Origin of the sequence: Inquilinus limosus DSM 16000 (assembly GCF_000423185.1) — a bacterium.
In the GTDB taxonomy this organism is placed as follows: domain Bacteria; phylum Pseudomonadota; class Alphaproteobacteria; order DSM-16000; family Inquilinaceae; genus Inquilinus; species Inquilinus limosus.
Genome location: NZ_AUHM01000039.1, coordinates 1 through 57371, shown reverse-complemented (window position 1 = coordinate 57371; position 57371 = coordinate 1). Strand labels below are relative to the sequence as shown.

Genomic DNA, 57371 nt, shown 5'->3' with positions numbered 1-57371 from the left:
TTGAACCGGATCGCGGCGCGGAAATCCTCGCCATCCGGCGCGAAGGTGGCGCCGAGCACGGGCTCGCAGATCTGCCGGCCAAAGGCCCCCGCATCCGCATAGAGGATCGATCCGGAGATGGAATCGGCTTGCCTGGAGGTGACGTGGGACGCTTGCCGGCGCATCGGTCGGTCGCTGGACGTGGGTGAGGACTTGCCCCAGGCAGGCGTCATCTGCACATCCGGGGTCTGGTTGGCCGGCATCACGGAACGAGCCCTTCCATCCGTTCCCGATGCATGGCAATCGTTTGCCGAAACGATAGTGGTTGTCGGATTGTTTGCAAGATTTTTCTTCCGGCCCGCTGCCCTGGAACGCCCCCGGCCAGCCGCCACATTTGCAACACTCTGTTCGTGGAAGAGGCGGGCGGAAGGGAGAACGGACGGGCGATGCCAGGGCGACGCAAGGAAGGCCGGAGTTCCGGGCCGCTGATGAGCGATGTCGCGCGGCTGGCGGGCGTCGCCACCTCGACGGTCAGCCGGGCTCTCGCCGTTCCCGGCCGCGTCAGCGAGGCGACCCGGCGGCGCGTCGCTGCCGCGGCCGAGCAGCTCGGCTATATCCCGAACGCGGCGGCACAGAGCCTGCGGGCCGGCAAATCCACGAACATCATGGCCACCCTGCCGGGCCCGAGCACCATCTTCGGAGTCGCCCAGATCATTCCTGCGGTGGTGCAGAGCCTCTCCGCCACGCTCTCGGAAAACGGCTTCGATCTCCTCTTCTGCAATCGCAACTCCCCGGCCGCCGAGAGGCACATCCTCGGCCAGGCCTTCGACGGCTCCGTCCGCGGCGTGGTCGTGTTCGGAGCTGCGGCCCTGCCGTCCTATGGGTGTCGGTCGCTCACCGATGCCGACGTCCCGATCGTGTCGCTGCTGATCGACCGCAGCGCGGCCGGCATTCCGAGCGTCATCACCAACGATCGCGACGCAATGCGCGACGGCGTGCTCCACCTGATCGCCCTTGGCCATCGGTCATTCCTCTATGTCGCCGGCCCGCCAGGCAGCTATCACGAGGCCGAGCGATTTTCAGGGCTGCTCGACGCCCTGGCGACGGCAGGCCTCTCCGAGCGCGCCGTCGTCCGCCATGGGGGGCATCTTGGGTTCAACGCCGGCTTCGAGGCCGGCGTCGAGGCGGCGCGGACGTATCTGACGATGAAGCGACGCCCCACCGCCATTGTCTGCTGCGCCGACGACGCCGCGATCTCGTTCATCGGCACCGTCCGACCGCATGGCGTCGCGGTGCCCGGTGACGTCTCGGTCCTCGGCTTCGATGGGGCGGCGGTGGGCGCGTTCTGCGATCCGCCCCTGACCTCGCTGGCGCAGCCGACCCGGGATCTCGGCGTCAGGGCCGCGGAAATCATGCTGCAGCTTTTGAAGGACGGCCCCGCCGCGCCGCCGCTGCAGACCGCGCTGCCGAGCCCGCTTCTCCTGCGGGCCAGCACGGGCGCCGCGAAGAGGACGCCGGGAGCGCGCCTGGCCCGGGCCGCACCGGCCTATCCGGCCCGTGGCGTCCGGCCGAAACGGCGCTTGTAGTTCCGATAGAAGGTCGACGCGTTGGTGAAGCCGTGGTCCCGGATCACGCTCGCCATCTTCTGTCCGCCGGCCTCGATGACCCGATGCGCCGCGTCCAGGCGCGCTTCCATGATCATATCGTGCAGCGAGGCGCCGTTCTCGCTGGCGGCGGCGTAGAGCTTCCGCTTCGAGATGCCGAATTCCCGGGCGATCAGATCGGCCCCCAGAAGCGGATGCTTCACATGGGCCTGGATGAAGCGCTGGATCCGCTGCAGCAGCCGCAGCGCCTCGGGCTCCGCCAGATCCGCCTGATGCACGTAGTCCCTGATCGCCCGGCGGATGTAGTCGAAGACCGGCATCCGCGCCGCCAGCGGCTCGTCCGTCCCGACCCCTTTGACGATCAGCCCCGCGTGATCGGAGACGTAGCGCGCCAGCATGCCGCTGGCCAGGGCGATGCAGCCGGTCACCCGGCGCAACTCGGGCAGGCTGGGCGCCGCGATGTGCAGCCAGTCGACCATATGGCTTTCGCCGCCGATGTCGCCCAGCTGCAGCTCGAAGCCCCGATCGCCGTCGATGGCGGCGACCATGCCGGGCGCGAGGGCCCAGCTCTGCTGCCCGACGATCAGCAGGCACGCGCTCCAGGGCACCAGGACGAGATAATGGTCGCCGAGCCGGGCAGTGCCCCCAGGCGGCCGACGGATGGCGCCGGGGCCCGAGCGGATCTGGATGGCCCTGTGCCGGCCGACGAAGCCGAACAGCACAGTGGCGGGCCCGGATCGATGCCCTAGCGGCTCCAGCGAGGAATCGAGAAGCGGCTGACACAACCGGCGGCAGTGCTCGTCCGGGCCGGCGCACAGGATGGATCCACAGGCAGAGCTCTCTTGCATATCCCAATATCTGCAGCGTTGTTCACGCAATGCGGTCTTTCAGACCTTTGATAGGATTTTGGTCTCGCGAAGAGCATTTGATCACTCTCCGCCGGCGCATCGCGGCACCGGGGCCAAGAGCGATTTCCCTGGGCATGAATGCGACCATCGGGCGCCTCCGGCGAAGGAGCGGCCTCTGCCCGTCCAAATGTCCGATGCCCGGCCGAGGCGCAAGACAGGTGCACGCAATACATCAGAACACCCCCTAGATGTTGCGCCTTCCAGAAGCGCGGATAACTAATCATGATGAATTTAAATCACAATATATTTCTGCCTCGGCCCAATATCGGAATATTATTTCATTTTGAATTGCAGAAAGACACTGAGTTCCGGAAAGTGGAAGAGCCGCAGGGTGCTTTCCTTGGTCCCTGCCCGGTGCCGCCTCATTGGGCTACCGTATCATAGGGAACGTTCCCGGCAGCAGCGGTTCCCGCATATTGCCTTGGCACCCGTCGAGCCTGAAAACGTTTTTCATGAACACGAAAGTCGATCACGTTGCCCGATCTCAGGCGAATCTTCGCCCAAAGCATGGGAGACCGCATTCGGGGACATGGTTGCGGCAGGATCGGAACGCGCCCCGGGGACGTGGTGTCGTTCAGGCATGGGCGTGATCGCGCTCTCCGGCAAGGCCGGTCCGGTTCATCGGGCTCCGACGTCCTGCGGCCGCACCAGACGATAATGTCCTGCATAAATTGATATCAGATCTGCGCGGGACGACATCCCAAGCCACGCCAACCGGCTGGGCAACCTGGCTATATCGACAAAGGTCTGCTGGCCCGGCGCGTTGTCCTCCGAACGGCCGCAGACGAGGCGGAGATGATCGATGCCGCACCGATTTCCTTCGACTTTCCAGCCGTTCCGGTGACGCAGGACGATGGCCATCCCCCACCACACTGTCTCGGCCGGGCAACGCGTCACGACCTCCGGCTCGATGCTGTATGAAGGGGGCGTCGACTACTTCCGATCGCAGTTCTGCCAGCCGCTGCTGCATGCGGACTTCGTGCCGACCACCGATGTGCCGTTCCGGGTCACGGCCAAGCTCGGCATCGTCGAAGATCATCGATCCCTGCGCCTCACCTGCACGCCCGGCATCCTCCGCCGCCGCAGCGGACTGGGCGCTCCCGCCGCCCCCCACTCCCTGATCATCGCCACCGAGAACAGCTGCGCGCTCCTGATCAAGGATCAGACCGTCCGGCTGAAGCCGGGCGCGGCCGTGGTCCTCGAGGGCAGCTGCGATTTCGATCTGGTCCTGGAGAAGGAGGCCGGACGTTCCTGTCTTCTGGACTGGCTCCATATCACCCAGGGCGGCGCCGCCCTGTTTCCCGGCCTGGAGGCTCTCGCGGTGATCAACAGCGAGGCGATCACGACCTATATCCGTTTCCACAACGAGCTGATGACCAGCGACCAGGGCGCGGAGCTGACCTCGATCCCGGAGGTTCCATCCTTCAGCCACTTGGTCGAGATCATCCGCGCCTATCTGCTCGGGATGGCTCCGTCGAGGCCGCACGACAAGGACCGGCTGCTGTACGAGCAGATCAAGCTGCACATCACCGAGAACCTGAGCAGCCGGGACCTCTCGCCCGAGTCCATCGCCCGGCATTTCGAGATCTCGCCGCGAAAGCTCTACGGCCTGTTCGAGCGGATGGGCGCATCCTTGCGCGAGACCATCATCGCCATGCGGCTGGAAGCCGCGCATCGCGATCTCGAGCTGGGCGCGAAGAAGGTGGCCACCATCCTGCTCGACTACGGCTTCGGCAACGCGTCGACCTTCTACCGGCTGTACAAGAAGCATTTCGGCCGGCCGCCACGGTCCGGGCGCAGCAAGGCGGCAGCAACGGGCAAACGCCCGGAGACGTCATCGACGGATGGCCGGCGACGAGGTGGCGCGAGGTCCCGCGTCGCCACATAGCCCGGATTTCTCAACCCGTTGTGCCCGAAGGGTCGTCTTGCGGCGGCCGCAGGGCGCAAGAGAAATCCGGGCTAGGCCCAGAGCAGCGCGACCGTCACGATCACGGGCAGCCAGAACAGGCTGGCCAGCCCCATCCCGACCAGGATCGGCTCCCGCCTCATGGTCTCCGCGCCCGGGTCGCGAGCGCGCAGCTCGTACACGCACCGACGCAGAAAGATGCGTTCATCCACCTCGTCGAACGGCCAGGATGCTTCCGATTCGGCCAGGAAGGATTCCGCGATGTCCGTGACCTCCCTGCCGGCGACCCACCATTTGGAGCACCGCACACTGCCGTCCTTCATCCATTCGATGACGGCAGGCCCGTCGGTCCGGTGCCGACGATGATGCAGATACCAGTGCTCCACCCGGCTGCCGTCCCTGTTGTGGCGGACATAAGCGGGCCGGTCGGTTCGGTGGGCACCATCCACGCTGAACCACCATTCTGACTTCGGCGCGCCATCGGGATGGTAGACGATCAACGGTGCCTCTCGATGGCCTCCCGACATGCATCGGTCGACCTGCGAGAGATGGTCATCCGGATCGCCTGCAGGGTGTCTCGTCAGATCTCGGCGTGGGAAGTGCAGGATCTTGGTTTTGTCGAGTTTGGGAAAGCGTTTCTGGCATGAAATCGGCTCGGAGCCTCGATCCATGACTTTTCAAGCTCCATCTCGCAAAATTTCCGGCAATTATTCATGTCCACATACTTCCGGGGACAAAGAGAACGTGTCCGAATCTCTGCAGATCGATTCGCATTCCGTGCATCACGCCTGCCCTCATCTGGTCGGGACTGGCGGCAAGGCTGAGCTTCGGCGGGAAGGGCCGAGCCTTTCGGTGGGACTGCGCAGACACCCGCCGGCTCACGAGAATTGATCCTTCCAGGCTCGCTATCGGATCTCCAATGCAAAAGCCCAGCTATGCGGGCCAACAGCACAGTCCAAGATTGATGTGAGCTGCTTATGATTTCTGAACCCTCTTACGAGACGACCGCCTCGGCCTCGATCTCGACCTCGTAGTCGCCGACCAGGTCGCCGGCCTGGACCAGCGTGTTGGCCGGCTTGATCGCGCCGAACACCCGGCCATGGGCCCGCGACACCGGCTCCCATTTCGCCGCGTCGCGCAGATAGATGCGGGTGCGCACCACATCCTCCATCGATCCGCCGAGCGCCGCGATCGAGGCGGCGATCTTGTCGAGGATATAGGTGGTCTGTGCCCCGGCGTCTCCCGGCGCCACGCAGCGGTCGCCGCCATGGGTGGCGGTGGTGCCGGAGACGCGGATCGAGTCCTTCACCCGCACGGCGCGGCTGTAGCCGGCGATCGGCTCCCACACACTGCCGGAGGAGACCCGCAGCCGGTCCGGCCGGCCGGGCACCGGCTCCGCCGTATAGATCGGCGGGATGGCGTCGAGATGGTGGCTGAGGTCGCCCGAGGCCGTCAGGTAGGGCGGGCGGCGGTACTCGTCGCCGCAATCGCCCGGGATCGGCGTCGCCGCGGCGAAGGCCTCATCGAGCCGCCCCCTGTCCTCGGCATCGAGCGCAAAACCGAAGACGCCGAGATTGTCGGCGCGGTGCTCGCTCTGGCCCAGCCGCGCGCCGATGATGGCGGCTGCGACCGCCTCATGCTCCAGCACCCATCGCGTCGCGACGTTGGAGAGGGAGACGCGGTGCTTCCTCGCGACCTCGGCGGCGGCCTGCAGGATGCCCTGGAACACGCCCCAACCGCCGGCCGCGTCGATGAAGCGCTTGTACTTGGAGCGGCTCCAGTCCGGCATCGAGGCGGGCTCGGACCGCCCGAGCCATCTGTCCGAAAGGAAGCCGCCGCACAGCGTGCCGTAGGCCAGCAGCTTCACGCCTTTCGCCCGGCACAGCTCGGACAGGGCGCCGGCGGCGCGGCGGTCGATCAGCGAGAACGACACCTGGTTGGTCAGGATCGGCACGCCGTCGGCCAGGGCCACGGCCAGATGCGCGGCGTCGAAATTGGTGACGCCGATCGCCCCGATCAGCCCTTCCGCCTGGAGCCGCGCCATCTCGTGCAGCGCGTCGAGCCAGGCGGGATGCTCGAAGGTCCACCAGTGGAACTGCAGCAGGTCGACCCGATCGACGCCCAGCCGATCGAGCCGGTCCTGAACGCCGCGGCGGACCACCTCGGCCGTCATCGGCCCCGGCTCCGGGCACCATTTGGTGAAGGCGAGCGGCCGCTCGGCGCCTTTCCCGCGGCGGGCCAGCAGCCGACCGGTGATCAGCTCGGCGCTGCCATAGTGATCGGCCATGTCGAAGGTGTCGAAGCCGGCTCGGGCGTAGGCGTCGAGGGCGTCGGCGCTGCGCTCGGGGTCGAGCGTGGTGCCGTCCTTCTCCAGGTCCGCCACCTGCCACAGCCCGCAGACCAGCCGGCTGATCGAGAGCCCGGGGCCGAGATCGATGCGCTCAGGGGTTTCCGGCACGGGACGTCTCCTCGCTGACAGGCCGGCCGGCGCCCGACAGCCGGCCGAGATGGCGCGACACCACGCGGTCCTCGCCCAGCATGCCGCGCGGGCGCAGCAGCAGGACGGCGCAGAGCGCGGCGCCGATCATGACGATCTGCAGCGCGGCGGCGCGCGCCTGCTGGTCGGGCGGAAACAGGGCCGAGATGGCGCCGCCCGAGGCCGCCCACAGGCCCCAGACGAAGACCGCACCCAGGATGGCGCCGCGGTTGTTGCCGGAGCCGCCGACGATCAGCATCGCCCAGACCAGGAAGGTCAGCCGGGGCAGGTAGTTGTCGGGCGCGATGAAGCCGATGAAATGCGCCTGCGCCGCCCCGGCCAGACCCATGATGCCGCCGCCGATGGCGAAGGCCTGCAGTCGGAACGCCCGCGCGTTCTTGCCCAGCGCCCGGGCCGCCGTCTCGTCCTCGCGGATCGCCCGCAGCACCCGGCCCCACGGGCTGCGCACCAGCCGTTCCAGCGCGAGATAGAGGCCGAGGACCACCGCGGCCAGCACGCCGAGATTGGCCAGGCCGAACAGCAGCGGGTCGCCGGCCATGTCGGCGAAGGGCCGCGGGATGAAGCCGATGCCGAAGGGCCCGCCGGTCACCGAGACCAGGTTGAGGGCGCAGAGCTGCATGGTGACGGCGACGCCGAAGGTGGCGATGGCGAGATAGTCGGCCCGCAGCCGGATGGTCAGCGCCCCGATCAGGAAGGAGATCAGGGCCGCGGCCAGCGCCCCGCCGAGCCAGCCGACGACGATCGGCAGGCCGAAGCCGCCGAAGCGGTCGGGCGCGTCCGGCGTGGTCAGCAGCGCCGAGACATAGGCGCCGATCGCGACGAAGCCGGCGACGCCGACATTGAACAGCCCGGTCTGGCCCCATTGCAGGTTGAGGCCCAGGCACATCACGGCATAGGTCAGCGCCATGGTCAGGAAGAAGCAGCCATAGGCGACCAGCTCGACGCTCATTCCGCCCTCCCGAACAGGCCCTGCGGGCGGATCAGCAGCACCAGCACCAGGACGACGAAGGACACGGCGGCGCGCCACTCGCCGCCGACGAGCGGCACGGCCACCGCCTCGGCCAAGCCGACGACCAGCCCCGCCAGCATGGCGCCGGGCACGCTGCCGATGCCGCCGAGGATCGCCGCGGCGAACAGCGGCAGCAGCAGGTCGAGCCCCATCTGCGGCCGGATCTGGACCAGGAGCCCGGCGAAGATGCCGGCGATTGCGGCGAGCCCCGCCCCCATCAGCCAGACGGTGCGCACAACCTTGCGCACATCGATGCCGACGACGCCGGCCAGCTGCGGATTCTCGCTGACCGCACGCATGGCGCGGCCGGTGGCGGTGCGAGTCAGCATCAGGTGCACGGCGAGGACGAGGACGGCGGCGACGCCGAGCGACAGCAGTTGATCGGGCGTGGCCCGGAGGCCGCCGCCGAGCGGCAGGGCGATCTGCAGCGCCTTGGTGTAGTAGGCCGGCTTCGAGGTGAAGATGAATTCGAGCAGGCTGCGCAGCGTCAGAGCGGCGCCGAAGCTGGCCATCACCAGGATGATGACGCTGCTGCGCCGGTCGCGCAGGTGGCCGAACAGCAGCGCGTCGACCAGCAGCGCCAGCCCGCCGGTCAGCGCCACGGCGACCAGCGCCGCGATCGGCAGCGCCCAGCCGAAGGAGAACGGCCCGATCGGCGCCAGCAGCCCGCCGGAGACGGAGCCGAGCGCGCCGGCGGCGGCCAAGGCGGCATAGGCGCCCCAGGACAGCAGCTCGCCATGCGCGAAATTGGCGAAGCGCAGGATCGAATAGGTCAGGGTCACGCCGATGGCGCCGAGCCCGATCATCGCGCCGGTGATCAGCCCGTCCATGATCACCTGCGGGGTCATGGCGCGGCCCCGTGGCGGCGGGCGCCGAGATAGAGCTCGGCCACGATCGGGTCGTCGGCGAGCTCGGCGGCCGGACCCTCGTGGCGCACCTGCCCTTCCACCAGGATCACGGCCCGGTCGGCGATCGCCAGCGCCGCCTTCACATTCTGCTCCACCAGCACGATGGTGACACCGGCCCGGTTGATCGCCTGCAGCCGGGCGAAGACCTCGGCGACGATCTTCGGCGACAGCCCGGCCGAGGGCTCGTCGAGGATCAGCACCGACGGCTCGACCACCAGGGCGCGGGCCACCGCCAGCATCTGGCGCTGGCCGCCCGAGAGCTGGCCGGCCCGGAGCGACGGCCGCGCGGCGAGGTCGGGGAACATGGCGTAGAGATCGGCGATGCGGCGGGCGCGCCTCTCCTTCGGCAGGATGTCGGCCGCGGCGCGCAGATTGTCGTGGATCGACAGCGTGGCGAAGATGTTCTCGGTCTGCGGCACGAAGGCCAGGCCGTGTCGGATCTTCTCATGCGCCGGCACATCGGTGATGTCGGCGGCCCCCAGCGCCGCCGTGCCGGAATGGACCGGAACCAGCCCGGCGATCGCCTTGACCAGGGTCGACTTGCCGGCGCCGTTCGGCCCCAGCAGCACCACCAGCTCGCCTCCCTTCACGCGCAGGTCGACGCCGCGCACGATCGGCAGGTCGGGCTCGTAGCCGGCGACGAGGTTCCGGGTCGACAGGGCAGCGTCCATCACGCCACCCCGCCGAGATAGGCGTCGACCACCGCCGGGTTGCGCGCGATCTCGTCCGGCGCGCCCTCGGTCAGGTACCGGCCCGACGCCATCACCACGACCCGGCCGCACAGCCGCGCCACCATCTCCATATTGTGCTCGATCAGCAGGATCGACCGTCCCTGCCGGTTCAGCTCGAGGATCCGGTCGATGATGAGGTCGAGCAGCGCCGGGGCGACCCCGGCCGCCGGCTCGTCGAGCAGGATCGCCTGCGGATCCGCCATCAGCACGCGCGCCAACTCCAGAAGCTTGCGCTGGCCGCCGGACAGGACGCGCGCCGGCTCGTGCTGCAGATGCGACAGGGTGACGAAATCGAGCAGCGCCCGCGCCTTCTCCACCGCCGCCCGCTCCTCGGCGGCGACGCGGCCGGGCCGCACGAGGTTCAGCCAGATCCGCTCGCCCGCCTGCCGCTGGCCGCCGGTCAGGACGTTCTCCAGCACCGTCATCTCCGCAAAGGGGCGCGGGATCTGGAAAGTGCGGGCCACGCCATGGGCGATGCGCTGCTCCGGCCCCCGGTGCGACAGCGTCCGGCCGGCGATCCGGATCGAGCCCGCGCTCGGCGCCAGGCTGCCGGCCAGCAGGTTGAACAGAGTGGTCTTGCCGGCGCCGTTGGGGCCGATCAGCCCCAGCATCTCGCCGCGGTGGAGCGCGATCGACATGCCATCCACCGCCCGCAGCCCGCCGAACTGCTTGACCAGGCCGCGCCCCTCGATCGCGGGCGCGCCGGCGGAAGCGTTCGGGGCATGTGCGGCAGGCTGCATCCGCCTCGGACCAATATTGATATGTGATGTTTGATCAAAGTTTACAGCCGACGGGATGGCAAGTAGAAAATTGGGGCAGTCAGCAAAGGGCCACAGCCTGGAGGGCCCATGCCCGATCGGGACGAGCGACACACGGTATCTCGCATGGATGCGGCCGAATGAGTCGACGCCGCACGCTGTCGCCGGTCGGACGCGAGACGCTGCACGACCGGGTCTATGCCGAGCTGCGCCGGTCGCTGATCCATGGCATGTTCGACGCCGGCGAGGTGCTGCGCATCGTCGAGTTGGCCGGGACGCTGCGGACCAGCACCATGCCGGTGCGCGAGGCGCTGGGCCGCCTGGTCTCGGAGCAGGCGCTGGAGGCGCTGCCCAACCGCTCGGTGCGGGTGCCGCTGATCACCCGCGAGCGGCTGGACGACTTGGCCCGCGCCCGTTGCCTGATCGAAGGCCAGGTGACGGCGCTGGCGCTGCCCAACCTGGCGAAAGAGGATTTCGCCCGCCTCCGCGAGCTCACGGTGGCGTGCGAGGAGGCTTTCCGCAGCGATGATCCGGACAAGGCGCACCGGACGTCGGAGCTGAACCACGACTTCCACTTCGCCATCTACCGCGCCGCCGGCTCGGCCGTGCTGATCCCGATCGTGGAGAGCCTGTGGCTGCAGTCCGGCCCCTATGTCCGCGCCGCCGCGCAGATCCATGACGAGCAGCGGGACATCCCGGCCACCCATTACCATTGGGAGCTGATCGAGGCGCTGGAGCGCGGCGATGCCGGCGGGGCGACCCAGGCGCTGACGAGCGACATCACCCGCTCCTTCCGCCTGATCCGCGGGCGGCTCGACGCCGAGGATGCCGAGGAGAGAGCCTATGGCTGACACACGCGACGACAGCTTCGAGCTATACGACCTGCGGGTCGAGGTGACGGCGCCGGAAGGCGGGCCGATCTATTGCGGCGCCAAGGTCGGCGACTATTTCGAGCTGCGCGGCGAGATGCTGCACCTGCCGCCGGGCCAGGGTTTCTCGATCTACTCGCTGGCGGCGCTGCTGCCGCTGCTGCCAGCCAAGCAGCGCCCGACCCATGCCAATGACTGGATGACGACGGATGCCGAGGTCGCCTGCCCCGATCCGAACTGCTCGTCGCGCTTCCGCATCACCCGGACCGGCCGGCGCCGGTTCAGCCATGCCGCGACCACCGCGGTGCCGCTTCATGACGACCGAGGCTAAGAGCATGCAGAGGATCCGGCTGGCCCCGGACTACGAGATCTCGCGCGTGATCCGCGGCGGCTGGCAGATGTCGAGCGGCCACGGCACGGTGCGCAGCGACGACCCGGTGGCCGACATGGTGGCCTTCGCCGATGCCGGCATCACCACCTTCGACTGCGCCGACATCTACACCGGGGTCGAGGAGATGATCGGCCGTTTCCGGCAGCGCTATCGCGACCTGCGCGGGGCGGAGGCGCTGGGCCGGATCAAGGTGCACACCAAGTTCGTGCCCGATCTCGATATCCTGCCGCGCATCCGCAAAGCCGATGTCGAAGCCGTGATCGACCAGTCGCTGCGGCGCCTGGGGCTGGAGAGGTTGGACCTCGTACAGTTCCACTGGTGGGACTACGCGGCGCCGCGCTGGCGCGAGGCGGCTCTGTGGCTGGAGGAGCTGCGCCGCGCCGGCAAGATCCACAAGATCGGCGGCACCAATTTCGACACCGACCACATGCTGGAGATCGTGCGGGCCGGCGTGAAGCTGACCGCCATGCAGGTGCAGTACTCGCTGCTCGACCGCCGGCCGGAACGGCGGATGGCCGAGGCCGCGGCCGATCACGGCGTCTCCTTCCTCTGCTACGGCACGGTCGCCGGCGGCTTCCTCGGCGACCGCTGGCTCGGCGCGGCGGAGCCGCGGGAGCCGCTGGAGAACCGGTCACTGGTCAAATACAAGCTGATCATCGACGATCTCGGCGGCTGGGACCTGTTTCAGGCCCTGCTGCAGTCGCTGCGCCGGGTCGCCGACCGGCACGGCACCGACATCGCCACGGTGGCCAGCGCCGCCATGCTCGGACGGCCCAGCGTGGCGGCGGTGATCGTCGGCGCCCGCAACCGCGACCACCTCGCCGCAAATCTCGCCATCTCGCATCTCGCCTTGACCGAGGCGGACCACGCCCTGATCGCCGAGGCGATGGCCGGGGCGCGCGAGATCGAGGGCGACGTCTACACGCTGGAGCGCGACCGCCACGGCCGCCACGGCGCGATCATGAAATACAATCTGAACAAGGGCGCCGCCTGACCTTCGTCAAAGCAACGGCCGGCGCAGATCGCCGGCCCAATCAAACAGGGAGAACAGCGATGAAACGGATCCTTCTGACCACTGCCCTGGTGGCGGCCGTCGCCGCACCGGCGCTGCCGGCCGCTGCCTGCGACATTACCGTCGGCGTGGTGATGGAGCTGACCGGCCCGGCCGGCGCCTATGGCCAGGCCGGTGCCAAATCCGTCGAGATGGCGTTCCGGGACATCAACGAGGCCGGCGGCGCCGCCGGCTGCAGGCTGGTGACCGACACCCGTGACAGCCAGAGCCAGGGCACCGTCGCCGTCGATCAGGCGACGCAGCTGGTCAACATCAAGAAGGTGCCGGTGGTGATCGGCGGCATCATCTCCTCGGTGACGATCCCGATCCTGACCTCGGTGACGGCGCCGGCCGGGGTGGTGCAGGTGTCGCCCGCCGCCTCCTCGCCGACGCTGACCGCGCTGGGCAAGCAGGGCAAGACCAACGGCGTGTTCTTCCGCACCATCACCTCGGACGCGCTGCAGGGCTCGGCGGCGGCGAAATACGCCCTCGACCAGGGCCTGAAGAAGATCGCCATCATCCACGTCAACAACGACTTCGGCGTGAACATCGTCCGAGAATTCTCGGCCGCCTACACCAAGCTCGGCGGCACCATCACCTCGACCACGCCCTACAACGAGCAGCAGTCGAGCTATTCCGCCGAAGCCAGCGCGGCCATGGCGGGCGAGCCGGAGGCGCTGTACCTGGTCAGCACCCCGGTCGACGGCGCCACCATCGCCCGCGCCTGGATCTCGGGCGGCGGCCCGCAGAAATTCCTGCTCAATGACGGCATGAACTCGGGCGACTTCATCGAAGCCGTCGGCGCGCAGTATCTGAACGACGCCTACGGCACCTCCTCGGGCACGACGAGGACTGCCTCGACCGACTATTTCACCGGCGCCTATGAGGCGTTCTCCGGCGGCATCAAGCCGGACGCGCCGGCGGCCGACCGAGCCTACGACGCCGGCGCCATCGTTGCACTGGCCATTGCCAAGGCCGGCAAGCCCGATGCCGCGGCGATCAAGGCCGCGATCCCGCAGGTGGTGGCCGAGGGCGGCACGCCGATCCATGCCGGCAGGGACGAGTTCGCCAAGGCACTGCAGTTGATCAAGGACGGCAAGCCGATCAAATACGAAGGCGTGATCGGCCCGGTGTCCTTCGACCCGTACGGCGACATCACCGGCCCGTTCCGGCTGTGGCGGATCCAGGACGGCAAGGTCACGACCATCGGCGAGATGAGCGCCGCCGAGGTCGACAAGATCAAGGCCGAGCTGGCGAAGTAGATCACGCCGGGACGCGAGAAAGACGATCGGGGCACCAGCGAAGCTGATGCAGATCGCTGCGTGTTGATCGAGGTGGTGTGTGGCCCGCCCCGTGCTCATCGCCCCCTGGCGGCGGCCCAGAGTTCCGCGATCGCGATCACCGCAGCATTGATCGGACCACTCGTGATGGACGGGATGACCGAGGCGTCGACGACGAAAAGGCCGTCGATGCCGCGCACCCGCAGCGAGCCGTCGACCACCGGCCCCAGGCTGCAGGTGCCGACCGGATGGTGATGGGTCATCGCCGCCCTGGCGAGGAAGGCGTCGAGATCCGTGTCCGCCTCCATCGCCGGACCGGGCAGGATCTCGCCGTCGCTCCATTCGGCGAGCGGCGCCGTCCGTCCGACCCTGCGGGCCAGGCGCAGCGCCGCGCGGAGGGTCCGGCGGTCGTGCTCGGTCGAGAGATAGGCGGGATCGATGACCGGCTCGTCCGTGACCGAAGGCCCGCCGGGCCGGACCGAGCCGCGGCTGGTCGGATGGGTGACGCCGCACATGATGGTGTAGGCGGCACCGGCCGCCGGCCGGTCGAAGGCCTCGGTCACCACCGGCAACACGACGCAGGCCAGGACCACATCCGGCGCGCCCTCCTGCCGGGATGGGTCGTCGCTGTGCAGATACATCAGCGATTCCGAGTGCTGGAGTTGTGACCGCGCCACCGGCCGCCGGGCGCGATAGACGTTGCCGGCCGCCAGCAGATGGTCGTGCAGGTTGCGGCCGACCTCCGGCAGATCGTGCCGGCAGGCGATGCCCGCGCCGCGCAGGACCTCCGGATCGCCGATGCCGGAGCGCATCAGCAGCAGCGGCGAGGCGACGGCGCCGGCGCAGAGCACGATCCGATCCGCGGTCACCGTCTCCTCCGCGCCATCGCGGGTGATCCGCGCGCCGCAGGCCTGCCCGGACCGCAGCACCAGGTCGTGGACAAGGACGCCGGTCAGCAGCGTCAGGTTCGGACGGCCGAGGATCGGCGCCAGATAGGCATCGGCGACGCTGACCCGGCGCCCGTCGCGGATCGTCAGCTGGTTCGGCGCCACGCCGGCCAGTGGTCCGGCGTTGTGGTCCCCCAGCCAGGGCGCGCCGATCGCCAGGCCGGCCGCCATGTAGTCGTGGATCAGCGGATGGACCTGCTCGTCCGGCAGCAGCACGTCGAGCGGACCGGCATCGCCATGCACGGCCGACGCCCCGCCGGAGAACCGCTCGCTGCGGCGGAAGGCGGGCAGCAGCGCCTCATGGGACCAGCCCGGGCCGCCCGCCGCGGCCCAGGGAGCGAAGTCGTCGGGATGGCCGCGGACATGCGCCATGGCGTGCAGGCAGCTGGAGCCCCCGACGATCCGCCCGCGCGGCCAGCCGTGGACGCGGCCGGCGGTGCCCGGCTGGGGCACCGTGCGATAGGCCCAGTCGTAGGACCGCCCCTGCAGGAAGGGCCATTGCGCGGGCACGGCGATGTCGGGGTCGGACGGCATCGCCCCGGCCTCGATCAGCCCGACGGACAAGGCCGGATCTTCGCTCAGCCGCGCCGCCACCACCGAGCCGGCGGAGCCGGCGCCGATCACCAGCACGTCGAAACCGGCCATGGTGGTGCTCCGCCAAAAATGGAGGAAAGGCGTCAGGCCACGGCCATGCCGGGGCCCAGGCGGTCGAGGATCTGGCGCTGCACCGCCCCGAGATGGGCCCGCATCGCCTGCTCCGCCGCGTCCGGATCGCGTGCGGCGATGGCGTCGGCGATCGCCTTGTGCTCGGCGTCGCGCTGCCGCAGCCGGTTCGGGCAGCTCGGGTTGTCGCTGTTGCCGAAGCGCAGCCGGGCGTCGGTCGCCACCTGACGGATCAGCGCGTAGAGCTCGGTCGCCAGGCTGTTGCGGGCGCCGGCCGCGACCGCCTTGTGGAAGGCCAGGTCGACCGCTCCGGCGGAGGCACCGGGCGGCGTGCTGGCGGCACGTTGGATCCGCATGATCTCCAGAGGCGAGGCGCGCAGCGCAGCCAGCCGGGCCAGCGCCGGCTCCAGCATCATGCGCAGCTCGATGATCTCGACCGGGTTGGTGTCGCGGGCGAGATCGTCGCCCCGCCGCGGCGCCGCGGTCCGCGGCCGCCCCGTCCGCGCCGGCCCCAGCTCTCCCGCCGCGCGCAGCTGGTCGAGGGCCCGGCGCAGCCGGTGCCGTTTGACGTTCAGCCGCTCCGCCAGCGCCCGCTCCGAAGGCGTGCCGCCTTCCTCGGCCAGGATGCCGCGCAGCGCCGCGACGATCTCGGCGAGGCTGTCGTCGCGGGTGGAGGGATCTGGCGTCTGATCGTCGGCGTTCTGGTGATCGGAAGGCGCCGATCGGTTCATCCTGGTCCCTCTGGCTTGCTTCGTTCTTGGCGTCTGTTCCGGCGGTCGGCCACACCGCAGCCACGGCATCGGCAGTCTCGACCACATGCGCCACCATAGCAACCATTTGCGATGGTTGACAAGAATGGTTGGCAGTGGTCGAGTTGTTCCGCCAAGCGCCGCCCAGACCGGCGCGACCCCGACAGGAGGCTTCCGATGCCCGGACAACCGGCTGACCGTCCATGGTCGGCAGGCCCGACGGAACGGGTGGCGCCGTGACCCCCGCCGCAGGCTACGACACCATCATCGTCGGCGCCGGCTCCGCCGGCTGCGTCCTCGCCGCCCGGCTGAGCGAGGATCCCGCCCGGCGCGTGCTGCTGCTGGAGGCCGGCGGCTGGGACCGCGACCCCTGGATCCACATCCCGCTGGGTTGGGGCAAGATCCTGCAGAAGCGGCTGCACGACTGGATGTATTTCTGCGAACCCGAGGCCAGTGTCGGCGGCCGCAAGGTGGAATGCGCCCGCGGCAAGGTGGTCGGCGGATCCTCCTCCACCAACGCCATGGCCTATGTCCGCGGCAATCGCGGCGACTATGACCGCTGGGCCGCCTCCGGGCTGGAGGAATGGTCCTATGCCCACGCCCTGCCCTATTTCCGGCGGCTCGAATCCTGGGAAGGCGGCGCCGATGCCTGGCGCGGCGGCGATGGCCCGATGCGGGTGCAGCACTGCCGCTACCAGGACCCGCTGCTCGAGGCCTATGCCGCCGCCGGGCAGGCAGCCGGGCATGGCTGGACCGAGGACTACAACGGCGCCCGGCAGGAGGGCTTCAGCCGGCTGCAGATGACGATCCGAGACGGGCGGCGCTGCAGCGCGGCGACGGCCTATCTGCGCCCGGCGCTGCGGCGGCCGAACCTGACGGTCTCGGTCGGGTCGATGGCCACCCGCATCCTGTTCGAGGGGACCCGCGCGGTCGGCATCGAATACGTCAAGGACGGCCAGGTGCGCACGGCCCGGGCGGATCGCGAGGTGATCCTGTCCGGCGGCGTCATCAACAGCCCGCAGCTGCTGATGCTGTCCGGCATCGGCGACCCTGATCAGTTGGCGGCGCAGGGCATCGGCACCCGCATCCCGCTCAAGGGCGTCGGCCGCAACCTGCAGGACCATGTCTCGACCATCCTGATGTACCACCGGCGCGAGCCGGGGCCGTTCCATCGGATGATGCGGGCCGACCGGATCGCGGTCGAGCTCGGCAAGGCCTATGCCTTCGGCAAAGGCTTCGCCGCCGATGTGCCCGGTGGCGTGGTGGCCTTCCTGAAGACCCGGGCGGAGCTGGCGCTGCCCGACGTGCAGTTCCTGCTGACCGCGGCGCCGCTCGGCGCCTGGCCCTATTTCAAGCCGTTCAAGCAGCCCTTCACGGATGCCTTCGCCTGCCGCGTGGTGGCGATCCAACCGGAGAGCCGCGGCACCGTTTCTCTTGCCTCCGCCGATCCGATGGCGGCGCCTGTCATCCGCCAGAACTTCCTGGCGAGCGACGCGGATTGGCGCAGCCTCCGTGCCGGCATCCGGATGGCGCGGGAGGTGATGGCGCAGGGCCCGATGGAGCGCTTCGTCGCCCGTGAATCCGCGCCCGGGGCCGCCAAAGCGACGGATGACGAGATCGACGCCTATATCCGCGCCACCTCGATCACCGTGCACCACCCGCTCGGCACCTGCCGCATGGGCGTGTCGGCCGACGACGGGGCGGTGGTCGACCCGCAGCTCAGGGTGCATGGCGCCGAAGGGCTGCGCGTGATCGACGCCGCGGTGATGCCCGACCTGACCTGCGGCAACATCAACGCCCCGGTGCTGATGATCGCCGAGCGCGCCGCCGACCTGATCCGCGGCGTGCCGACGCTGGCGCCGGCCTCGATCCCGACCAATGAGCCAACCAATCATCAACCAAATACATCACAACCAAACAATATGGTTGAAACGGTCGGCCAGAGGGCATACGGTCGTGGGTAAGAACGGACAAACGATCCGAGACAGGGGAGCGACATGACGGACACACGCGCCACGGCGCCGGCCGCGTCCAATCGCGACGCCGCCCTGAAGGCGCTCTATGACGACGTCTTCAACAAGAACATGTTCCCGTTCTGGGCCAGCTCGACCGATGTCGATCACGACGAGATCAGGCAGCTGATGGGCACCCAGAAGGCCGTGCCCTTCCTGTGGAGCTACAAGGAAGATATCGCGCCGATCCTGAAGCGCTCCGCCGAGCTGATCCACATGGACGATTCCGAGCGGCGCTCGCTGATCCTGGTCAATCCCGGCCTGTCGCCGCGGCGGGCGACGGTCAGCACCATGTACACGGCCTATCGCCTGAACGACCCGAACGAGGTGATGCCGCCGCACCGGCATTCGCCCAGCGCCATCCGCTTCGGCCTGACCGGCAAGAGCAACTTTACCGGGGTCGAGGGCGAGGACATCACCTTCGGCCCGGGCGACATGGTGCTGACGCCGGTCGACGCTTGGCACAACCATGGCAACACGGGCGACGAGCCGGCGGTCAATCTGTCGGTCCTGGACCTGCCGCTGGTCGAGACCCTGAACGCGGTCTATTTCGAGCACGACTACGCCGAGGACGGCGTCCTCAAGAAGGTGCAGACCGCGCGCTTCCCCAGCGACTATTCCGCCCGTGTCTACGGCGCCGGCGGGCTGCGGCCGCGCTTCATCGACCATCACCGCGGCTCCGGCCTGTCGTCGCCGATGTATGTCTATCGCTGGGACGCGATGCGGGAGCAGCTGGAGCGGTTCAAGGACTGGGACGGCGACCCGTACGAGGCGCTGATGATCGAATATGTCGACCCGCTGACCGGCGGGCCGGTGTTCAAGACCATCACCTTCTTCGCCCAGATGCTGCGCCCGGGCGAGCGGACCCGGCCGCTGCGCCAGACCGCCAGCCTGCTGGTGGCGCCCTTCCAGGGCAGCGGCCATTCCATGGTCGACGGCAAGCGCTTCGACTGGACCGAATTCGACACGCTGGCGGTGCCCGGCGGATCCTGGTGCGAGCATGTGAACGGGTCCGACACCGAGCCCGCGATCCTGTTCGTGGCCAGCGACGAGCCGGCGCTGAAGGCCTTCGGCCTGTTCCACAAATGGGGCCGCGACATCAGCGGCGACGTGGTCCGCATGATCTGACGGACCGCCCCGGTCCGACAGCGTCCGGGCGTCCCGCCGGCCTCTCCTCTCCCCGAACGATTCCGAGGCCAACTTGCCGAGTTCCGCCAACACGACCCTCGTCTCACATATCGACTGTCCCGGCGGCGGCCAGGTCTGGGTCGAGGGGACAACGCTCTATATCGGCCATATGCGGTCGCCGAGCGGCACGACCATCGTCGACGTCGCCGATCCCCGGAACCCGAAGGTGATCGCGCGGTTGGAGCTGCCTGAGGGCTGGCATTCGCACAAGGTGCGGGTGAAGGGCGACATCATGATCGTCAACCACGAGAAGCTGGGGCAGAGCGGCCCGGCGGATTTCGGCGGCGGCATCGCGATCTACGACGTGTCCCGGCCCAGCACGCCCAGGCTGATCTCGAAATGGATGACCGCCGGCCGCGGCGTCCACCGCTACGATTTCGACGGCCGCTACGCCTACATCTCGCCGACCGCCGAAGGCTATGTCGGCAACATCGTGATGATCCTCGATTTGATCGACCCGGCCCGGCCTGTCGAGGTCGGGCGCTGGTGGATCCCCGGCCAGTGGACCGGCGGGGACGAGGAATACCCCTGGGCCGAATGGGTGCCGCCGCGCTGCCACCACCCGATCCGGGCGGGCGACCGGCTCTATGTCAGCTACTGGCACCACGGGCTGTTCATCCTCGACATCGCCGACATGGCGCGGCCGAAGCTGATCTCGCAGCTGAACACCAGCCCGTCCTTCCCGCACCCGACCCACACCTGCCTGCCGGTCCCGCAGCCGCTGAAGGGCCGCAAGATCATGGTCGTGGCCGACGAGGACGTGGCCAAGCTGCGGCCGTCGCCGCCCGCCTTCGCCTGGATCTACGACATCACCGAAGAGCGGCTGCCGCTGCCGATCGCGACCTTCCAGGTGCCGGGGCTGGACCGGGACGGGTCGCCGCAGCCGCCGATGACCGGCTGCCATCAGCCGTCGGAGCGCTTCACCGGCACAATCATCCCCTTCGCCTGGTTCGCGCAGGGGCTGCGGCTGGTCGACATCGCCGACCCCTTCGCCCCGCGCGAGGTCGGCCATTTCCTGCCCGACCCGCCGGCCGGCGAGGAGCGGGCGTCGTCGAACGACGTCACCATCGACGACCGCGGCCTGATCTATCTGATCGACCGGATCAACGGCGTCGACATCATCGAAACCAGCGTCTTCTGAAGGGGGCTGCCTTGTCCGACACCGCAGACGCCGCGCAGCGCTACGCCATCGGCCGCAAGAATCCGAACCTGCCCTTCCATCCAGGGGTGCGGGCCGGCGACTTCATCTTCGTCTCCGGCCAGGTCGGCAAGGACGCCGAGGGCAACATGGTCCACGGCACGATCGAGGAGGAGACGCGGGCCACGATCGAGGCGATCCAGCGGGTTCTGGCGGAGGATGGTGCGACTCTGGCCGATGTCGTCCGGGTCACGACCTATCTCGAGGATGCCCGCGACTTCGGCCGCTACAACAAGATTTTCGCCGAATACTTCAAGGACGCGGCGCTGGCGCGGACCACCGTCGAGGCGCGCGCCGTGATCAACACCAAGATCGAGATGGACGCCATCGCCTACCGCCCACTGAAGGGTGCGTGAAGTTCGGGAGGCAAGAATGATCAGACTGCTGGGCCGGCACACCTCCGGCAACGTGCAGAAGGTGCTGTTCCTCCTGGAGGAGCTGGGTGTCGCCTATGAGCGCGAGGATTACGGCCGCCAGTTCGGCAACACCCTGACCGACGAATACCGGGCGCTGAACCCGAACATGAAGGTGCCGACCCTGGTCGACGGCAGCACCGTGATCTGGGAGTCGCACACCATCCTGCGGTATCTGGCGGCGCTGCACGGCCCGGCCCTGACCGGCGCGACCCCGGCCGAGAAGACCGACGTCGAGCGCTGGATGGACTGGCTGCTGGCCAGCGTCAACAGCCTCTACGTCGCCATCTTCAAGGACGCCAAGAAGCCGCCGGAGGAGCGCGGCGCGGAGTTCGCGGCGCAGGGCAAGGAGCTGGCGGAGCTGCTGGCGATCGCCGACCGGCATCTGGCCGGGCGGGACTGGTTCGCGCTGGGCCGCCTGACCCTCGCCGACATCGCGCTGGGCCCGATCCTGAAGCGCTGCCTGGGCTTCCCGATCGACCGGCCGGCCGCCTTCGCCAATCTCGACCGTTGGATGGCGGCGCTCGAGGCCCGGCCGGCGTTCCGCAAGGCAACGGCGGGGTGAGTTGCTGAGGACAGGCCCAAAGGGGCCCGGGTTGGGATGGACCGGATGGGAAGAGCTGGATCATGCCCGTGGCGAGACTGAAGGAGCCCCCGGCGGCGGCGACGACCGACGCGGCCCAGATCGCGGCCGAAGGCGTGTCGGTGACCTTCGACATTCTCGGCGTGCGGCAGCAGGTGCTGCGCGATATCAGCCTGACCGTGCCCCGGGGATCCTTCGTCTGCCTGATCGGCCCGTCCGGCTGCGGCAAGAGCACCTTGCTCAAGGTGCTGGCCGGCCTGCTGCCGCCGACCGAAGGCCGGGTCCGCGTCGCCGGGCTGCCGCCCGAGGAGGCGGTGCGGCGGCGGATCATCGGTCTGGTGTTCCAGGACGCGAACCTGCTGCCCTGGAAGAACGCGCTCGACAACGCGGCCCTGCTGCGCGAGGTGGCGGACAAATCCCTGTCCCGGACCGAGGTGCTGGACCGGGCGCGGGCGATGCTGCGGCTGGTCGGGCTGGAGGATGCGGAAGCCAAGCGGCCGAGCCAGCTGTCCGGCGGAATGCGCCAGCGCGTCGCTATCGCCCGCGCGCTGACGCTGGAGCCCGACATCCTGCTGATGGACGAGCCCTTCGGCGCGCTCGATGCGATCACGCGGGAGGAGATGAGCCGATCGCTGCTGGAGATCTGGGAGCGCACCGGCAAGACCATCGTCCTGGTGACCCATTCGATCGATGAGGCGGTGCTGCTGTCGCGGCACGTCCACGTCATGGGCGTCGGCCCGGGCCGGATCATCGACAGCATCGAGATCCCCCTGCCCTATCCGCGTGGCGAGGACAGCTACGCCGATCCGCGCTTCCGGGCGATGGAGAGCCGGCTGCGGTCGCTGCTGGTCCAGAGCCATGCGATGAGGGGGCAGCCATGAACGGCGCCACGATCCTCGCCCGCCGGAGCGCGGCGACATCGGCATGGCTGCCGGCCGTCGTGCTGCTGCTGGCCACGATCGCGGCCTGGGAGGCGGCGGTGTGGGTCTTCAGCATCTCCAGCTTCATCGTGCCGGCGCCCTCGGCGATCGGGGCGACTCTCATGCGTGAGGCCGGGCCGCTTCTGGAGGCGACGCGGGTGACCGCGGTCGAGATCCTGGTCGGCTTCCTGGTCGCGGCCGTGGTCGGCATCGCGCTGGCCATGATCATCGCCCGGTTCCGGCTGCTGGGCCGGGCGCTGTATCCGCTGATCGTGCTGTTCCAGACCGTGCCGAAGGTGGCGCTGGCGCCGATCTTCATCCTGTGGTTCGGCTACGACCTGGCGCCGAAGGTGGGGCTGATCCTGGTGATCGCCTTCTTCCCGGTGACGCTGTCGATGCTGGCCGGGCTGGAGGCGGCGGAGCCCGGGCTGCTGTCGCTGATGCGCTCGGTCGGTGCCAGCCGGACCACGATCCTGCTGCGCATCCAGATCCCCTACGCCCTGCCGCAGCTGATGGCCGGGCTGAAGATCGCCGTCACCTTCAGCGTCATCGGCGCGATCGTCGGCGAATTCGCCGGCGCCTCGGCGGGCCTGGGCTACCTGATCCAGTTCGCCTCGACCCAGCTGGACACGCCGATGGTGTTCGCGGCGCTGCTGGTCGTGTCGGTGGTCGGGGTCGTCTTCTACTACGCGATGGAACTGCTGGAGCGGCTGGTGGTGCCCTGGGCGCCGAAATTCGATCCGGCGCTGCGGTCCGCCTGATCCGAGCGAATCCGAAAGGCCGCGGGAGGCTGATGATGGTGAGGAGATCGGTCTGTGGAGCCCTGGCGGGCCTGGCGGCGATGGTCCTGGCGGCCCCGGCCCTGGCCGCCGACCAGGTGAGCGTCCAGCTCGACTGGGTGGTGCGTGGCAACCACGCCATGTTCTTCGTGGCCAAGGAAAAGGGCTATTTCGCCCAGAACGGAATCGAGGTCACTGAGATCCGCAAGGGCACCGGGTCGCCCGATGCCATGCGGCTGGTGGCGAACGGCAATGCCGAGTTCGGCTTCGGCGACCTGCCGACCCTGGCCGTGGCGCGGTCGCAGAATGTCCCGGTGGTGGCGCTGGCCGCGGTCAACCAGCGCTCGCCGCTCGGCATCATCGCTTTGGCCAAGAGTCACCAGTTGAAGGCGCCGACCGACATCAAGGGCCTCAACATCGGCATCCATCCCGCGGGGTCGACCTACATCTTCTTCAAGGCATTCCTGGCGGCCAACGGCATGGCCGAGGCCGACATGAAGATGAGCAGCGTGTCGCCGCCCTATGAGAGCTATCTGCTGCTCGGCCGGGTCGACGCGGTGCCGGGCTACATCGATGCCGAGGTGCCGGAGCTGGAGGCCAAGGCAGGCGGGCCGGGGTCGCTGAGCATCCTGCTCGGCGCCGATTACGGCTACGACGTCTACGGCTCCGGCCTGTTCACCTCGGAGGCCATGCTCAAGGACAAGCCGGATGTGGTGAAGCGCTTCGTCGCCGCCTATCTCGAGGCCTTCCGCTTCACCGCCGAGAACCCGAAGGAGGCCGCGGCGATCACGGCCAAGGCGGCGCCGGGCTATGCCGGCAAGGAGAATGTCCTGGCGGCGCAGCTGCAGGCCGATATCGACCACACCTTCACGGACGCCGACACCGAAGCCAACGGCCTGGGTTGGATGACGCAGGAGAAGTGGACGAAGACGATCAAGGTGCTGACCGACCAGGGCGCGCTGAAGGGCACGGTGGCGGCGGACGCCGCCTTCACCGACGCCTATCTGAAGCCCTGAGCGAAGGAGGACGACGATGCCGAGCCTTCAGGTCGCGGTGATCGGCCTCGGCACGATGGGGCCGGGGATCGCGGCGACGCTCGCCCGCGGCGGCATGGATGTCCGGGTGCACGATGTGGCGCCGGCCGCGATCGAGCGCGCCCGCACGGCGATCCCGCAGGCGGCTTCGGTGCTGGACCGGCTGGGCATCACCCCGCCGGACTCCCGCGAGGGCACGGTCAGCTTCCACGAGGGCCTGGCCGGGGCGGTCGCCGGAGCCGGCCTCGTGATCGAGAACGTGCCGGAGAAGGTCGAGATCAAGGCCGAGGTCTACCGCGCGCTGGCCCCGCTGCTGCCGGCCGAGACCATCGTCGCCTCCGACACCTCCGGCATCCCGATCACGACGCTGCAAGGCTTCCTGTCGCATCCCGAACGGCTGGTCGGCATGCACTGGTCGAACCCGCCGCACATCATTCCGATGATCGAGGTGATCGCCGGCAAGCACACCGCGCCTGCGACCGTCACCTTCATCGCCGACCTGATCCGGTCGCTGAAGCTGCTACCGGTGGTGGTGAAGAAGGATGTGCCGGGCTTCGTCGAGAACCGTATCCTCTATGCCCTGCTGCGCGAGGCGATCGATCTGGTCGACCAGGGTGTGATCGACGAGGAGGGCATGGACACCTGCGTGTCCTGGGGCATCGGCTACAAGCTCGCCGTGGTCGGGCCGATGCGGCTGCTCGACATGGCGGGGCTGGACATCTACCACTCGGTGGCCAGCTTCCTGAATGCCGACCTGTCCGACCGCCGCGACGTGGCGGACTACGTCACCGAACGGACCCGGGCCGGCAAGCTGGGGATCAAGAGCGGTGAAGGCATCTTCCCCTATACGCCGGAGCAGATTCGCGAGCTGCAGGCGGAGCGCGCCCGGCGCCTGGTCGCCGTGCGGCGGATCCTGGAGGGGCGGGACGGATGAGTCAGCGGCAGACCAGCCGGTCGCCTTCCGGCGCGCAGCCCACCGCGATCGCCGCCCGTGCGGCGACCGGGCCGGCATGGCGCGGCAGGTCGATCGGGCTGCGTGTCGCCCAACTGCGGCCGGCCACGCCGCACCACAGCGCCTCGACCGGCAACCGATCCTGCCTGTCGTTGAGCAGGTACACCGCGCCGCCGGCCGGATCGAACCACAGCCGGGCGCTGACCGCGCCGCCCGGCCCGGCCTGGCCGAGATCGACCGAGTACCAATGGGCGATGGCGGCGCCGCAGGCGATCTGGCCGTCGCCGCGGTTCTCCGCCCGGAACACCCGTTCGGTCAGCTCCTCCGGCCCATGCCCGGCCGCGAAGGCCGGCAGTGCCATGAGCGCCAGGGCGGTCGACAGCAGGTTGCGAGACCGGAACTGCACCATCGAACCGCTCCAGAAGGCTGACTTGCGACAAGATCAATACTAAATGAAGATGACATCACAATAAGCAAATACAAAGAATGTATTTGCACTTCCGAAACAACAAACAGGGAGCCGAGACATGTTGAAATCCATGATGATCAGAGCCAGCCTCGGCGCGCTGATGCTGGCGCTGGCCTCGACCGTGGGAGGCGCCGCGGAGGTCAAGAGCATCGCCATCCTGACGCCGGAGCAGGGTACCGATTTCGGCTGGAACCAGCAGGGCGTCGCCGCGGCCAAGGCGGCCGGCGATAAGGCAGGGGTGCAGGTCACCGTGGCCGAGGGCCTGGGTTATGGTGATGTGCGGCCGACGATGCGCGAGCTGGTGGAGGACGGGGCCAGCCTGCTGATCGCCCATGCCAGCGGCTACAACACCTCCGCCCCCGAGATCGCGGCCGAGACCGGCGTGCCGGTGGCGATCGTCGACCGCCCGGACCTGCTGAAGCCCGGGCTGATCGCCGACTACACGCTGAGCGGCCATGAGGGCGCCTATCTGGCCGGGCGGCTGGCGGCGAAGATGACCCGCACCGGCACGGTCGGCATCGTGGTGTCGGGCGAGCCGCCGTCGTGGAACTCGCAATCCGCCGCCTTCGCCCAGGGCGTGAAGGCGGAGAAGCCGGCGGTGAAGATCCGCTATGCCGTGATCGGCCCGGCCGCCTATAGCGATGCGGCGGGCGGCAAGCGTGTGACGGAATCCGTGATTGCGGCCGGCGCCGACATCATCTTCGGCCAGGGCAACGGGTCCAGCTTCGGCATGATCCAGGCGGTCGAGACCAGCAAGGCGACGGACGGCGGCAAGGTCTATTTCATCGACGTGATCGGCGACAAGTCCAGCATCGACAAGGGCAACCTGCTGTCCTCCGTCATCTGGAACATCACCCCGGTCTATGCGGCGATGATCGCGGACCTGAAGGCCGGCAGCTTCGGCACCAAGCACTACGCCATCGGGCTGGCCGACGATTCCGTGCAACTGCTGAAGACCAAGGCGATCCCGGACGATGTCTGGACCCAGCTGCAGGCGATCAAGGCCGACATCGTCAGCGGCAAACTGAAGGTCGAGCCGGTCTGGGAGGCGGCGGCGGTCCGGGCGCTGATGTCGGACGTGTCGGCAACGGCGCAGTAAGCTCGCGAGGAGCCCGCCGGGCCATCCCGGCGGGCCGCGGAACGACGGATCCATGACCGCATCATCACCGGAACCCGGCGCGCCGATCATCGCGCTGCGCGGCATCACCAAGCGCTTCCCCGGGGTCGTCGCCAACGACCAGGTCGATCTGGCGGTTCGGCCCGGCGAGGTGCATGTGCTGCTGGGCGAGAACGGGGCCGGCAAATCGACCCTGATCGCGATGCTGTCCGGCCTGCTGCAGCCGGATGACGGCGCCATCCTGGTCGACGGGCGCGAGCAGGCCATCGCCTCGCCCCGCCATGCGCTCGGCCTCGGCATCGGCACGGTGTTCCAGCACGTCATGCTGGCCCCGACCCTGACCGTGGTGGAGAATCTGGCGCTCGGCCGGCCTTGGTGGCGCCGGCCCGACCGCGCCCGGCTGGCGGCCGAGTTCGGCCGCACCGCCGAGGGGCTGGGCCTGTCGATCGACCCGCAGGCCGTCACCGGCGCGCTGTCGCTGGGCGAGCAGCAGCAGGCCGAGATCGTGCGCGCGCTGCTGCGCGGCAGCCGGGTGCTGATCCTGGACGAGGCGACGGCGATGCTGACGCCGAAGGGGGTGGAGGAGCTGGGCGCGCTGATGCGGCGGCTGGCCGGGCGCGGCATCGCCGTCGTCTTCATCACTCACAAGCTGAAGGAGGCCTTCGACTTCGGCGACCGCATCTCGATCCTCCGCCTCGGCCGCAAGGTCGGCGAGATCCCGCCGGAGCGGCTGCGGACGCTGGACGAGCGCACAGCCACGACCGAGATCGTGCATCTGATGTTCGGTTCTTCTTCTGAGTCCCCCCTCCCCTCGCCTTCTTTGAGTCCCCCCTCCCCTCGCGGGAGGGGGATAGGGGGAGGGGGTTCTCTCGGCTCGACCCGGCCTGGATTATCCGCGGACGGCGAGTTCGGTCCTCTGCCCATTCGCGCGCAGACGCGCGCAGGCCCCTCCCCCTACCCCCCTCCCGCAAGGGGAGGGGGGGCAATAAAAGACAGCGCACCAGTTCTGGTTGTGCAGGGGCTGAGCGTGCCCGGGCAGGGCTCGGCGGCGGTGGCCGACATCGCGCTGGAGGTGGCGCCGGGCGAGATCCTGGGCATCGCCGGGATCGACGGCAACGGCCAGCAGCAGCTCGCCGAAGCGCTGGCGGGACAGCGGCCGGCGAGCGGCGGCACGGTGCTGCTGGACGGCTGCCCGATCGAGCGGCTGGATGTCGGCGCGCGCCGCCGGCTGGGCCTGCGCTACGTCACCGACGACCGGCTGGGCGAGGGTACGGTCGGCCCCTTCCCCGTCTCCCTCAACCTGCTGCTGAAGCAGATCGGCGAGGCCCCGTTCTGGTCGCGCGGGCTGGAGCGGCCGGACGAGATCGACCGCCATGCCCGCGCCCTGGTCGCCGCCTTCGACGTGCGGACCCCGGGCATCCGGACGCCGGTCGGCCGCTTGTCCGGCGGCAACATCCAGAAGGTGCTGCTGGCGCGCGAGCTGTCCGGCGCCGCCCGGGTGGTGATCTACAGCAAGCCGACCTACGGGCTTGACCTGCAGACCACGCTCGCCGCGCGGCGGCGGATCCGCGACGCCGCCGATGCCGGGGTCGCCACCATCCTGATCTCCACCGACCTCGAGGAGCTGCTGGAGCTGGCGGACCGGATCGCGGTGATGTCGCGCGGCCGTATCGCCGGCACGGTGGCCAATGACGACCATGCGCGGCGGCGCGTCGGCGAGCTGATGATCGGGGCGGCGTCATGACGGTCGACACGGTGAACGGCACGGCCCCCGTGCAGAAGCCGCCGGCATCGCCCGGCGCGGCCGGCATCGCCCTGCACTGGGCTCTGGTGACGCTGGGCCCGATCCTGGCCGCCCTGCTGCTGTCAGGCGGCGTGCTCCTGGCGCTGGGCGCCGACCCGCTGGCCTATTACGGGCTGGTGCTGCAGCGCGGCCTCCTGTCCTGGCTCGGGCTGCAGGCGTCGCTGTCGCGGATGGCGCCGCTGCTGCTCCTCGCCGCCGGGCTGATCGTCGCCTTCCGGGCCGGCATCTGGAATCTCGGCACCGACGGCCAGTTCCTGCTGGCCGCGGTGATCGTCGCCGCGGCCGGGCCGCCTCTGGCAGCGGCGCTGCCGGGCTGGATCGCGCTGCCGCTGTGCCTGGTCCTGGCCGCGGCGGTCGGCGCCGCCTGGTCGCTGCTGCCGGCGCTGCTGCGCGCCTATCAGGGGGTGAACGAGATCATCACCACGCTGATGATGACCTTCCTCGGCACCTCCTTCGCCAATGTGCTGGTGAAGCTGGCCTTCCGCGACCCGGCGACGACCGTGCCGCAGACCCGAACCCTGCCGGTGGACGACCGGCTGCCGCGGCTGTTCGGCACCACCATCAGCGGCGGCCTCGTACTCGGCCTCGTCGCCGTGGTCCTGGTCCATCTGATGATGACCCGCACCGCCTTCGGGCTGAAGCTGCGGGTGGTCGGCGCCAATGCCCGCGCCGCAATCCATGCCGGGCTGCCGGTGCCGCGGCTGACCGTCGCCGTCTTCGCCATCTCGGCCGGGCTCGCGGCCATGGCGGGCGCGGTCGACATCATCGGCGTGCAGGGCAATGTCCGCGCCGACTGGAACCCGGCCTACGGCCTGGCGGTGATCCCGCTGGTGTTCCTGGCCCGGTTCAACGGCTTCGCCAGCATCGCCTTCGTCTTCCTGTTCTCGGTGCTGTCGATCGGCGGCGAGAGCGCGGCGCGGCGGCTGGGCGTGCCGCATTTCTTCACCCTGGTGGTGATGGCGATCCTGCTGATCGTCCTGGCGCTGGTCGAATATGTCGACCACCGGCGCCGCGAACGGAGGGGGGCCTGAGCATGGACGGGCTCTTGACCCAGGCCTTCCTGACCTCGCTGGTGCTCGGCGCCATCACCGCCGGCGTACCGCTGCTGCTGGCCGGGCTGGGCGAGCAGATCTCGCAGAAGGCCGGCGTGCTCAATGTCGGCATCGAAGGCATGATGCTGGCCGGCGCCTATCTCGGCTTCCTCGTCGCCTTCTCCAGCGGCTCGATCTGGCTGGGGTTCCTCGGCGGCGCGGGCGGCGGGCTGCTGGTCGCCCTGCTGATGGCGCTGCTCTGCGTCCGGCTCGGCCTCAACCAGATCGTCATCGGCATCGCCCTGACCCTGGGCGCCGAGGGCATGACCGCCCTGCTCCACTATTTCCAGTTCGCCCAGAGCTACCCTCGGCTGGAGGGTGCCGCCACCCTGCCGATCCCGCTCCTGTCGGCGATCCCGGTGATCGGCCCAGCCCTGTTCGACCGGCACCCGGTGGTCTATCTCGCGGTGGCACTGACCTTCCTCCTGGCCTGGGTGTTCCGGCGCACCGCGCTCGGCCTCGACCTCCAGGCGGCCGGCGACAAGCCGGCGGCGCTGGATGCCGCCGGGGTCGACGTCATCGGCGTCCGCACCGCCGCGGTGCTGGCGACCGGCGCGCTGGCCGGCATCGGCGGCGCCTTCCTGGCCAATATCGGCGCCGGGCTGTTCATCCCCTTCATGACCAACGGCGCCGGCTTCATCGGCATCGTGCTGGCGATGCTGGCGCGCGGCCGGCCGGTCTGGGTGCTGCTCGGCGCCCTCTTGTTCGGCGCCTGCCTGTCGATGACCACCGCGCTGCAGGTCGCCGGCGTCGACGTGCCGACCGACGTGATCCAGATGCTGCCCTTCGCCGCGGTGATGGCGGTGCTGGTGCTGTTCGGCCGACGCGCCAGCCTGCCCGCGGCGCTGGGCCTGCCTTATGTCCGAGGTGCCCGCTGATCCCTTCCGGAGGAACCCTGCCATGACAGACACCAAGGTCTACCTGCTCGACGGCGGCTCGCTCGTCCTCGACGGCTACCACGTCTTCTGGAACCGCGGGCCCGGCGGCGAGATCCGCTTCCCGGTCTATTCGATCCTGGTCGAGCATGCCGAGGGCAGCTTCCTGATCGACAGCGGCTTCGACTACGACCACGTGATGAAGGTGCTGCCCTTCGAGAAGCCGCAGCAGACCAGGGAGCAGACCATCCCCGGCGCGCTCGGCCTGCTGGGGCTGGAGCCGAAGGATGTCGGCGTCGTCGTCAACTCGCACTTCCACTTCGACCATGTCGGCGGCAACAAGTACTTCCCCCACGCCAAGAAGATCTGCCATCGGGACGAGATCGCCCAGGCGGCGACGCCGCAGCCCTTCGAGGTGCTGGGCTATTCGGACCTGAGCTTCTCGGCCGAGGCCGCCGCCGCCCGCGGCAAGAGCGACCAGCTGCTGCCCGGCACCACCGAGGCCAATTCCCGCTTCGAGACGGTCGTGGGCGATGTCGAGCTGGCCCGCGGCGTCCACCTGCTGTTCACGCCCGGCCACGCCATCGGCCACTACAGCCTGCTGGTCGAATTCCAGACCCGGCGGCCGATCCTGTTCACCATCGACGCCGCCTACACCCAGAAGAGCCTGGAGACTTTGTGCCAGGCATCGTTCCACATCGACCCGGTCGCGGGCGTCGCCTCGATGCGCCGCCTCGCCAAGCTGGCGGAGGAGCGGGAGGCGGAGCTGATGTTCTCGCACGACCCCGCGAACTTCCCGCACTACCAGACCGGCCCGAAATTCTACGGATGAGGTGACGGCCATGCCCGACCCGACGATCCGCGAACCTGCCTTCACCCTCACCTCCGGACCGGTCGACGCCTATCCGGCGGTGCTGCGCGGGCTGTCGCGCACCATCCACTACGACTTCGACCCGTTCTTCCAGGCCTTCTACGAGCAGGTCACCGACAAGGCGCGGACGGCGATGCGCCTGTCGACCCCGCCGGTGATCCTGCACGGCGAGCCGGTGCTGGGGCTGGAGGCCGCGGCCGCCTCGCTGATCGCCCGCGAGGACGTCGTGCTGAATCTCGCCTCCGGCGTCTACGGCAAGGGCTTCGGCTTCTGGGCCAAACGATACTGCGCGGAGCTGGTCGAGATCGAGGTGCCGTACAACGAGGCGATCGACCCGGACGCCGTCGCCCGCATGCTGCAGGCACGGCCCGAGATCCGCATCGTGTCGGTCTGCCACCACGACACGCCGTCCGGCACGATCAACCCGGTCGAGGCGATCGGCCGGATCGTGCGGGAGCACGGCACCTGGCTGATCGTCGACGCGGTGTCGTCCTTCGGCGGCATGGACGTGCATCCCGAGGCCTGCTGCGCCGACATCTTCGTCACCGGCCCGAACAAGTGCCTGGGCGGCGCGCCGGGACTGAGCCTGCTCGGCGTCTCCGACCGCGCCTGGGCCAAGATGAAGGCCAATCCCGACGCGCCCCGCGCCTCGATGCTGAGCCTCCTGGACTGGGAGCACGCGTGGAAACGGGACCAGCCCTTCCCCTTCACCCCCTCGGTCGCCGAGGTCAACGGCCTGGACGCCGCGCTGGACCAGTACTTGGCGGAAGGGCCTGAGGCGGTGTGGGCTCGCCATGCGCTGACCGCCCGCGCCTGCCGGGCCGGGCTGCAGGCGATGGGGCTGGCGCTGTGGCCGGCGCGCGAGGCCATCGCCTCCCCCACCACCACGGCTGTGCGGGTGCCGGACGGCGTGGCCGACGAGGCTCTGCGCCGGACGGCGCGGGAGCGCTACGGCGTCGCCTTCTCCTCCGGCCGCGGCGAGACGCTGGGGAAGCTGGTGCGCATCGGCCATATGGGACCGACCGCCCAGCCGCTCTACGCCGTGGTGGCGATCAGCGCGCTCGGCGGAGCGCTGGGCACGCTGGGCCACGCGGTCGATATCGGTCGCGGCGTGGCGGCGGCGATGGAGGCCATCGACGCCGGCTGAACAACCAACCAACAAGGGAACAGGGACATGGCTTCGGATCTTTCGGGCAAGGTCGCGATCGTGACCGGGGCGGCGCAGGGCATCGGCCGGGCGATCGCGGAGCGGCTGGCGGCCGACGGCGCGCGGATCGTCGTCGCCGACATCAAGGCCGACGGTGCCGCCGCGGTGGCCGCGGCACTAGGGAATGACAGCTTCGCCGTGGCCTGCGACGTCTCCGACCCGGCCTCGGTGGCGGCGCTGCACGAGACCATCGCGGCGCGGGCCGGGGGGGTCGACATCCTGGTCAACAACGCCGCGATCGTGCCCTTCATCGCCTGGGACGAGGTCGACCTGACGCATTGGCAGAAGATCATCGCGGTCAACCTGACCGGCGTGTTCCTGATGTCCCGTGCGTCCTCCGACCTGATGCGCCGCGACGGCCGCCCCGGCCGGATCATCAATATCTGCTCCAACACCATCTTCGCCGGCACGCCGAACATGGCCGCCTATGTGGCGGCCAAGGGCGGCGTGTTCGGCTTCACCCGGGCGCTGGCGACCGAGCTGGGCAAGCACGGCATCACCGTGAATGCGGTGACGCCGGGGCTGACGGCCTCGGACGGAGTCCTGGCCAGCCCGCACGCCCAGGCGTTCGGCTTCGTCGAGATGCTGCAGGCGATCCCGGGCCAGGGCCAGCCGCGTGATATCGCCCCGGCCGTCGCCTTCCTCGCCTCCGACGAAGCGCGCTGGATCACGGGGCAGACCCTGAATGTCGATGGTGGGATGGTGCGCTGGTGAGCCGCCGCCTTCTTCGTTTGTATCCGCTCGCTCCTCGTGAGCGAATGCTGCGGAACACGGGTGGTTGACACCCTCCGGCGCCCCCGCCGACGATCATGCTCCGATAGTCAAAGCTATTTCCGGGGAGCGGCTTATGCCGTCAGCGACCGATCGTCAGTGGCAGCGATGGGGCAGAGAGAATCCCTATTACGGGATCGTCGGAATCGAGACGTCGGAGTTCGAGAGCCGGTGGCGCAGCCGGTTCTTCGAGACCGGCCAAATCCACATGGATCATGTTTTCGAGCAGTTGACCCGCTACGATGCCGAGCCGTTCGACCGGAAGAAGGCGCTCGACTTCGGATGCGGCGCCGGGCGCCTGCTGGCCCAGATGGTCGACCGCTTCGACAGCGTGGTCGGGGTGGACGTCTCGCACGATCAGCTCGCCCTCGCCCGCGCGAACGTCGCGGCGACCAATCTCCGCCTGGCCTCGACGCTGGACGAGCTCGGGGGCGAGCGTGGCAGCTTCGACTTCGTCAACACCTTCGTCGTCCTGCAGCACATCCGGCCCAGGCAGGGTTATGCGATCATCGACAAGCTGCTGAAGCTGTTGCGGCCGGGCGGTTCGTTCGCGATCCACTTCACGGTCGGGGACCTGCGGGACCGGCGGCGGCGCCTCAACTGGTTCCGCTATCGCATCCCGCCGCTGCACTGGGCCTACAACGTCTCCCGCCGGCGCCCGTGGAACGAACCGATCATGGAGATGAACAAGTATGATCTGGCCACGGTCGGCGCGCTGATGATGCGGAACGACATCGGCCGGTTCGGCTGCACGTTGTTCAACCACACCGACAACACCGGCATGCTCTGCTTCGGGCGGCGTGAGCCGGGCATCAACGTGCTGCCGCAACCGTGGAACGGCTGACGTCCCAGGCCGGGTCTCAGCCGGGGCTGTGGCCGGCCAGGCGAGGCAGCAGCCGGGCCCAGCCGAGCATGCCGTCGCGGAACCGCTCCAGCCGGAAGAACTCGTTCGGCGAGTGGTAGTCCTCGTCGGCGGTCGCGAAGCCGAAGAACACCGTCTCGATGCCGAGGATCTGGCGGAAGACGGTGCCGATCGGGATCGTCGCCCCCATCGCCACGCGCAGCGGCGGCTGGCCGAACAGCTCGCCCAGCACCGCCTCGGTCAGCGCCAGCACCGGCTGGTCGGCCGGCAGGGCGAAGGCCGGGGAGCCCGGGCCGTGGCGCCGGATCTCCAGCCCGTAGCCGGCCGGGGCGTACCGCCGCAGATGCGCCTCGATCGCGGCGAAGACCCGCTCCGGGTCCTGGCCGGCGACCAGGCGGCAGGAGATCTTGGCGCCCGCCTTGGCCGGGATCACCGTCTTGGTGCCGGGCCCGCCATAGCCGCCGGTGATGCCGTTCAGCTCCAGCGTCGGCTTCAGCCATTGCCGGACCAGGAGATCCTCCGCCGAGGGCATCGGCTGCGGCGCCGCGGCGCCGATCGCGGCGAAATAGCCCTGCGGGTCGAAGCCGGAGGCCTGAATGGCCTCGATCAGCTTCGGGTCCGGCGGGGTGATGCCGTCATGGAATCCTTCGACCGCGACCTCGCCGGCCTCGTCGTGCAGCGTCGCCAGGAGACGGGCCAGGGCCGGCAGCGGGTTGGGCGCGCTGCCGCCGTGGCGGCCGGAATGCAGGTCCTTGGCGGCGCCGTGCAGCTCCAGCTCGAGCGCCAGCATGCCGCGGCTGGCGACGGTGACGGTCGGCAGGTCGGGCCGCCACATCGCCCCGTCGGCCGACAGCACCACATCGGCGGCCAGCCGCTTCTTCTCGGCCGTGACCAGCGCCTCGAGATGGACGCTGCCGCATTCCTCCTCGCCCTCGTAGAGGAACTTCAGGTTCACCGGCAGCCGGCCCTCGCGCTCCAGGAAGGCCTCGGCCACCAGGATCGGGATCAGCGACGGCCCCTTGTCGTCCGAAGCGCCGCGAGCATAGAGGCGGCCGTCGCGGATCTCGGGCGCAAAGGGCGGCGAGGTCCACAGCTCGACCGGGTCGGGCGGCTGCACGTCGTAATGGCCGTAAACCAGCACGGTCGGCGCGCCCGGGGCGCGGCACCATTCCGCCACCACCGCCGGATGGCCGCCGGTCGGCAGGATCTCGACCCGCTCCAGCCCCGCCCGGGCCATGCGGTCGGCGACGAAGCGGGCCGCCCGCTGCACCTCCGGCGCATAGGCGGGATCGGTGCTGACGCTCGGGATCGAGCAGTATTGCTTCAGCTCTTCGACATGCCGCTCGAACCGGTCCAGCAGCAGGGTTTCGACCGCGCTCATCGTCTTCCGTCCAGATTCGGCCACCGGCCGGTGATGCAGCCGGCCGACTCGAAGCGAAGAACAGCACGGCGGCGGGACGCCGTCGACCCTTCGGAAGCGATGCCGGAGGAGGAAGCCCGGCCCGAAGCGTGGTGGGGGGAGCCTCGGGCCGGGCCAGGGCGCCGTCATGGAGGGAGGGCACCTGGGGTCAGCTTGGAACGAAGGGGGGCGCCGTTCCAGGGTTGCCGGCCCCCCTATTTGCGAACCTTCCCGCCGACGGAACCGCAATGCGTCCACTGCCGTTGCGTTGCCGAGACGCCCAGGAGGAGGCCGGCATGACGACGCCCCGCAAACCCACCGAAACGCGGCCGGAGAAGGACCGGAAGGCGGCCAGCCGGAAGGTCGACGAGGCCTCGGCCGAGAGCATGGACGCGAGCGATCCGCCCTCCTTCAACCCCGGCACCGCCGGCGCGGGAGAGGACCGCCGGTCGGTGGAGAAGGTGAAGGAGCGGCGCTGAACCGCCTTGCCGATCCGTAAATGGACAGGCCGATCCCGGTCTGGCGGGGTGGCGGCCGGTGCCGTCGGTCAACAGCCGGCACCATGCCCGGCCCGGTCTCTCCCCCAAGCCACTGAATTCCGGGCCGGGCCACATGCTGTCCGGCTGATCAGCGCTCCGGCCGCAGCCGCCAGCTGCGTAGCTCGAACGGCTCGAGGTCGTGCGGCCGGTGGCGCGGCGCCGACTCCTCCAGCAACGACACCGGCTCGCCCAGGCGCCAACCATCCGGAACGGTGATCGACAGCGGCCCGCGCGCCCCGGCCGGCTCGTAGAGGCGCAGCACCAGGCCGTCGCCCTCCTCCGCCGGCTTCAGCGCGGCGAGCCCGGCCTTGATGCCGGAGACCATCAGGGGCGTGTGCAGGCCGACCGCGAGGTTGCGGGCCGGCAGCGCCAGCAGCTTCTGGTTCAGATCCTCCGCCGCCTCGCGCACCCCGCCCTCATGCCAGTCGCCTTCATGCGGCAGGATCGCATAGGTGAAGTCCTGCACGCCCTCATCGGCCAGCGGGTCGGGGTAGATCGGCGCGCGGACGAGGCTGAGGCCCAGCACGTTGTCGAGCGCGCTGTGGCCATATTTCCCGTCATTCAGCAGGGCGACGCCGAAGCCCGGCTCCGACAGGTCGGCGAAGCGGTGGCCCGGCACCTCGAACTTCGCCTGGTCCCAGGAGGTGTTGCGGTGGGTCGGCCGCCGCACGACGCCGAAGGCGCATTCGAAGCTGGCCGTCTCCGCCCGCACCGCGACCGGCACCAGGGCGCGCAGCAGCACCCGCCGGTCGTGCCAGTCGAGCCGGGTGTGGATGTCGAACCGCGGCGAGTTCGCCCACAGCGTCAGGGTCTGGGTGATGGTGGAGTCGCGGAACCGGCGGACCAGCCGCAGCGCCGCCCGGTGCGGCCCGCCCTCGACCAGCTCCGACTCCTCCAGTTCGGTCAGCTCGAAGCCCTCGCGGTGATAGTCGGCCTCCACGTCCCAGGCATCCCAGCTTCGCGGCTTGTCGGCGGGATAGAGCCAGAGCTGGTTGCCGCGCCCGGCCAGCGCGTCGCGTCCGGTCGGCTTGTGCAGCAGGCGAGTGATCGTGCCGTCGGCGCCGATCTCCACCCGCAGAAAGCGGTTCTCGAGATGGCTGCCCGTGGTCGACTCCCCCGCCGACAGCCCGGGCGCCGGCTGCAGCGCCGCGCGGTCGAGCACGACGACGCCGAGCGGCGGCACCGTCAGGTCGGGAGCGACGGCCTCGCCCTCCAGCTCCAGCCGCAGCGGGCGCGGCGACAGGTCGGGGTTCACCACCACCAGCGCATCGGCGGTGCCGCCCGCCGGCAGGGCGGCGGCGATCGCCGCCATCGCTTCCGCCTGGCGGTCGAGGCCGGCGTCGCGGGCCGCCGCCAGCTCGCGCTCCGCATCCTCATAGACCTCGCGGATGCTGGAGCCGGGCAGGATGTCGTGGAACTGGTTCTTCAGCAGCATGCGCCAGGCCGGCTCCAGCCCGTCGAAGCGGCGGCCGCCGAGCAGCGCCGACAGGCTGCCCGATACCTCGGCCGCGATCAGAGCCCGTTCCGCCTGCCGGTTCAGGCGCTTGGTGCGGCCCTGGCTGGTCAGGGTGCCGCGGTGCAGCTCGAGATAGATCTCGCCGAGCCAGACCGGCAGCTCCTCCACCGCCACGCGCTCGCGGATGCGGCCGAAGAACTCCTCCACCCGCGCCGGCCGCAGCTCCGGCAGCGCCGGAAAATCGGCGAGCTGGGCCTGGCGCTCCAGCATCTCCGGCGTCACCCCGCCGCCGCCGTCGCCGAAGCCGACGGCGAGCAGGCTTTCGTCATGCACCGTCTTGCCGCGGAAGTTGCGCCAGGTCGGCAGCAGGCAGTCGGCCCGGATGGTGCCGTTGTAGCCCTGGATCGGATTATCGAAGGTGTGGGCCAGGACGCGGCTGCCGTCGAGGCCTTCCCACTGGAACAGGTCGTGGGGAAAGCGGTTGGTCTCCGACCAGTTCACCTTGATGGTGAAGAAGCTGCCCATGCCGCCCTGGCGCAGCAGCTGCGGCAGGGCCGGCGAGAAACCGAAGCAGTCGGGCAGCCAGCACACGGTGTGGCGGCGGCCGAAGGTGCGCTCGAAATAGCGCTGGCCGTACAGGATCTGGCGCACCAGGCTCTCGCCGGTCGGCATGTTGGTGTCGGGCTCGACCCACATCCCGCCGATCGTCTCCCAGCGCCCCTCCGCCGCCCGCTCGCGGATTTCAGTGAAGAGATCCGGGTCGTCGGCCTCGACTTGGTCATAGTAGGCGGCGGTCGACTGGTTGAAGATGAAGCCGGGGAACCGCTCCATCAGCCGCAGCGCGGTGTGGAAGGTGCGCCGGGCCTTGCGCCGGGTCTCGGCATAGGGCCACAGCCAGGCCAGGTCGATATGAGCGTGGCCGGTGATGGCGAGCCGGCCCTGCGGCGGGAAGCGCTCGCGCAAGGACCGCAGCGCCGCCACCAGCCCGTCATGCGCCGCGGCGGCGGCCGCCCGCTCCGCCTCGCCCAGCGCCGGCGGCCGGCGGTCGAGCTCGGGCAGTTGCCAGATCGCCTGCTGCTGCGGCAGCAGCGCAGTGCGGGCGAGATAGGCGCCGGTGGCCGACGGCCAGTCGAGCGACCGCAACGCCGCCTCGGCCGCCGCCAGCAGATGCGGCACCGCCTCGTGCTCCTCCAGCGCCAGCGCCGTCTCCCACACCTGGCGCAGCAGCAGGGCCAGCCGGTGCACCACCGGGTCGATCCAGACCAGCCGGGCCTCGTTCAGCCGGGGATGGGGCACCGGCTGGCCGAAGGGCAGGCGCGGCACGCTCTCGGTCTCGATCCGGATCCGGCGGGCGCGCAGCGGGAATTCCCGATGATTCGGGTCGAGGCCGAAGCGGGTGGTCCCGGCGCCCTCCTCCCCCAGGGTCAGCAGGCTTTCGCCGCCGACATCGAGATGAAGCCGGGTCTCCTCCAGCGGCCAGTCGGGCGGCACCTCGGCCTCGGCGGCGAAGGCCAGGACCCCTTCCTTGTGCGGCCAGGGATCGCCGAGCGACAGGCGTCGGCCGTCGCAGCGCCATGGCTCGATCGGCTCGCTCCCCCGCTCGCGCCAGCACAGGATCTCGGCGATGCGGGCGTCCAGGCGATGCAGACGCTGGGCGATGGACAGGCTCATTCCGATCTCTCCGATGGGCGGGGGCAGGACGGTGCGATGCCTGCGGAACCTGGGGAGACGCGATTCGCTTCGCCCCTAGTTACCGCATTCCGCCGGCATGGGCACGGCCGGATACGCACGGACGAGCCCTGGCGAGAGGATCCAGTTCGATTGGATTTTACAGATTTTAACGCTCATCTTGTCGATTGTTTTGCAATGCGAAAAAGGTTTCCTGTTTCCCGGAAACCAGTGATAGCTTACAAAGACTAGGGTTTCGGGTTCATGCACAAGCGGTCGTCGTAACGCCGTGCCGCCGGCAGCCAGGGTCCAAAGATCCGGCGCCGGCGGACCAGGGGGAGCGCAACGTCCCGAAGGTTTCGATCGGACGACGAGTCCCTCATGACGACCGTGCCGCCGGTTCCGGTGGCCGGACGACAGCTTGAAAGGAGCAGGACGTATGGCTCAAGACCAGATCCTGTTCGACGTGACCCGGCTGGTGCGCCGATCCGGCAGCGCGACGCCGACGGGCGTCGACCGGGTGGAGCTGACCTACAGCCGGCACATGCTCGAGCGCTATCCGCGCGACGTCCAGTTCATCGCCCGCTGGCGTTCGCGCTATTGGCAGCTCTCGACCCCCGCCTTCGCCCAGTTCGTCGCCAGCCGGTTGGAGCGCTGGAGCTTCGGCGCCCAGCGCATCCGCAGCCATGAGGTGGAGCGGATTGCGCGCTTCATCGGCGTGCCGGCGGAGCAGTTCAGCAGCAGCCGGGCGGCGGTCACGCCGGTCCCGTCGCTGCGGCCGTCGGCGCCCCTGCTGCAGCTCGGCATGGACGCCCTGCTCGGCGCCCGCGGGCTGCTGTCGCGGATGATCAGCATCAGCGCCCGGCGGCAGCAGGCGATCTACGTCAACGTCTCGCATGAGGGGCTGCACCAGCCGGCGACGCTGCAGCGCCTGGTGTCGCGCCGCAAGCTGGCGCCGATCTACCTGGTGCACGACCTGATCCCGATCGACCATCCGGAATATGTCCGCCCTGGCTATGCCGCGCGGCACGTGGCCCGGATCGAGGCGATCTCGACCACCGCCGCCGCCACCATCGTCAATTCGCAGCAGACCAAGCGCGACCTGATGAAGCATGTGCAGAAGCACCACGGCAGCATGGACGGCGTCTATGTCGCGCCGCTCGGGGTCGACCACCGCTTCGCGCCGCAGAAGGTCAACGATCTGGAGAGCGAGCCCTATTTCCTGATCATCGGCACCATCGAGCCGCGCAAGAACCATCTGTTCATGCTGCAGGTCTGGCGCGCCCTGGTGCAGAAGCTGGGCAAGGCCGCGCCGAAGCTGGTGATCGTCGGCCGCCGCGGCTGGGAAAACGAGAACGTGATCGACATGATCGAGCGCTGCGAGCAGATCGCCGACCATGTGATCGAATGCGGCCGGGTGCCCGATGCGGTGCTGCACCGCCTGCTGATCGGCGCCCGCGCCGTGCTGTTCCCCTCCTTCGCCGAAGGCTACGGCCTGCCGCTGGTCGAGGGCCTGTCCAGTTCGGTGCCGGTGATCTGCTCCGACCTGCCCGTGTTCCACGAGCTGGGCAGCGGCATCCCGGACTATCTCGACCCGCTGGACGGCCCCGGCTGGATGGACACGATCATCGACTACGCCAAGCCGAATTCGCCGCGGCGCCAGGCGCAGATGGCACGGCTGGCCCGCTTCAAGGCGCCGACCTGGGACCGGCATTTCAACATCTTCGACGACGTCGTCGCCGATGTGCGGCGGAAATACAGCATCTGCTGAGAGACCGGCTCACATCCCCTGGAGCAAGGCCGCGACGATCGCCTCCGGCGCATCCTCCTGCATCAGGTGGCCGGCATCGGGGACGCGGGTCAGCCGGCCGCCGGTCAGCCTTGCCGCCAGCCGCTCGCCCTGGGCGATCGGGATCCAGGCGTCCTGCTCGCCCCACAGGATCTCGACCGGCCAGTCCATCGGACCGTATGACGGCTCGATCTCCTCGAGATACCGGTCATCCATCTGCGCGATCTGGCGGTAGAAGGCGGGGCGCCCCGTCTCCCCCTGCCAGGGCCGCATGTAGATGGCCATCGCCTCCTCGGTCAGCGGGTTCCGCGCCGAACCCTGGATATAGACCCGCAGCAAGGCGTCATGGGCGTAGTCCGGCAGCCCGGCGAAGGCCGCCTCATGCGCGGCGACGTGGCGGAAGAAGGGTGAGCCGGACGGCGGCAGCGCCACCGGGTCGACCAAAGTGAGGCGGCGGTAGCGGCAGCCCTCGAGATAGCAGGCCCGCAGCGCGGTCATGCCGCCGAAATCATGCGCCAGCACCTCCGGCTGCTCCAGCCCCCATTCGCGCAGCAGGGCGGCGAACAGCACGCTCTGGACGGCCGGGGACACATCCTGGCCGTCGCGCTGCTCCGATTGGCCGTAGCCCAGCAGATCGAAGACATGGACCCGCCGGCGGCTCGCGGCCAGCGGCGCGATCCGGCGCCAGACCTGCGACGAGAACGGCGTGCCGTGCAGCAGCACGAGCGGCGGCCCGTCACCGATCGCGCCCCAGGCCACGCTCTGTCCGCGAAAGGTGAAGCGCCGGTCGAGGGTCAGCATGGACCATCTCCCCAGTAACCTCTATTTCTTATTTAATGGTTATAGCACGGATCCTGTTCCGGGCGAATGGAGAGATGTATCGATGACGACGGCGTGGCGGGAAGAGGATCTGGTCGGGGGCGACGTCGTCCTCGATTTCCTGAACACCGTCGGCGACACCGGCAAGAGCCGGCGGCTGGAGCGGCTGGAGTCCTGGAGCGACGCCGTCGCCTGGGCGCGGTTCGTCGGCCTCATCGACGCGCGTGAGGCCGCGATGCTGCAGTCCGGCCCGAATGGCGGACAGCAAAGCCTCTTCCGGCTGCGCGCGTTCCGGGAGGCCGCCTATCGGGTGCTGAGCGCCCGGGCCGTGGGAGCGGCGCCCGAAGCCGACGCGCTCGGCGCCGTCGAGGCGGACATTCGCGAAGCGCTGGCGGCCTCGCGCCTGTCGGCCGCTGGCGGGGAGGAGGTCTGGCGGCTCCTCCCGGATCAGGCCGGCCGGGACCTCCTCCGGCATCGGCTGGCGCTCAGGCTGCTGCACCTCCTGAGCGGGCCGGAGCTGTCGCGCCTGCGGGAATGCGGCTGCTGCCCGTGGCTGTTCCTCGACCATGGCCGCGGCCGGGGGCGGAGCTGGTGCCGGATGGAGACCTGCGGCAACCGGGCCAAGGCCGCGCGCTTCCGGGCGGCGCGGACCGAGGGACCGTCAGCCGGCCCGGCCTGAACCGGCGATCCAGGACCGGATGAAACCGTTGATCTGCTCCGGCCGCCATTGCACCGGGGCCGCCTCCTGAATTCCCGGCCGGGGCGCGGCGCGGCCGCAATCCAGGATCATGAAATCCGTGCGCCGCTCGCGCTCCGGATCCACCTCCTTCAGCACCGGCGCGTGGTCGCCGTAGAAGGCCAGCAGCACCCGGTCCGCCGCCGCGTCGAAATGGGCCGCGAGCCGGGCCAGCATCGCGTCGGCATTGCCGATGTGGTGGAGGTATTGCTGCAGCGGCTCGTCCTTGCCCGGCAGCCGGCCCGGCCGGAAGGGGTCGTGCGCCTCCATGGTGACGCAGACCAGGAACAGCCTGACCCCGTCCTGCCGCGCCCGGCGCAGTTCGTCCTCGATCACCCCGGCCACCGCGGCGTCGGAGATGTAGTAGCCGCAGCGCTCGGCCCCCGGCAGGGCGCGCTGGCCGATGAAGCGGTCGAAGCCCAGCGCCGGGATCGCCTCGCGGCGCCGGAAGAAGCGCTCGTCATAGGGGTGCAGGAACACGGTGCGCCAGCCCTCGCGGCGCAGCGCCGCCGCCAGCGACGCCGGGGCGAAGCGCTGCGGCCGGAGATAGGGGTGGAGGCCGTCGAAGGACTGGTCCTCGGCGCCGAGGCCGGTGATCACCGAGATCTCCGGCCGCAGCGTGTAGGCGCCGAAGCACGGCACATCGAGCAGGCCGTGCACCAGGGCACGGGGCTTGAGCCGGTCGAATTCGGGCAGCGCGGTCGCGATGCCGATGCGGCGCAGATCCATGAAGGATTCGGACTGGATCGCGACCACCGCGTCGACGCCCTCGCCGGGACCGGGCGGCGGCGGCACCGGCAGGGGCCGGCGGCCTTCGCCGCGCCAGCGCAGCCAGGCGGTCGGCAGCGACAGGGCTAGGCCGAAGCGCCGGACCGCGCTGCGCGGATCGCAGGCATCGGCGAAGGTCAGCACCTTCGGCCAGAAAACGAAGACGGCCGCGGCGCAGAGCAGCGCCGCCTCGGTCGCCAGCAGGGCCAGCTGCGCCGGCACGGGGATGCTGCGCGGTTCCAGCTCGATCCACGCCGCGATCACCGCCAGCAGCATTGCAACGGCGCCGGCCAGAACCAGGCCCTCGCGCCGCTCGATATAGAACAGGCTCGGATGCCGCAGCATCGGAAGGATGAAGGCAAAGTCCGAGAACACCAGCGGCTCGTAGAGCACGCGGTGCTTGGCGTTCGAGATCGCGACCAGGATGGCGAGGGTGATCAGGCTGGCCGCGAGCGCGAACCAGAAGCGGCCGAACAGGCCGAGCCAGGCGCCGAGCAGCAGCAGGAAGACGACGGCGCGGCCGAGGAGGGCGGCACGGCTGCCGCCGAAGATCCCCCGCCGTGGCCGGGCCAGCGCGTCCACCGCCTCCCAGGCGACGGCGCCGCCGGCCAGACCGATCAGCTCGGGTGCGACCGGCATGGCGCCGCCTCCTTCCGCGGCTACGCTCAGCCGCCGCCCGAGACCACCGTGGTCGCCGGGGTGCTGACCGAGATCGCGCTGCGCACCACCTGCAGGAACTTGAGGAACTCGACCGAGGACGCGGTGCCGACATAGATCAGGTCGCGGCTCCGCACCGGGAACTGCTGGGCGTAGAAGAAGCCGCGCGGATCCTCGAAGCTGAGGCGATAGACCACCGGCACCGGCTGCCGCGTCGCCAGCAGGGGCGAGTTGTCCCGGATCTGGCGGAACACCGCCCGCGACTCGAAGCGGAAGATGAAGACGGCGCTGGCGTCGGCGGCGTTCGGCGCCAGCCCGCCGGCCCGGCCGACCGCCTGGGCCAGGGTGAACGGCTCCTGATCGATCGGCAGCTCGCCGGAGCTGCTGACCGAACCGAGCGCGGTGAAGGTCTGCGGGTGGCGGGTCACGTAGATGACGTCGCCGGGCTGAATGTAGATGTTCTCCGAGGGGTCCTTCAGGACGGTGGGAAGGTCCACCGTCTCCGACGCCCCGGCCCGGGTCAGGGTGATGAAGGTCTCCGCTGGCAGCGACCGGATGCCGCCGCCCTGGGCGACGACGTCGAGCAGCCGGTCGCCTTTGATGTTGAGCGGCACCCGCGCCGCGCCCGTCTGGTCGCCCAGCACCGAGGCCGTGGCCGAGGCCGATTCAGGTACGGTCACGATCACCTGCGGCTGGCTGGCCTGGCTGGCCAGCGCCTGCTCGATCGCCTCGGCGACCTGGGTCGGCGTGCGGCCGACCGCGCGGATCGGCTTTGCCGCATAGGGCACCGAGATGTTGCCGCGCTGATCGACGACCTGGGGCGGCAAGGTGACGCTGTGCGCCCCCTCGGCACCGGTCGGGGCGACGCCGCCGCTGGCGGCGAACAGGCCGGTGCCGGCTTCCCAGATCGACACCGAGACGACGTCGCCGACGCCGATCTGCTGCGTCGGCGCCGGCGCCTTGTCGCCGAAGCGCTGCATCAGGCTGGGGCGGGGGGCGCGGTTCAGCGCCGCGAGCGTCGTCTCGTTGAGATCGACGATGGCATAGCGGGTGTCGACCGCCTGGGCGGCCTCCGCGGCCGATGCCTTCTCGCCCGACGCCAGGATCTGGCCCGCCAGGGGGCCGTGACTCGGCAGCTCACCGCAGGCGGGGAGCGCGAGAACGGCGGGAACGAGCCAAACCAGTCGCAAGGTCATGGAGACATCGTCTCTCTGCTGAGCGCCGCAGCGCGAATGCTTGGGTGCATACCAGATTTCGGACGCGAGAGCCAACATTGCATGCGACCACACTTTCACATTCGAATTCGCAAGCCAAGGCATGGCGCGGCTTTCAGGACCCCGAACCTCAAATTCCGGTTTTCGTGGACCACTTTAGGTTTTATATCTATAGGGGTTCGCCAAATCTCTGATGGCGATGTCGGCGGGGCTGTGTTCCGATACGGCCTTCGCCATCGGGGGCTGCCGAAGCCTTCGTTCCGAGTCGCTGGACAGGACAGGACCACGCCGTGACGCCTCAGACGATCATGATCGACGGCTACAATCTCGGCCTCGAAACCGGCACCGGGGTGGCCACCTATGCCCGCAACCTGAGCTATGAGCTGCACAATATCGGCTACCGCACCGAGGTGCTGTATGGCGGCCGGGCGGCGCCGAGCACCCAGCAGCTGCTGCGCGAGATCGCCTTCTTCGATCCCGCCAATGTCGGCGACACGCCGCGTTGGCTGGAGTTCCTGCGCTATGTCAACGAGCTGATCTATTCGCCGGCCGGGGTGCGGGCCAAGCCGGTGCCGATCACCGGCAAGGTGATCGCCAAGACCTACCGATCGCGCATGCCCTATTACGACCGGCTCTGGACCGTGCCGGACCTGTGGAACCGCTCGTACCGGCACTTCGCCATCTACCGCAACCGGATGACGGTCGCCGCGCGCGAGACGCCGCGGCTGATGCACTGGACCTATCCGCTGCCGCTGCGCATGGCCGGCGCCCGCAACATCTACACCATCCACGACCTGGTGCCGCTGCGGCTGCCCTACACCACGCTCGACAACAAGCGCCGCTACCACAAGCTGGTGCGGATGCTGCTGCGCCGCGCCGACCACATCGTCACGGTGTCGGAGACTTCGAAGCGCGACATCGTCGACCTGTTCGGCTATCCCGAGGAGCGCATCACCAACACCTACCAGGCGGTCGACATCCCGGCGAAATACGCCGAGAAGCCGGAGGAGGCGGTCAAGCGCGAGGTCGAGGGCACCTTCAATCTCACCTACAAGAACTACCTGCTCTATTTCGGCGCGATCGAGCCGAAGAAGAACATCGGCCGGCTGATCGAGAGCTATCTCGCCAGCCAGATCAAGACGCCGCTGGTGATCATCGGCAAGCTGGCCTGGAAGACCGACCAGGAGCTGCGGCTGCTGAACGACTCCACCATCCGCTACCTGGAGCAGGTCGACACCCTGACCTTCACCCGCAACCGGGTGCTGCGCATCGACTATGCCCCCTTCCCCCTCTTGGTCAGCCTGATCCGCGGCGCCAAGGCGGTGACCTTCCCGTCGCTCTACGAAGGCTTCGGCCTGCCGGTGCTGGAGGCGATGCGCCTGGGCACGCCGGTCCTGGCCTCGACCGAGGGCGCGGTGCCCGAGGTCGCCGGCGATGCGGCGCTGCTGGTCGATCCCTACGACACCCACGCGCTGTCGGAGGCGATCCGCGCCCTCGACGCCAATGCCGAGCTGCGCGGCGATCTGGCGCAGCGCGGCGGCCGCCAGGCGGCCCTGTATTCGCCGGAACGCTACCGCGCCCGGCTGGCCGAGATGTACCGGCGGCTGCTGCCGGCCGGGGAGACGGCACCGGCCATGGCGGCGCCGGAGGCGACGGCCGGGACGCCGGTTCTGGCGGACGGCGACCAAAGGTTTCGCTGAAGAATCCGGAATGGAGCGGAAAGGTTTGGCGGTTTCGCAGGTTTCCTCATCGCACCCCGTCTGCTATGCTGCGGTGCAGCGAACGGAAGCGCAGCCGCCCCCGATCTCGTGAGGTATGGCTTGGGCAAGACACCGGACAACCCCTCGGAAGACCTCTCCGAAAAGCTGGACCAGCAGGCCTCGGTCTCGGACTCCGCCGATGCGCGGGTGTCGCGCCGGTCGATCGCCGAGCTGCGGGCCGCCCGGGCGCGGCTGGCGGCCCGCCGCGCCGGCGATGCCTCCAGCCCCGAGCCGGCCCCGGAGACGCCGCCGACCGATGCCACGATCACCTCGCTGCCCCGCCGGCGGCCGCCTGCCGAGGAGCCAATGACCAGCTTCGTCCGCGACCTGCCGCTGCGGTCGGCGCCGGCGCCGACCGCCCGGCGCCTGCCCGACCGCCGCACCGATGCGGCGACCGAGCCGCTCAAGCTGCCCAGCCGCAAGGCCAGGCTGTCGGTCGGCTTCTGGCTGTCGCTGCTGCTGATGGTGGTGCTGCCCACCGGGCTGGCCGCCTACTACTACTTCTTCGTCGCCGCCGACCAGTACGTCTCCGAGTTCCGCTTCGCGGTAAAGTCGTCGAACGCCTCGGCCTCCTCCGCCACCACCGACCTGGTCGGCGCGGCGCTGGGCCAGTCGGCCCGGCTGTCCGCCTTCAGCGACAACTTCATCGTCGCCGACTACATCAGCAGCCGCGAGGCGGTGGCCGACCTGCTGAAGACCGTCGACCTGCGCCAGATCTACAGTGATCCGAAGGCCGACTTCCTGGCCAAGCTCGATCCCAACGTGCCGATCGAGAAGCTGGTGGACTACTGGCAGGACCGGGTCGACGCCAGCTTCGACGTGTCCACCGGCATCTCGATCGTCCAGGTCCGGGCCTTCACGCCCGAGGATTCGCTGCGCGTCGCCAAGGCGCTGATCGCCTCCAGCGAGGACCTGGTCAACCGCATCGCCGAGCGGGCCCGCGAGGATGCGGTGCGCTTCGCCGAGCGGGACGTCAGGAACGCCGAGCAGCGGCTGCGCGACGTCACCGCCAAGCTGCGCCAGTTCCGCAACGTGCAGCAGACCCCGGACCTGTCGACCAGCGCGTCCTCGACCCTCGGCCTGTCGCTGCAGCTGCGCACCAACCTGGCGCAGATGGAAGCGCAGCTGACCTCGCTGTCGACCCATATGGCGCCGGACGCGCCGACCATCAAAGTCCTGAAGAACAACATCGCCGCCACCCGCGACCAGCTCAACAAGATCGAGGGCGAACTCGGCTCCGGCGCGATGCAGGCGGCCAATCCGTCCGCCGAGGGTTACGCCGCGACCCTGTCGGATTACGAGGACATCCGGATCGAGCTGCAATTCGCCCAGCAGAGCTACCAGAACATGCTGACGGCGCTCGACCAGGTGCGCAGCAGCGCCATGTCGGACCGCACCTATCTGATGCCCTATGTCGAGCCGGCCATGGCCGAGTACCCGCTGTATCCGGCGCGGGTCGAGGACGTGCTGATCGTGCTGCTGATCGCCGGCGTGGCCTGGGCCATCACCATGCTCACGGTCTATGCCGTGCGCGACCACATGATCTGAGGCGGGCCGCGCGATGCCGACGGGCGCCCGCCCTTCCCGAACCATGTCCGGAGCCGCGGCATGACCGCGCTGGCCCGCCCGCGCTTCGGCCAGGCGATCGGGGTCCAGGCCCGGGTCGTGGTGTCGCTGATGCTGCGCGAGATGCGGATGCACGCCAAGCATTCGCGCCTCAGCTACCTGCTCGAGATGCTCGAGCCGATGCTGCAGCTCACCATGATGATGACGGTGTTCGCCGCGATCGGCCGGCAGGCGGATTTCGGCACCAGCATGCTGCTGTTCCTCGGCACCGGCATGATCCCGTACTTCACCTTCGTCCACATCTCCTCCAAGGCGATGGGCGCGGTGCGCGGCAGCGGGCTGACCAAGAGCGTGCCGCTGGTGAAGCCGCTGGACCTGATGCTGGCCCGGTCGTTCCTGGAGACGCTGCAGCTCGCGGTCGTGGCGATCCTGCTGTTCAGCTTCATCTACGTCGTGATCGGGGTGCGGGACGCCTGGCCGGCCCGGCCGCTGACGGCGGTCTCCGCCTTCGCCGCGATCACCGCCGCGGCGATCGGCGTCGGCATCGTCAACGGCGTGATCGGCTCCTTCTTCCGGCTGTGGGCGGTGGTCTACGGCGTGTTCGGCCGGTCGCTGCTGTTCCTCAGCGCCGTGTTCTACGTGCCCGACTACATGCCGACGCAGATCCGCGACTGGCTGGTCTGGAACCCGGTGCTGCACGGCGTGGAGTGGTTCCGCACCGGCTTCTACCCGACCTATCCGACGCTGTGCCTGGACAAGACCTATCTGCTGTCCTGGGCGCTCGGCTCGATCTTCCTCGGCCTCACCATGGAGCGGGCGCTGCGGAACCGCAGGATGGCGGCGAAATGATCGTGCTGGACCGCGTCAGCAAGCGCTACCGCTCGCACGGCACCGGCCAGAGCAAGCTGGTCTTCGACGATGTCAGCGCCGTGTTCGAATCCGGCCGGACGGTCGGCATCCTGGGCAAGCGCGGCGCCGGCAAGTCGACCCTGATCCGCCTGATCGCCGGGGCCATCCCGCCCGATTCCGGCCGGGTGCTGCGCCGCGGGCGGGTGTCCTTCCTGGTCGGCACCGCCGGCCCCTTCGTCACCACCATGACCGGGCGCGAGAATGTCTGGTTCACCGCCCGCCTCTACGGCGCCGACGCCCGGGAGGTGATCCGCTTCGTCGAGGCGCATGCCGGGCTGGGCGCCGATTTCGACAAGCCCTTCTCGGCCTTCACCGGCGACAAGCGCAGCCGCCTCCTGTTCACCACCGCCTACGCCCTGCCCTTCGACATCTATCTCGCCGACGAATCGCTGATCGGCGGCCCGCCCGGCTTCCGCGACTGGTGCGAGCGCCTGGTCGACGCCCGGCGGCAGCAGGCGACGCTGGTCTTCACCACCAAGCGGCCGCGCCTGCTGCGCCGCTTCGCCGACACCGGCGCGGTCCTGGCCGACGCCCGGCTGCAGACCTTCTCCTCGGTGCGCGACGCGATCCTGTCGTTCAAATCCGACGAGCCGGCCGCGGACGACGACCCGCCGATCGAGGACGTCGAGGAGGATGAAGATGACGAGCTGCCGGTGCCGACGCCCTGATCGGCGGCCCGCCGGCCTTCCCGACATGCTCGCCGCGAGCATGCGCCTTGGGCCTGGGATCGAGCCCCCATGCCCTTCCACCGGGTGCGACGCGCCCACTGCCATCTAGAGGACCCTCGATGAACACCTCCGAGCTGATCGAGCTGTTGGCCCAGGACCACAACCTGTCGCGCGTGAAGGCGAAGCGCATCGTCACCACCATCTTCCAGGCGATCACCGATTCGGCCGCGCGGGGCGACCAGGTCTCGATCTCGGGCTTCGGCCGCTTCAAGGTCGCGATCCGGCCGGAGCGCGAAGGCCGCAACCCGACCACCGGCCAGCCGATCGTGATCGCCGCCTCGAAGAAGGTGGTGTTCAGCCCGTCGAAGCCGGTCCGCGAAGCCCTGAACGGCTGAGACCGCCGCGCCGGGACCCGGCCGCACCCGCCGGATCCCGGTGCAGGCCCCTCCCGCGAGCTGCCTTTGGTAGCCGCCGGCCTGGCCGGGCCGGCGAGCGAATTCCTGTTGCCCATTCCCCGCCCCTCCCGCCGTCCGAGGTTCCCCCGATGTTTCCGAAGCCTTCCGCCTCGCTGGTCCCGAACACCTATGCCTTCGAGACCACGCCGCTGGTGAAGCCGACCGGCTTCCGCGAATACGACGCCCGCTGGTGGTTCGGGCATCCCGGGTCGGACAAGCCGCCGGAGCTGAACCTGATGGGGGTGCAGGCGCTCGGGCTCGGCCTCGGGACCTATCTGCACGAGGCCGGGGTGCGGCCCGAGGTGGTGGTCGGCCACGACTTCCGCGGCTATTCCATGGCCATCAAGATCGCCCTGGCGCAGGGGCTGATGGCAGCCGGTTGCACCGTGCACGACATCGGCCTGGCGGTCTCGCCCATGGCCTATTTCGCCCAGTTCGCGCTCGACGTCCCGGCCGTGGCGATGGTCACCGCCTCGCACAACGACAATGGCTGGACCGGGGTGAAGATGGGCTGCAGCCGCCCGGTCACCTTCGGGCCGGAGGAGATGGGGCGGCTGCGCGACATCGTGCTGTCCGGCGTCTTCGAGCCGCGCAGCGGCGGAGGCTACCGCTTCGTCGAGGGCTTCGCCGAGCAGTATGTGCGCGAGCTGACCGAGGGCCGGAGGATGACCCGCAAGATGCGCGTGGTCGCCGCCTGCGGCAACGGCACCGCCGGCGCCTTCGCGCCGCGGGTGCTGGAGGCGATCGGCATCGAGGTGATCCCGCTGGACGTCGATCTGGACCACACCTTCCCGAACTACAACCCCAACCCCGAAGACATGGAGATGCTGCACGCCATCGCCGCCAAGGTGAAGGAGACCGGCGCCGATTTCGGCCTGGGCTTCGACGGCGACGGCGACCGCTGCGGCGTGGTCGACGACGAGGGCAATGAGATCTTCGCCGACAAGATCGGCGTGATGCTGGCGCGCGACCTGTCGGCGCTGCATCCCGGCGCCCAGTTCGTGGTCGACGTCAAGTCGACCGGGCTGTTCGCCGCCGACCCGGTGCTGCAGGCCCAGGGCGCCAAGACCGACTACTGGAAGACCGGCCATTCCTACATCAAGCGCCGGGTGCGCGACCTGAACGCCCTGGCCGGCTTCGAGAAGTCCGGCCACTTCTTCTTCAACCCGCCGATCGGCCGCGGCTATGACGACGGCCTCGTCACCGCCATCGCCGTCTGCGAGATGATGGACCGCAACCCCGGCAAGACCATGGCCGACCTGTACCGCGCCCTGCCGCAGACCTGGGGGTCGCCGACCATGTCGCCGCATTGCGCCGACGAGGTGAAGTACGAGGTGGTCGACCGGGTGGTGCAGCGCTTCCGGGACATCGCCGCCAATGGCGGCCTGCCGGGCGGCCACCGGATCGTCGACCTGGTCACGGTCAACGGCATCCGGGTGACGACCGAGGACGGCACCTGGGGCCTGGTCCGCGCCTCCTCCAACAAGCCGGAGCTGGTGGTGGTGGTCGAGAGCCCGGTGTCGAAGGACCGGCTGCACGAGATGTTCAAGGCCGTCGACGGCGTGCTGCGTGAGAATCCCGAAGTCGGCGCTTACAATCAGACGATCTGAGAGTGACCTGTCGCTGGAGCCGATGATGACCATCCCGACCCCGACCGAGCAGAGCGCCGCCCTGCAGGGCCTGCGCGACCGGCTGATGACCTGGCTGACCACCCAGGCGCTGCCGATCTGGTGGGAAACCGGCGCCGACCGGGAGCGCGGCGGCTTCCACGAGCGGCTGGCGCTGGACGGCAGCCCGTGCCTCGAGCCGCGGCGCGCCCGGGTGCAGGCGCGGCAGGTCTTCGCCTATGCCGTCGCCGGCCGGCTGGGCTGGTCCGGCCCGTCGCGCCAGGCGGTGGAGCACGGCCTGGCCTTCTTCCGCCGCGCCTATGAACGGCCGGACGGCACCTTCCGCACCCTGGTCGGGCCGGACGGAGCCACGCTGGACGACAGCGTGGTGCTGTACGACCAGGCCTTCGCCCTGTTCGCCCTGGCCGTCGCCGGCACCGTGGTCGCCGACCCGGCGCCGCTGACGGCGGCGGCGACGCGCCTGCGGCAGCGGCTGGAGGCGACGCTGAAGCACCCGCTGGGCGGCTTCGAAGAGGCGTCGCCGCGCAAGCTGCCGCTGCTGGCCAACCCGCACATGCATCTGCTGGAGGCGTCGCTGGCCTGGGTCGAGCTCGGCTCCGGCCCCGACCAGCCGGCCTGGCACAAGCTGGCCGACGAGATCGCCGAGCTGTCGCTGTCCCGCTTCATCGACCCGGCGACCGGCTATCTGCGCGAGTTCTTCGACGGCGAATGGCGGCCGGCTCCGGGCCGGGACGGCCGCATCGTCGAGCCCGGGCACCTGTTCGAATGGGCCTGGCTGCTGGTCCGCTGGGGCAGGCTGCGCGGCCGCGACGATGCGATCGCCGCCGCCCGGCGCATGGCCGAGGCGGCCGAGGCCACCGGAGTCGACCCGATCCGCAACGTCGCCGTCAACGCCATCCTCGACGACGGCGCGCCGGTCGATTCCGGCGCCCGGCTGTGGCCGCAGACCGAGCGGATCAAGGCGGCGGTGGCCCTGGCCGGCATCGCCGCGACCGATCAGGAGAGGGCGCTGTGGCGCGGCCGGATCGCCGCCGGCGTGACCGCGCTGCTGACCTATCTCGACGTGCCGGTGCCCGGCCTGTGGCGCGACAAGCTGCAGCCCGACGGCAGCTTCGTCGAAGAGCCGGCGCCGGCCAGCAGCTTCTATCACATCATCTGTGCGATCGAGGAGCTGGAGAAGGCCTTCGCCGCCGGCGCCCTGGACGCGCCTTTGGCCGGCGCCGCGGCCTGAGGCAAGGAATCAGGGCTCAGCAGCCGTTTGTGTAACATCTCCCGCCTGGCGGGAGAGGCAAAACCCTCGGCTCTTCACGATCAGAGATACCTCGCGACCACCCGCGGTCCTCAACTGCTGTCCGGGGCGCTGGGCTGGCGGCTGCGGCCAGGACGGCGATGATGGCCCCGGCCCCGGGCACCAGCCCGAGCACCGTGGCGACCGGCGCCGCGGCGACGGCCGGGATGCCGGTCCAGGACGACAGGCCGGTGCAGATCACCACCGGCTGAAGGTCGACAGCGCGACATCAGCCGCGAGGATCAGGAAGGGCAGGATGCCGGGTGAGAGGACCGGATCCGGCCCCCTCCCCGTCCGGGAGGAGAGGGCCGGAACACAAGGTCAGGCCAGCCGAGCCAGGTGATCGCGGATCCGGGTCGACAGGCCGCTCTTCCAGTCGTCGAAGTTGTAGTCGGCAAGGATCCGGGCCTGGCCCTTCAGCGCCCGGGCCTTGGCCCCCTCGGGGTTGGTCAGGATGGCGCGCATCGCCGCCGCCGCCTGATCGATCCGCGGGCTGGCCCAATGGCCGACATAGGACTTGCTGCGCATCTGCTCCGGCGGCGTCGGCACGATATCGACCCCGACCAGGAAGGAGTTGTCCGGATCGCAGAAATCCTGGGTGCCGGAGTAGTTGGAGACGATCACCGGCTTGCCCAGCATCATCGCGTCGGCGATGCCGTAGCCGAAGCCTTCGGCCCGGTGCAGCGCGACGAAGACGTCGGAGGAGTCGATCAGCGACCAGTATTCCGCATCGGTCAGGTTGCCCTCGACGATCTCGATCCGGTTGTCGCCGGTGATGCGCTCCTCCACCTCTTCCCAGTAGCCGTCGAAATTGCTCCAGTGGCCGGGGTCGATCTCGCGCATCTTGAGCAGCAGCCGGACCTCCTCCTCGCCCTCGGGGAAGGCCTGCTGGAACGCCTTGACCACCGCCAGCGGGTTCTTGCGCACGATCGAGGATCCGAACTCCGCCAGCGTCAGGAAGATCAGCTCGCTCGGGCTCCGCCGGAAGCGGTCGAGGAACGGGCTGAACACCCGGGCGGGCGGCTGTGCCAGGCCCTTGCGGATGTTGCTGATCGGGGTCGAGGTGATCTTGCGGTAGCCGTCGGCGACGAAGCCGGACGGGGCCCAGATCTCGTCCACCGCATTGGCGCCGAGCAGATGGGTCTCCGGCGGCGTGTCGGTCTCCCACAGATAGAAGCCGATGATGTGCGCGTCCTCGCAGATCGGGGCGAAGCGGGCGATCATCTCCGGCGCCCGGTCGGCGTTGACGCAGAGCACCACCACCCGGGCGCGCAGATTCATGTCCTCGCGGTAGCGCCCCTCCGGGTTCACGCACTGGCCGTCATCGGCGTTGAACACCAGCGGGTCGAAGTCCGACAGCGCGTCGACGAACATGCTGAGGTTGCGGCCGAGGCCGGTGCCGTTGGCATGGCCGATGATCACCAGATCGATGCGGTCGATCGCCGGCTCCTCCGCCGGGGCCGAGGCCAGCTCGGGCGCCACGGCCGAGATCGCGGCGAGGCGCGGGGCGCGGCTGTAGACCTGGTCGATCAGCTGCCGGCGCAGCGCCTCAGGCCCGCGCTCGGCGATCAGCTCCTCCGGCACCGCGCGGCCGTTCAGGAGCGAGATCAGCGCCAGGTCGAAGCGGGTGAAGTGGCCCGTGACCTCCGGCGGGGTCGAGCCCCAATAGGACATCCAGTTGCGCGGGTTGAAGGAGCAGCGGTTCTGCTCGATCAGGTCGGCCAGCACCTCCTTGAACGACAGGGTCAGCGCGTAGCCGGCCTCCATCATCTTGTGGGTGGTGCCCTCGTCCTCGTGCCGGAACAGCCAGTACCAGCTCCAGGGCAGGGCCCGGGCGCGATAGGCGTCGACCACCGCGCTCAGCCGCTCCTTCAGCGCCTTGGAGATCAGCAGCTGGTTGTTCTTGTCGCTGATGAAGGGCGCGGTGGCGAACTTGTACTGGACCTTGCGCAGCCCCTCGTCGCTGAAGATGTCGATGTGCTGGTAGTGCCGGCGCCAGAAGGCGAACAGCGCCAGCGAGACGTCGTTCTTCAGGGCGCGCTTGTTGAACACGCCCTCGGACAGCGCCTCGTGGATCTCGTTCGTCATGCAGAAGATGGCGCGGCGGTCGGCATACTCCATGATGTCGGAGATGATCCACTGCGCCGTGCCCTGGTAGCCGACCAGGTTCTTGGTGTCGCAGTCGTACTTGTTCGCCATATAGCGGACGAACTCGGGAATCCGGCCCTTGACCTTGTCGTCGCCATTGGCGACGTCGAGGCGCACCATGGTCCTCGGCAGGTCGCATTTGGCCTTGTGGCGGGCGCCGAGATAGGCGGTGCGGTCGACCATGTCGGCCAGGTGGTCCGCCAGATCATGCAGCGCGTCCGGATCCTTCCAGAAGGACAGGGCGGTGAAGGCGGGCCCCGGGACAACGGTGCCGTCCAGCTCGAAGCCGAGCGAGCGATGGCGGCCGTGCAGGCGGGTGGCGGCGAAGGCCACCCGGCCGGTGCCGGGATCGGTCCGCGCGTCGAAGATCCGGCGGCCGTCGATCACCAGGCCGAGATCGACCGGCTGGGCCGGGTCGAGCTGGTTGATGCCCCAGAGATGGAGCATGCCGTCCTCGACGAAGACGCCGCCGATCGCCGGCTGGTCGAGCGGCGACAGCACGTGGTTGTGCTGGGAGAGGCACAGCGCCGCAGCCGCCTTGGCCGCGGCCGCGGGGTCGAAATCCTCGTCCGAGTCCCGGGCCACGCTGTACAGCCGGTCCAGCAGGATCGTGCGCCGGGTCTGCGCGCCCCCCGCCTCGTCCCGGAGCGCCGCGGCGCGGGACTCCAGCGACCGGGCCCTCACGCCGTCCCAGTCCGCCGCGTCGATCAGATCCTGCAACTCGTGGGGATCGATCGCCGAACCGGAGGCATCAGGAATCACAGCTGCGACCAAGGCTTGAATCTTCATCGCCGACGATCCTTCGACCGGGAAAATCATGGGTTTGAACGGGCGACTGGACGCGCCGTTCAGAATCGAAGACTATGCTGCAGCGCACCTAAATTCAAATTATAACGACGCGAAATCAGATTTCGCATCGGTCCAGTGGCGGAAACCCCACACCATCGGATGTCGAGAGAGCGTTCCGCATCCCGAGCTTCATAGAACGGTATGTTATCACCGGAGGAAGTTCGGAATATCGGAAGATTTTCCCGGAATTCGATGGTTTGGAAGTGTTGAATTCGCGGACCTGATGGCTGATACAAAAGGTCAGCACCTGAAATCTGGAGCAGATCATGAGTTGGAACGATCGTGCGGTGGTGCCGGTGGTGTTGTCGGGCGGGTCGGGGACGCGGCTGTGGCCGCTGTCGCGGGCGGGGTATCCCAAGCAGTTCCTGCCGCTGGTGTCGGGCCGGACGATGATCCAGGAGACGGTGGTGCGGGTCGGCGAGGCCGACGGCTTCGCCGCGCCGGTGTTCATCTGCGCCGACGACCACCGCTTCGTCGTCGCCGAGCAGATGCGCCAGATCGGCGTCGCCCCCGACGCCATCATCCTCGAGCCCTCGGCCCGCAACACGGCGCCGGCCGTCGCCGTCGCCGCCCGCTTCCTGGCCGACCGCGACCCCGACACCCTGATGCTGGTGCTGCCGGCCGACCACCACATCGCCGACCCGGCCGGCTTCCGCGCC

At 69.4% G+C, this 57371-nt stretch carries 51 protein-coding genes (1 of these 51 running past the window's edge); 34 read left to right on the top strand and 17 right to left on the bottom strand.

The features are described 5' to 3' along the window. On the bottom strand, positions 1–164 hold the start of the coding sequence (locus G537_RS0126770) for a helix-turn-helix transcriptional regulator (protein ID WP_155888795.1). The gene continues 772 nt to the left of window position 1, outside the view; the window shows 164 of its 936 coding nt (coding positions 1–164); its start codon is at positions 162–164; the stop codon falls past the left edge of the window. A gap of 303 nt (positions 165–467) precedes the next feature. Between G537_RS0126770 and G537_RS40105 the strand changes: the two genes are divergently transcribed. Beyond that, entirely contained in the window at positions 468–1565 is a 1098-nt protein-coding gene (locus G537_RS40105; protein ID WP_064742220.1) for a LacI family DNA-binding transcriptional regulator, read from the top strand. On the opposite strand, the gene G537_RS0126760 is transcribed toward G537_RS40105, so the two are convergent. After that, positions 1526–2305 carry a helix-turn-helix domain-containing protein gene (locus tag G537_RS0126760; protein WP_026872712.1) on the bottom strand — a complete coding sequence of 260 codons (780 nt, stop codon included), beginning with the start codon at positions 2303–2305 and terminating at the stop codon, positions 1526–1528. The genes G537_RS40105 and G537_RS0126760 overlap by 40 nt on opposite strands. Positions 2306–3344: 1039 nt before the next feature. Here G537_RS0126760 and G537_RS0126755 point away from each other — a divergent pair. Continuing rightward, positions 3345–4379, top strand: coding sequence for a helix-turn-helix transcriptional regulator (locus G537_RS0126755; protein ID WP_026872711.1), 1035 nt, complete (start codon positions 3345–3347; stop codon positions 4377–4379). Positions 4380–4450: 71 nt separating this feature from the next. Here the strand turns inward: G537_RS0126755 and G537_RS0126750 are convergent, their stop codons facing one another. From G537_RS0126750 to G537_RS0126725, 6 genes are all read right to left on the bottom strand, one after another. Next, the gene (locus G537_RS0126750; protein ID WP_155888794.1) at positions 4451–5068 is read right to left on the bottom strand and encodes a hypothetical protein; all 618 of its coding nucleotides are present in this window, start codon (positions 5066–5068) and stop codon (positions 4451–4453) included. 323 nt (positions 5069–5391) lie between these two features. After that, entirely contained in the window at positions 5392–6855 is a 1464-nt protein-coding gene (locus tag G537_RS0126745; protein WP_026872709.1) for an aldo/keto reductase, read from the bottom strand. Beyond that, positions 6839–7843 (bottom strand): branched-chain amino acid ABC transporter permease, encoded by a 1005-nt coding sequence (locus G537_RS0126740; protein ID WP_026872708.1) that lies wholly within the window; start codon positions 7841–7843, stop codon positions 6839–6841. Before G537_RS0126740 ends, G537_RS0126745 begins: the two co-directional genes overlap by 17 nt. After that, a complete protein-coding gene (locus G537_RS0126735; RefSeq protein WP_026872707.1) occupies positions 7840–8751 on the bottom strand; it encodes a branched-chain amino acid ABC transporter permease in 912 nt (303 codons plus the stop codon). The genes G537_RS0126740 and G537_RS0126735 overlap by 4 nt, the downstream gene beginning before the upstream one ends. Then, positions 8748–9482, bottom strand: coding sequence for an ABC transporter ATP-binding protein (locus tag G537_RS0126730; RefSeq protein ID WP_081689066.1), 735 nt, complete (start codon positions 9480–9482; stop codon positions 8748–8750). The genes G537_RS0126735 and G537_RS0126730 overlap by 4 nt, the downstream gene beginning before the upstream one ends. Further along, positions 9482–10282: an ABC transporter ATP-binding protein gene (locus G537_RS0126725; protein WP_026872705.1), complete on the bottom strand. Its 801-nt coding sequence runs from the start codon at positions 10280–10282 to the stop codon at positions 9482–9484. Before G537_RS0126725 ends, G537_RS0126730 begins: the two co-directional genes overlap by 1 nt. Before the next feature lie 158 nt (positions 10283–10440). Here G537_RS0126725 and G537_RS0126720 point away from each other — a divergent pair, with 158 nt between their 5' ends. From G537_RS0126720 to G537_RS0126705, 4 genes are read left to right on the top strand one after another with little or no spacing between them, the layout of a single operon-like run. Beyond that, entirely contained in the window at positions 10441–11151 is a 711-nt protein-coding gene (locus tag G537_RS0126720; protein ID WP_026872704.1) for a GntR family transcriptional regulator, read from the top strand. Continuing rightward, complete coding sequence (locus tag G537_RS0126715; RefSeq protein ID WP_026872703.1) at positions 11144–11500, top strand: TIGR04076 family protein; 357 nt, start codon at positions 11144–11146, stop codon at positions 11498–11500. The genes G537_RS0126720 and G537_RS0126715 overlap by 8 nt, the downstream gene beginning before the upstream one ends. After that, positions 11484–12554 (top strand): aldo/keto reductase, encoded by a 1071-nt coding sequence (locus tag G537_RS0126710; RefSeq protein ID WP_425402307.1) that lies wholly within the window; start codon positions 11484–11486, stop codon positions 12552–12554. The genes G537_RS0126715 and G537_RS0126710 overlap by 17 nt, the downstream gene beginning before the upstream one ends. 59 nt (positions 12555–12613) lie before the next feature. Beyond that, entirely contained in the window at positions 12614–13873 is a 1260-nt protein-coding gene (locus G537_RS0126705; protein WP_026872701.1) for an ABC transporter substrate-binding protein, read from the top strand. Between the two features lie 95 nt (positions 13874–13968). On the opposite strand, the gene G537_RS0126700 is transcribed toward G537_RS0126705, so the two are convergent. Both G537_RS0126700 and G537_RS42425 read right to left on the bottom strand, forming a co-directional pair. Then, positions 13969–15483 carry a GMC family oxidoreductase gene (locus tag G537_RS0126700; protein ID WP_026872700.1) on the bottom strand — a complete coding sequence of 505 codons (1515 nt, stop codon included), beginning with the start codon at positions 15481–15483 and terminating at the stop codon, positions 13969–13971. Positions 15484–15515: 32 nt separating this feature from the next. Beyond that, the gene (locus G537_RS42425; protein ID WP_081689065.1) at positions 15516–16232 is read right to left on the bottom strand and encodes a FadR/GntR family transcriptional regulator; all 717 of its coding nucleotides are present in this window, start codon (positions 16230–16232) and stop codon (positions 15516–15518) included. 254 nt (positions 16233–16486) lie between these two features. On the opposite strand from G537_RS42425, the gene G537_RS40095 reads away from it, so the two are divergent. From G537_RS40095 to fhmpcd1, 9 genes are all read left to right on the top strand, one after another. Continuing rightward, complete coding sequence (locus G537_RS40095; protein ID WP_211230519.1) at positions 16487–18214, top strand: GMC family oxidoreductase; 1728 nt, start codon at positions 16487–16489, stop codon at positions 18212–18214. A 33-nt stretch (positions 18215–18247) separates the two neighbouring features. Further along, the gene (locus G537_RS0126685; RefSeq protein ID WP_026872699.1) at positions 18248–19390 is read left to right on the top strand and encodes a cupin domain-containing protein; all 1143 of its coding nucleotides are present in this window, start codon (positions 18248–18250) and stop codon (positions 19388–19390) included. A 73-nt stretch (positions 19391–19463) separates the two neighbouring features. Continuing rightward, entirely contained in the window at positions 19464–20591 is a 1128-nt protein-coding gene (locus tag G537_RS0126680) for an LVIVD repeat-containing protein (RefSeq protein WP_026872698.1), read from the top strand. An 11-nt stretch (positions 20592–20602) separates the two neighbouring features. After that, positions 20603–21004 (top strand): RidA family protein, encoded by a 402-nt coding sequence (locus G537_RS0126675; RefSeq protein ID WP_081689064.1) that lies wholly within the window; start codon positions 20603–20605, stop codon positions 21002–21004. Between the two features lie 16 nt (positions 21005–21020). Continuing rightward, the gene (locus G537_RS0126670) at positions 21021–21626 is read left to right on the top strand and encodes a glutathione S-transferase family protein (protein WP_026872696.1); all 606 of its coding nucleotides are present in this window, start codon (positions 21021–21023) and stop codon (positions 21624–21626) included. Between the two features lie 62 nt (positions 21627–21688). Further along, on the top strand, positions 21689–22525 hold the full coding sequence (locus G537_RS0126665) for an ABC transporter ATP-binding protein (RefSeq protein WP_026872695.1): 837 nt from the start codon (positions 21689–21691) through the stop codon (positions 22523–22525). Then, on the top strand, positions 22522–23325 hold the full coding sequence (locus G537_RS40090) for an ABC transporter permease (protein ID WP_034853128.1): 804 nt from the start codon (positions 22522–22524) through the stop codon (positions 23323–23325). The genes G537_RS0126665 and G537_RS40090 overlap by 4 nt, the downstream gene beginning before the upstream one ends. 35 nt (positions 23326–23360) lie before the next feature. Continuing rightward, the gene (locus G537_RS0126655) at positions 23361–24359 is read left to right on the top strand and encodes an ABC transporter substrate-binding protein (RefSeq protein WP_026872694.1); all 999 of its coding nucleotides are present in this window, start codon (positions 23361–23363) and stop codon (positions 24357–24359) included. Between the two features lie 16 nt (positions 24360–24375). Then, complete coding sequence (gene fhmpcd1, locus G537_RS0126650) at positions 24376–25311, top strand: 5-formyl-3-hydroxy-2-methylpyridine 4-carboxylate 5-dehydrogenase (RefSeq protein WP_026872693.1); 936 nt, start codon at positions 24376–24378, stop codon at positions 25309–25311. A 1-nt stretch (position 25312) separates the two neighbouring features. On the opposite strand, the gene G537_RS40085 is transcribed toward fhmpcd1, so the two are convergent. Beyond that, positions 25313–25738: a hypothetical protein gene (locus tag G537_RS40085; protein ID WP_051249176.1), complete on the bottom strand. Its 426-nt coding sequence runs from the start codon at positions 25736–25738 to the stop codon at positions 25313–25315. 118 nt (positions 25739–25856) lie between these two features. On the opposite strand from G537_RS40085, the gene G537_RS0126640 reads away from it, so the two are divergent. The 8 genes from G537_RS0126640 (at position 25857) to G537_RS42420 (ending at position 34378) form a co-directional block, all read left to right on the top strand. Continuing rightward, positions 25857–26897: a putative B6 ABC transporter substrate-binding protein gene (locus G537_RS0126640; protein ID WP_026872692.1), complete on the top strand. Its 1041-nt coding sequence runs from the start codon at positions 25857–25859 to the stop codon at positions 26895–26897. Positions 26898–26949: 52 nt separating this feature from the next. Next, positions 26950–28659: an ABC transporter ATP-binding protein gene (locus tag G537_RS44785; protein WP_026872691.1), complete on the top strand. Its 1710-nt coding sequence runs from the start codon at positions 26950–26952 to the stop codon at positions 28657–28659. Then, a complete protein-coding gene (locus G537_RS0126630; RefSeq protein WP_026872690.1) occupies positions 28656–29750 on the top strand; it encodes a putative B6 ABC transporter permease subunit 2 in 1095 nt (364 codons plus the stop codon). Before G537_RS44785 ends, G537_RS0126630 begins: the two co-directional genes overlap by 4 nt. A gap of 2 nt (positions 29751–29752) precedes the next feature. Further along, positions 29753–30688 (top strand): putative B6 ABC transporter permease subunit 1, encoded by a 936-nt coding sequence (locus G537_RS0126625; RefSeq protein WP_026872689.1) that lies wholly within the window; start codon positions 29753–29755, stop codon positions 30686–30688. A gap of 22 nt (positions 30689–30710) precedes the next feature. Next, positions 30711–31517 (top strand): 4-pyridoxolactonase, encoded by an 807-nt coding sequence (gene pldA / locus G537_RS0126620; protein WP_026872688.1) that lies wholly within the window; start codon positions 30711–30713, stop codon positions 31515–31517. 10 nt (positions 31518–31527) lie between these two features. Then, entirely contained in the window at positions 31528–32703 is a 1176-nt protein-coding gene (gene ppaT / locus G537_RS0126615) for a pyridoxamine--pyruvate transaminase (RefSeq protein WP_026872687.1), read from the top strand. 27 nt (positions 32704–32730) lie between these two features. Then, entirely contained in the window at positions 32731–33477 is a 747-nt protein-coding gene (gene pldH / locus G537_RS0126610) for a pyridoxal 4-dehydrogenase, SDR-type (protein ID WP_026872686.1), read from the top strand. Between the two features lie 265 nt (positions 33478–33742). Beyond that, entirely contained in the window at positions 33743–34378 is a 636-nt protein-coding gene (locus tag G537_RS42420; RefSeq protein WP_026872685.1) for a class I SAM-dependent methyltransferase, read from the top strand. 16 nt (positions 34379–34394) lie between these two features. Here G537_RS42420 and G537_RS0126595 read toward each other — a convergent pair whose 3' ends face one another. Then, complete coding sequence (locus G537_RS0126595) at positions 34395–35777, bottom strand: dipeptidase (RefSeq protein WP_026872684.1); 1383 nt, start codon at positions 35775–35777, stop codon at positions 34395–34397. Positions 35778–36091: 314 nt separating this feature from the next. On the opposite strand from G537_RS0126595, the gene G537_RS0126590 reads away from it, so the two are divergent. Further along, positions 36092–36274: a hypothetical protein gene (locus G537_RS0126590; protein ID WP_026872683.1), complete on the top strand. Its 183-nt coding sequence runs from the start codon at positions 36092–36094 to the stop codon at positions 36272–36274. Between the two features lie 148 nt (positions 36275–36422). On the opposite strand, the gene G537_RS0126585 is transcribed toward G537_RS0126590, so the two are convergent. Further along, positions 36423–39461: an alpha-mannosidase gene (locus G537_RS0126585; RefSeq protein WP_026872682.1), complete on the bottom strand. Its 3039-nt coding sequence runs from the start codon at positions 39459–39461 to the stop codon at positions 36423–36425. Between the two features lie 436 nt (positions 39462–39897). Between G537_RS0126585 and G537_RS40075 the strand changes: the two genes are divergently transcribed. After that, complete coding sequence (locus G537_RS40075; protein ID WP_051249175.1) at positions 39898–41229, top strand: glycosyltransferase family 4 protein; 1332 nt, start codon at positions 39898–39900, stop codon at positions 41227–41229. A 9-nt stretch (positions 41230–41238) separates the two neighbouring features. Here the strand turns inward: G537_RS40075 and G537_RS0126575 are convergent, their stop codons facing one another. Next, a complete protein-coding gene (locus tag G537_RS0126575; RefSeq protein ID WP_026872681.1) occupies positions 41239–42048 on the bottom strand; it encodes an alpha/beta fold hydrolase in 810 nt (269 codons plus the stop codon). 82 nt (positions 42049–42130) lie between these two features. Between G537_RS0126575 and G537_RS40070 the strand changes: the two genes are divergently transcribed. After that, positions 42131–42745, top strand: a complete 615-nt coding sequence (locus G537_RS40070; RefSeq protein ID WP_051249174.1) for a CGNR zinc finger domain-containing protein — start codon at positions 42131–42133, stop codon at positions 42743–42745. On the opposite strand, the gene G537_RS42415 is transcribed toward G537_RS40070, so the two are convergent. Further along, positions 42728–44209: an LTA synthase family protein gene (locus tag G537_RS42415; RefSeq protein ID WP_051249173.1), complete on the bottom strand. Its 1482-nt coding sequence runs from the start codon at positions 44207–44209 to the stop codon at positions 42728–42730. The two genes, G537_RS40070 and G537_RS42415, sit on opposite strands and share 18 nt — an antisense overlap. Positions 44210–44235: 26 nt before the next feature. Continuing rightward, positions 44236–45423, bottom strand: coding sequence for a polysaccharide biosynthesis/export family protein (locus G537_RS40060; RefSeq protein WP_051249172.1), 1188 nt, complete (start codon positions 45421–45423; stop codon positions 44236–44238). Positions 45424–45731: 308 nt separating this feature from the next. Here G537_RS40060 and G537_RS40055 point away from each other — a divergent pair, with 308 nt between their 5' ends. The 7 genes from G537_RS40055 (at position 45732) to G537_RS0126525 (ending at position 53658) form a co-directional block, all read left to right on the top strand. After that, positions 45732–47141: a glycosyltransferase family 4 protein gene (locus tag G537_RS40055; protein WP_245579145.1), complete on the top strand. Its 1410-nt coding sequence runs from the start codon at positions 45732–45734 to the stop codon at positions 47139–47141. Between the two features lie 120 nt (positions 47142–47261). Continuing rightward, positions 47262–48749 carry a KpsE/RkpR family capsule polysaccharide export protein gene (locus tag G537_RS0126550; protein WP_026872680.1) on the top strand — a complete coding sequence of 496 codons (1488 nt, stop codon included), beginning with the start codon at positions 47262–47264 and terminating at the stop codon, positions 48747–48749. 60 nt (positions 48750–48809) lie between these two features. Continuing rightward, positions 48810–49616 (top strand): ABC transporter permease, encoded by an 807-nt coding sequence (locus tag G537_RS0126545; protein WP_026872679.1) that lies wholly within the window; start codon positions 48810–48812, stop codon positions 49614–49616. Next, a complete protein-coding gene (locus tag G537_RS40050; protein WP_051249170.1) occupies positions 49613–50344 on the top strand; it encodes an ABC transporter ATP-binding protein in 732 nt (243 codons plus the stop codon). The genes G537_RS0126545 and G537_RS40050 overlap by 4 nt, the downstream gene beginning before the upstream one ends. A gap of 119 nt (positions 50345–50463) precedes the next feature. Further along, positions 50464–50739: an HU family DNA-binding protein gene (locus G537_RS0126535; protein WP_026872678.1), complete on the top strand. Its 276-nt coding sequence runs from the start codon at positions 50464–50466 to the stop codon at positions 50737–50739. A 149-nt stretch (positions 50740–50888) separates the two neighbouring features. Beyond that, on the top strand, positions 50889–52409 hold the full coding sequence (locus G537_RS0126530; RefSeq protein ID WP_026872677.1) for a phosphomannomutase/phosphoglucomutase: 1521 nt from the start codon (positions 50889–50891) through the stop codon (positions 52407–52409). Between the two features lie 25 nt (positions 52410–52434). Further along, positions 52435–53658, top strand: coding sequence for an AGE family epimerase/isomerase (locus G537_RS0126525; RefSeq protein ID WP_155888791.1), 1224 nt, complete (start codon positions 52435–52437; stop codon positions 53656–53658). Positions 53659–54036: 378 nt separating this feature from the next. Here the strand turns inward: G537_RS0126525 and G537_RS42410 are convergent, their stop codons facing one another. Then, entirely contained in the window at positions 54037–56583 is a 2547-nt protein-coding gene (locus tag G537_RS42410) for a glycosyltransferase (RefSeq protein WP_051249169.1), read from the bottom strand. Positions 56584–56978: 395 nt separating this feature from the next. Here G537_RS42410 and G537_RS40040 point away from each other — a divergent pair. After that, positions 56979–57371 (top strand): sugar phosphate nucleotidyltransferase (locus G537_RS40040; protein WP_034853127.1); only part of this gene is annotated, 393 nt, incomplete at its 3' end.

Excerpts from the sequence above, each read along its gene's own strand:
- G537_RS40105 (WP_064742220.1), top strand. The coding sequence starts at position 468 with ATGAGCGATGTCGCGCGGCTGGCGGGCGTCGCCACCTCGACGGTCAGC.
- G537_RS0126755 (WP_026872711.1), top strand. The coding sequence starts at position 3,345 with ATGGCCATCCCCCACCACACTGTCTCGGCCGGGCAACGCGTCACGACC.
- G537_RS0126750 (WP_155888794.1), bottom strand. The coding sequence starts at position 5,068 with ATGGATCGAGGCTCCGAGCCGATTTCATGCCAGAAACGCTTTCCCAAA.
- G537_RS0126740 (WP_026872708.1), bottom strand. The coding sequence starts at position 7,843 with ATGAGCGTCGAGCTGGTCGCCTATGGCTGCTTCTTCCTGACCATGGCG.
- G537_RS0126735 (WP_026872707.1), bottom strand. The coding sequence starts at position 8,751 with ATGACCCCGCAGGTGATCATGGACGGGCTGATCACCGGCGCGATGATC.
- G537_RS0126730 (WP_081689066.1), bottom strand. The coding sequence starts at position 9,482 with ATGGACGCTGCCCTGTCGACCCGGAACCTCGTCGCCGGCTACGAGCCC.
- G537_RS0126725 (WP_026872705.1), bottom strand. The coding sequence starts at position 10,282 with ATGCAGCCTGCCGCACATGCCCCGAACGCTTCCGCCGGCGCGCCCGCG.
- G537_RS0126720 (WP_026872704.1), top strand. The coding sequence starts at position 10,441 with ATGAGTCGACGCCGCACGCTGTCGCCGGTCGGACGCGAGACGCTGCAC.
- G537_RS0126715 (WP_026872703.1), top strand. The coding sequence starts at position 11,144 with ATGGCTGACACACGCGACGACAGCTTCGAGCTATACGACCTGCGGGTC.
- G537_RS0126710 (WP_425402307.1), top strand. The coding sequence starts at position 11,484 with ATGACGACCGAGGCTAAGAGCATGCAGAGGATCCGGCTGGCCCCGGAC.
- G537_RS0126705 (WP_026872701.1), top strand. The coding sequence starts at position 12,614 with ATGAAACGGATCCTTCTGACCACTGCCCTGGTGGCGGCCGTCGCCGCA.
- G537_RS0126700 (WP_026872700.1), bottom strand. The coding sequence starts at position 15,483 with ATGGCCGGTTTCGACGTGCTGGTGATCGGCGCCGGCTCCGCCGGCTCG.
- G537_RS42425 (WP_081689065.1), bottom strand. The coding sequence starts at position 16,232 with ATGAACCGATCGGCGCCTTCCGATCACCAGAACGCCGACGATCAGACG.
- G537_RS0126685 (WP_026872699.1), top strand. The coding sequence starts at position 18,248 with ATGACGGACACACGCGCCACGGCGCCGGCCGCGTCCAATCGCGACGCC.
- G537_RS0126670 (WP_026872696.1), top strand. The coding sequence starts at position 21,021 with ATGATCAGACTGCTGGGCCGGCACACCTCCGGCAACGTGCAGAAGGTG.
- G537_RS0126665 (WP_026872695.1), top strand. The coding sequence starts at position 21,689 with ATGCCCGTGGCGAGACTGAAGGAGCCCCCGGCGGCGGCGACGACCGAC.
- G537_RS40090 (WP_034853128.1), top strand. The coding sequence starts at position 22,522 with ATGAACGGCGCCACGATCCTCGCCCGCCGGAGCGCGGCGACATCGGCA.
- G537_RS0126655 (WP_026872694.1), top strand. The coding sequence starts at position 23,361 with ATGGTGAGGAGATCGGTCTGTGGAGCCCTGGCGGGCCTGGCGGCGATG.
- fhmpcd1 (WP_026872693.1), top strand. The coding sequence starts at position 24,376 with ATGCCGAGCCTTCAGGTCGCGGTGATCGGCCTCGGCACGATGGGGCCG.
- G537_RS40085 (WP_051249176.1), bottom strand. The coding sequence starts at position 25,738 with ATGGTGCAGTTCCGGTCTCGCAACCTGCTGTCGACCGCCCTGGCGCTC.
- G537_RS0126640 (WP_026872692.1), top strand. The coding sequence starts at position 25,857 with ATGTTGAAATCCATGATGATCAGAGCCAGCCTCGGCGCGCTGATGCTG.
- G537_RS44785 (WP_026872691.1), top strand. The coding sequence starts at position 26,950 with ATGACCGCATCATCACCGGAACCCGGCGCGCCGATCATCGCGCTGCGC.
- G537_RS0126630 (WP_026872690.1), top strand. The coding sequence starts at position 28,656 with ATGACGGTCGACACGGTGAACGGCACGGCCCCCGTGCAGAAGCCGCCG.
- G537_RS0126625 (WP_026872689.1), top strand. The coding sequence starts at position 29,753 with ATGGACGGGCTCTTGACCCAGGCCTTCCTGACCTCGCTGGTGCTCGGC.
- pldA (WP_026872688.1), top strand. The coding sequence starts at position 30,711 with ATGACAGACACCAAGGTCTACCTGCTCGACGGCGGCTCGCTCGTCCTC.
- ppaT (WP_026872687.1), top strand. The coding sequence starts at position 31,528 with ATGCCCGACCCGACGATCCGCGAACCTGCCTTCACCCTCACCTCCGGA.
- pldH (WP_026872686.1), top strand. The coding sequence starts at position 32,731 with ATGGCTTCGGATCTTTCGGGCAAGGTCGCGATCGTGACCGGGGCGGCG.
- G537_RS42420 (WP_026872685.1), top strand. The coding sequence starts at position 33,743 with ATGGATCATGTTTTCGAGCAGTTGACCCGCTACGATGCCGAGCCGTTC.
- G537_RS0126595 (WP_026872684.1), bottom strand. The coding sequence starts at position 35,777 with ATGAGCGCGGTCGAAACCCTGCTGCTGGACCGGTTCGAGCGGCATGTC.
- G537_RS0126590 (WP_026872683.1), top strand. The coding sequence starts at position 36,092 with ATGACGACGCCCCGCAAACCCACCGAAACGCGGCCGGAGAAGGACCGG.
- G537_RS0126585 (WP_026872682.1), bottom strand. The coding sequence starts at position 39,461 with ATGAGCCTGTCCATCGCCCAGCGTCTGCATCGCCTGGACGCCCGCATC.
- G537_RS40075 (WP_051249175.1), top strand. The coding sequence starts at position 39,898 with ATGGCTCAAGACCAGATCCTGTTCGACGTGACCCGGCTGGTGCGCCGA.
- G537_RS0126575 (WP_026872681.1), bottom strand. The coding sequence starts at position 42,048 with ATGCTGACCCTCGACCGGCGCTTCACCTTTCGCGGACAGAGCGTGGCC.
- G537_RS40070 (WP_051249174.1), top strand. The coding sequence starts at position 42,131 with ATGACGACGGCGTGGCGGGAAGAGGATCTGGTCGGGGGCGACGTCGTC.
- G537_RS42415 (WP_051249173.1), bottom strand. The coding sequence starts at position 44,209 with ATGCCGGTCGCACCCGAGCTGATCGGTCTGGCCGGCGGCGCCGTCGCC.
- G537_RS40060 (WP_051249172.1), bottom strand. The coding sequence starts at position 45,423 with ATGACCTTGCGACTGGTTTGGCTCGTTCCCGCCGTTCTCGCGCTCCCC.
- G537_RS0126545 (WP_026872679.1), top strand. The coding sequence starts at position 48,810 with ATGACCGCGCTGGCCCGCCCGCGCTTCGGCCAGGCGATCGGGGTCCAG.
- G537_RS40050 (WP_051249170.1), top strand. The coding sequence starts at position 49,613 with ATGATCGTGCTGGACCGCGTCAGCAAGCGCTACCGCTCGCACGGCACC.
- G537_RS0126535 (WP_026872678.1), top strand. The coding sequence starts at position 50,464 with ATGAACACCTCCGAGCTGATCGAGCTGTTGGCCCAGGACCACAACCTG.
- G537_RS0126530 (WP_026872677.1), top strand. The coding sequence starts at position 50,889 with ATGTTTCCGAAGCCTTCCGCCTCGCTGGTCCCGAACACCTATGCCTTC.
- G537_RS0126525 (WP_155888791.1), top strand. The coding sequence starts at position 52,435 with ATGACCATCCCGACCCCGACCGAGCAGAGCGCCGCCCTGCAGGGCCTG.